Below are 43,691 nucleotides of genomic sequence, written 5' to 3'. Positions count from 1 at the left end.
CTCATTATCTAGTGCGCTTGGTGGAAAACAACGACAATCGCTGAATATTCCGTATCTGCAAAGCATTAGTCTACTGACAGGCTACAGGCCGGAAGCTCGTAAGACCGAAAGCGCAAACCAGTTCTCCCGCCGTGTCGTTAAAATCAGCAAACAGGGTATTGAGAAGGGCAATTCTAGGATGGTGTTTTACAAACCAAAATTGGACTGCAGATTACATGAGGCACACCAACAGACTTCTTCTTTGTTAGTACCTAACTTCTCTGGCTTTACTCAGCAGGCTATCGCGACCCACGAAGACCTGTCATTTGACCCAGCTGCCACGGTAGAAAACATTCAGCTATCCGAATTGTCGCTTGAGAAATGGTATGCCATTGATGGCCCAAGACGCGCCTTGCAGCTTCACAGGGACTTTATGGCATCTTTCTGGCGCAACCGTCATAGCTACGGCTTCAAAGCGATTGATGTACGGCGCTACGGTGGCACCCATGTGGCTGAAACCTTGTTATCTGAAGGCGTGATCACGATTAAAACGAGCTATTGGTGCCAGCTCCAAGCCATTTTAAAGCGCACACAGATATTTCAGCAGCTCGGAATGTTCAGCTTTCAGTCTATGCCTTACATCGATGTTGCGAACCATCCCCGCGCCATCGATATGACCCAGCATCGCAGGGATAAGACAGAAATCCTTAATATCATTAGAGCGGAGCGAAATGCCCAGCGCCACGGGGTTAAAACCGCCCTAACCAACGATGACACAGTAGAGCGCCTAGGATTTAACATCGAGCGCGTTATTCAGGACGCAGGTTGGGCAGTAAGGGAAATGATAGATGGTCTTAATAGCCATTTACTCCATGTTAGATTTGATACCTCAGACGTAGGGGTAACCCAGAGAGCTGGAGTGTCTAAATTATGGCTGGCACTGATGTTCGGCGGCGTGACCCAGATTGATGATGTACTTAAACAGCTGTTATCGCCTGCTCAGCTGGCTCAACTCAAAGAGCATCCGAGCGACTACCTCAATGCCAGCAGAGTCATGGCCAAGTCGTTGAACTTGATTGTCGCTGAATTAATCCGAGCTGCCCATGATTGGAACGGCGCTATATCAACGCTTAAACAGCAATTATGTAAAGGCTTAACGCGGGAAGAGTACAAGGTCGCTGTCGGCTCCCTGGTGCCAGCCGAAGTGTACGACCAATCCATTTTGGAGTGGTGGAAGCCAAACCCTGACAACTTCAAATTGTTGTTGGGGAAAGCGTTAGAAACGATGGAAGAGAACTTACGCTTTATTGAGTCACTTAACCAATCGTTACAGCGAGTACAGCGCCTAGCAATGCCGCAGGCAGCTAACAAGATGACTCTGGGTGCACGCTTGACGGCATTGAAGAGGAAGGCAGCGTAAGGCAAAATTTGCGTGATTTGGACTTGGTGAGATCCTGTATTTAAATAAACAGGAGCCTTGCCATGCCCAGATTCGATTTCAAAGACCCTCTCAATCCACGGTTGGCGGTAAAGCCGCAAGTGTGGCAAACGCCCTTTATCCGGCTAGCTAATCGCATCCCTCCTAGTTACCGCATCCACTTCGTTGGCGTGACAGTAGATTGCCGTTTAGGCTACACCGGAAGGCGCCAATTTCACTCGCTGGCGCAAGCTCTCATTTGGGCCGAATCAATGTATGGTGATTCGTGGTCGAATAAGCGATTTACTCAGGAGTTGGATTTGCATGTTTTATTGGATTGCACCAGTCGCTCGCTACCACAGGATTTGAAAAATTCCATAGCGGCACAGTTACGCAGATGCTAATAGGCTAAATTTGCCCAACGCGCCAAAAGTGTAAAGTTAGATTTATGCACGAGGTAACAACTTGTTTTCAATATCAAATACACCTTAAACCTAAACATTAAAAATTTGCCATAATCTCTTTAGAGATTTTGATAACCGACTTATGATAGTAGTTTTGATAGGTGATAAATTACTCTATCAAATTGTATACATTTTGATAGGGTGCATTTTTGACTTTTATCGCCCAACTGGTGTAAATTGAGCGAATCGAACGATTCGTTTAAAGGTGATAAATGAACACTCTTTCAGCCAATGAAGCAAAAATTCACTTTGGAGATTTGTTGCTCAAAGCTCAACAAGCTCCAATCCAAATTAATAAAAATGGCAAGCCTGTGGCCGTTGTTATTTCAGCTGATGCATACCAAAGTATCGAGACACTAAAATTACATTTGCTTCAATCCAAAGCGGTGAAAGCCATAACTGACATCAAAATGGGCAATTTGGTTGATGGTAATACCTTTTTTGATGAGCTGGCCGCAGGGCAGTATGACTAATGCCGGTAACTTATCATTTAACGCCCGATGCACAATCTGATCTGATAGGTATTCACCGCTTTACGTTAGCCCAATGGGGAACGACTCAGTCGAAGACCTATTTATCAGGACTTAGACAAACGATTCAACTGCTGGCTGAAACACCCACCCTTGGGAAAAATAGACCCGAGGTACGCATGAATGTGTTTAGCTTCCCTTATTCAAGTCATGTCATCTATTACATCCAACATGAGCATCAATTCGTTGTATTTGGGATCTTACATAAAAGTATGATTCCACTTGCACATCTCGCGGAGCGGGAAATTATTTGATGTAGTGAAATAGGGAGGGCACCATGAAAAATGATGTTCGGCGGCTATCTATTTTGTCAACTGATGAAATAGATGAACTGTTTGGATTACCTCATTTCTCAGATGATGATCGTCGATTATATTTTGACTTAAGTGCTAAAGAGCGCGAGCTATTCGACAATACCCGAACGTTTTCTGTGGCAGCCCATTTAGTATTGCAACTGGGCTATTTCAAAGCCAAACGGCAGTTTTTCAGTTATGAACAAGAATCGTCAGTACTAAATGACTTGGATTACATTGCCGCGCTGTACTTTCCCACCAAAACGCTTTCAAGACTGAAAAGTCCCTCAAGACCGATTAGGGCTGAACAACAACGAGCAATTCTTGATTTATTCCAGTATAAACAATGTGATAATGAGGTAAAAGTTGATTTGGAAGATAAAGCACAGCGGGTTGCGATGTTATCGACACAACCTATCTTTATCTTTCGTGAATTAACCCAATACTTAGCATTACACCGTATTGTCATGCCCAGTTATCGGTATATGCAAGAGATGATTGGTAGAGTGGTGGCTTATGAACGCACCCGTATTGCTCGATTACTTAGCACTTGCATGACTTCACTTATCGATCAGCAATTAGCGGCTTTGCTTCGGGCTGAGTCAGGAGTATTTCGCGTCAGCGCATTAAAACATGAAGCTAAAGATTTCAGTTATAAAGAATTGCGACATGAAGTCGCACGGCGGCAGTTTTTCCAGCCTCTACATGAGTTTGCCAAGCAGTTCCTCATAACAGCGGGGATCTCCAATGAAAGCGGCAAGTATTATGCTTCTATGGTTAAGTTTTATACCACTTATAAACTTCAACGCATGAAAAAAGAGACTGCTCAGTTATATCTGCTGTTTTTTGCTTTTCATCGGTTTCAGCAAATTAATGACAACTTAATTGAAGCATTGCTCCATTGGGTCGATCAATACGAGAAACAGGCCAAGCGTGCCGCTGAAGAAGCAATGAATAATGCGGTTACCAATGCAGCGAAAAATTTACAGGCTGCGGGTCATGTATTGAGCCTGTTTACGGATGACACCATCACCGATGACACACCTTTTTCCATTATTAAAGAAAAAGCCTATGCATTGCTTGAACAAGAGAGATTCCCATTAGTTGCTGATTACTTACGCAATATTGCTTTCGACAAAACGGCATTTGAATGGTCACATTACACAAAATTATCCGCCACATTCAAACGTAACTTAAGGCAACTTTTTACTGATCTGGATTTTGCCGGACGTGTAGAAGACTCTCCTTTGCTTGAAGCTATCGCGTTTTTACAAAACTTATTGCGCACAGAAAAATCACCAAGGCAAACTGACCCTAATTCATTTCCGACTGAGATTATTCCTAAAGGTTTACGCCGATATTTGTTTAGTAAAGAGGGCAAAACATTTAAAACGCTTGATGTAGATCGCTATGAGTTTTTGGTCTATCGCCTACTACGCAACTCACTGGAAGCGGGTGATGTGTACGTTAAACATAGTAATGAATTTCGCCGCTTTGAAGATGACTTAATAAGCGATCTTAGATGGCAGGATAAAGAACGAGTATTGCAAGATATTGGTGCACCCATTTTATTGGCCCCTATCCAAGATACTCTGGCTGTATTTCATACTATGCTAGCAGCACGTTATAGTGCGATTAACCAACATATTTCTGATGGGGTCAACAAACATATTAAAGTAATTGGGGCTGCCGAAAAGCGTCGTTGGAAGCTGCTTTATCCGAGCAGTGATGAATCCGTTAATAGCGATTTTTACAGCCAGTTACCAGGAATTGGTATTGCGGATCTACTGTGGTTTGTTGCGGGTAATACTGGATTTTTAAATGCATTTACCCATGTATTAGATCGTTATGTAAAGCATGAAGCTGATCCCCGTGAAATTTTCGCCTGTATTGTTGCGATGGGAACAAACATGGGGTTAGCAAAAATGGCTGAGGTTTCAGGCCTTAGCTCAGCATCAATGGCGGGGACATCAAGAAATTATCTACGCTTGGAGACATTACGAGCGGCTAATGATGCGATTAGTAATGCGACCAGCCAGCTACCCGCATTTCATCTCTATGATATTCAGGACACACTTCATTCAAGTAGCGATGGTCAGCGGATAGAAACGCAAATTAACACCCTTAACGCTCGATATTCTCCCAAGTATTTTGGTTTACAGAAAGGTGTCAGCGCCTACACGTTGGTTGCAAATCATGTTCCTATAAATGCAAAGATTATTGGGACTCACGAACATGAAAGCCATTACGTTTTCGATTTATTGCATAACAATACCTCTGATATAAAGCCAGAACGGCATTCCACTGACACCCATGGCACCAATCAGGTTAATTTTTGGATTTTGCATGCATTTGGATATCATTTTGCACCTCGTTATCGTGATTTGCATAAGAAAATGGATACGTTAGTCGGCTCACAACATCCCAATGAGTGTGGTGACTGGCTAATAAAGCCTGCCCGAAAAACCAACGATGAATTGATTGAACGTGAATGGCCCAATATTCAACGGATCATGGCATCGCTAGCTCAAAAAGATGTTACTCAAGCCACGATTGTTCGCAAACTCTCGAGCTATTCGCGTCAGAATCAGACCAAGAAAGCATTATGGGAGTTGGAAAACATATGCCGAACGCTATACATTCTCGACTTTGTCGACGATGTTGGCTTACGTCAATGTGTACAAAAAGCATTAAATCGTGGCGAAGCCTATCATCGTCTTAGACGAGCAGTTGCATTTGTTAACGGTGGAAAATTCAGAGTAAAAACAGAAGAGGAGCAGCAAATATGGAATGAATGCTCTCGGCTCATCACCAACGCGGTCATTTACTACAACACAGTGCTGCTATCTCGTGTCTATGAACAGAAGCAAACAGTAGGAGATCAAAATGCACTGGCTCAGCTTCACAGTATTTCGCCCGTTGCATGGCAGCACATCAATATGTATGGCAATTTTGAGTTTAGTCCATCAACCTCAAAAATAGATATCGATGCATTGGTTGCTCGATATGCTGAACCAGAATATTGGAAGCAAGCGCTGATTGAGAACGAGAATTCAAGTGAGTGATTTTAGAATTTAAAGCTAACTTTACATTTTTGGCGCGTTGGGCAAATTTAGCCATAAACAGCCGGTCGACTTTCGTAAATCCATTAATGGCTTATCGTTGCTGGTCGAGCAAGAGATGCAGCTCTCGCCATTTAGCGGCGCACTGTTTGTGTTTTGTAATCAGCAGCGTACCCGGTTAAAAGTACTGTACTGGGATAGCACCGGGTTTTGCCTGTGGTACAAACGGCTTGAAAAAGACAAGTTCCGCTGGCCACGGCAGATGCCTGGCAAAATACTGTCTATTAGCGAGCAGCAATGGCATTGGCTGTTGCAAGGTGTCGATATCCAAAAAATCACCGCCCATCAGCCACTGCATTACCAGAGTGTGGGCTGATATGACGATCGGCTATAAATCCTTATGATCGCATCCAAAACAATCTAAATCTTACCAAGCACTTAGCTAAATTGGCCGTTATAATGGCGGCCATGAAAAAGATACCAGACACCTTACCTGATGACGTTGCACTGCTCAAGAAAATGCTGCTTGAGCAGACGCAAAAGCTTGAGCGCAAACTGGCGCAAAAAGATAAACGCATCGCCAAATTAGAGCGGGTTAACCAGCAACTGTCGGACAAGTTGCAGCAGTTGCTGGAGCGTTACAACCTGAAGAAGTACCAGAAATTTAGCCCCAGCAGTGAAACCTATGAAGGTGAAGGCGAGGTGTTAAATGAGGCCGAACAGCTTATTGAAGACGAGTCAGTAGCGACAGAGCCAGATACTCAGACGACCGAGAGCGCTAAGAAAGCTGCTAAGCCACGCCGCCCACGGATTGCCCCTGAGCTGCCGCGCGTTGATGTTATCCATGACATTGACGATAAAACCTGTGCTTGCTGTGGCCATGCGCTACATCAAATGGGTGAGGAAGTCAGTGAGCAAATCGAGTTCGTACCGGCACAAATCCGGGTGCTCAGAAACGTGCGGCTGAAATACAGCTGCCGGCAGTGTGAAACCACGGACACCAAGGTCGACATTAAAATTGCCGATGTGCCACCGGCGGTTATCCCTAAGAGCATGACCACACCGAGTCTGCTTGCCCAAATCATCAGCAGCAAAATGCACTATGGCTTACCGCTTTATCGTCAGGAGCAGTTGTTTAATCAGGCCGGTATTGAGCTTAGCCGTCAAACGATGAGCCGCTGGCTGATAAGCTGTGCAGAGAAACTGAAACCGTTACTGGCGTTAATGAAAGCTGAGCTTCTGAAACAGCCCGTGCTGTGGGCAGATGAAACCACGGTTAATGTGCTGGATGTTGAGAAAAGCACCTGTTATATGTGGGTATATGGCTGTGGCTTAGAAAAAAGTACCGGCCCCAAGCTCGTGCTGTTTGATTATCAGGATAGTCGCAGCAGTAAACATCCCACCGACTTCCTGGCGGGGTTTAACGGTTATCTGCAGGTCGACGGTTATGCCGGATATGAGAAAACCCACGCAACCTTAGTCGGCTGCTGGGCGCATGCCAGACGCAAGTTCGTCGAAGCCCAAAAAGCGCAGGGCAAAGGCAAAACGGGTAAGGCCGATGTGGCCCTTAACCATATCCAGAAACTCTATGCGCTGGAGAGTAAATTAAAAACTGCGCCGCCTGATAAGAAATATGAAGCCAGGCAAACGCTAGCCAAGCCGTTGCTCGCGCAATTCAAAAGCTGGTTGGATAAATCAAGCGAGAGTGTCACGAAAGAAAGTTTACTGGGAGCGGCTATTACGTATAGCCTGAATCAGTGGCCCAAGCTTGTCCGCTATCTGGATGATGGCTGTCTGAATATCGACAACAATCGTGCGGAGCGCGCCATCAAACCGTTCGTGATTGGTCGCAAGGCGTGGTTGTTCGCTAATACCAAGACGGGAGCACAAGCCAGTGCGGCACTGTACAGCCTGGTCGAGACCTCAAAAATCAACGGACTGGAGCCGTATGATTACCTATGCCGCTTATTAACCGAGCTACCCAAAGCCAACACCCAAGAGAAACTACAGCAACTCCTGCCTTACTGATCACCAGCCACACCGCAAGGTGTGGTTGGCGTTACGCTTACCTCTGGTTGGTGATGATCCGCAGTAGTGCACTTTTCATAAAAATCGCCTGCAAAATATACATTAAATCAATATATATCAGATCAGTGCATATTGGTAGTGTCAAGGTTAAATAATAGGCAATTTTGTACTAGGTAGCGTTTTAATTTGATTATGGACTTTATGCTATACCGATAAATACACAGGAAATTTTTTTCACAAAAGTGTATGAATGTTGATAGAAGCAACAAGCTACCATCGAAGGGCGTTTCCAAAGATATTGGTATAACAGAGCATCGAACAGACTCAGTTGGAAAGGATCTCGCGTAGAAGCTCTATCATCTTCACGGATAACTCGCGTTTCCAACGATAAATTAGTTTGGGATTATGTAGGGTAACGTTGTTGTATCGTTATGTGATTTTACTCACTTAGCGCGGTGTACAGAACTACTGGATCAGATCAGTTTCAACTGACGTTCTGCCGTTGCACATTTTGCCCTGATGAGTTCGTTCATTGTTGTAAGACAGCCACTCATCCTGATCATTTTGCCGCGTCTCCAGCGTTTGATTAACTTGTTGCGAAAAGCCACCTGATAAAACTCGTTCAGGATCGCCTTATCAAACTGCTCGCAGATCCCATTCGTTTGCGGTGACATCGTTTTAGTTTTCGTGTGATCGATGCCACTACTAGAGTTGGTAATCATGACGCTCGAACTTGCAGAGTAGCACAGCCTATATCGATGTTAACTCTACACCTGACTCTGTCAATTTATGCGTATCAACATAGTGGCTGAAACGTGCTAATAAGAAGGTGAGTTTTGGATGAATGTACCTTTGACAAAATGGTCTGTTGGGTGCTGTATAAAAGTAGTCGATAAGCTCAGTTTTATTCGCTTTAAAATCCTTAAAAAAATAAACCTGAGTAATGACTGGCTGCTCAAAATCAGCTCTACAGGCATCTAATATGTTTACAGCCTGGTTATACTGAACCTCATCATAAGCGTATATCGCTGAACGATATTTACCACGCATTGAGTGGTTTGATGTGCTCGCGTGAGTATGTAAATGGATTTCGATCAAGGTTGATAAAGAAATAACAGTCGGATCAAAAACCACTTCAATGGCTTCGCTGAACTGAGCGTTGTCACCAATTGAGGCGATCCAACCTTGATTGACAGTAGCAATGCCAATAAGTGATGAAAATACGCCTTCGGTGCACCAGTGACAACCACCGCCTAAGCCGATTGTATTAAGGGTGGTTGTCGTATGCAAATTGCAAGTCTGTGTGGGCTGCTGCAAACTCATTGAGATGAGGGCAACTTCCAGTCTGGTCTGGGGAAGTGGCAGGTATAGCCATTTGGTCGGAGTTCCAAATAGTCCTGATGCATAGCCTCCGCTTCCCAAAAATCACTTGCAGGTTCGACTTCAGTCACTACTTTTCCAGGCCATAATCCCGAAGCATCCACGTCAGCAATGGTTTTTACTGCCTCAGCATGCTGTGCCTCAGAGGTATAATAAATGGCTGAGCGATAAGATGTGCCCTTGTCATTACCTTGTCTATTTACTGTACTAGGGTCATGAATCTGAAAGAAAAACTCTAAAATTTGTCGATAGCTGGTGATTTCATTATCGAACATTATTTCAATGCCTTCAGCATGGTTACCATGATTGCGGTAGGTAGCATTAGCCACTTCACCACCGGTATAACCTACTCGGGTTGAAGTGATACCGGGACGTTTGCGGATAAGATCCTGCATGCCCCAAAAGCAGCCACCGGCTAATACTGCGCGTTCAATTGCCATAATTAAATGTCCTCTACTTGGTCTAAATACTCTGCGTAACCTTTACTTGCCATTTCTTCCCTAGGAATAAAACGTAATGACGCTGAGTTAATACAATAACGTAGGCCACCCTGGTCTTTGGGACCGTCTGAAAATACATGGCCTAAGTGACTGTCGCCATGAGTTGAGCGCACTTCTGTGCGGGTCATGCCGTGCGACCTATCAGTGATTTCAATTACGTTGACAGAGTCTATCGCTTTGGTAAAGCACGGCCAACCACACCCTGATTCATACTTGGCAGAAGACGCAAATAAAGGCTCACCTGACACGATATCCACGTAAATGCCGGGCTTGGTGTTCTTTAGCAATTCACCAGTCCCTGGACGCTCTGTACCATTTTCTTGCGTCACCCGATACTGCTCCTTAGTCAGAGCAGAAATCGCATTCATAGATTTTTGATAGGTATTCATAAATGTCCTCTTATAGAGTAGAGCCATGTGCCTTTCAGATTATAAGAGACCTTCTGTTTACAGAATTTATTTCACTTAGGCCGTTAACCCGAAAAAATGATCTGATCCAGTAGTTCTGTACACCGCGCTAAGTGAGTAAAATCACATAACGAGGTGCCTATGACAGCTAAAAAGAACTGCAAGACCTATACCGCAGAATTTAAGGCCCTCTAACTTATAGTTGTTTCGGATGCGGCTTATTTGTTTTTGTGCTCCAGTGCTGTAAGTGATGTGCCTACGATAAATATAGACACGACAAACAAGCCTAAATCTTTTAGCAAAAACTGGCCAGGAACCACAGAGATCGCAGGAAACCCAAGAGATGCCTCAAAAACACCGGGTGTAGTCAGCATGAACGACAATGTCGTAAAAAAGAGTCCGGTTGAAAGTACACCGCCCAAGATTGCGAGCTTAGGGGAGAAAACTCGTGCAGCGATTAACAGGCCAACTGAAATTTCAAGCACACCCAGAAAATTTGAGAATCCTTGAATGCTGAGGAAACTATACATCCATGAAAGCAGAGGGCTATTACTAACAAAACCATGTATACCGTTTGCTTCGTAGCTAGTGAATTTCATACCACCAAACCACAAATATATTATCGTCATGGCAACGTAGATGCCACCTATACCAAACTTAGTGACTTTTGCACCGAGATTATTACTAAGGATATTGGTAGTCTGGACACCATTTTCAATTTCGGGAATAGTCATCTTATATCTCCAATTATTTTTAGCCATGTGGACTCACTCTATGTAGCCCACTAAAATGATATGACTCTTGAGAAAAACTATATGTTTACTCGAGTCGAACCTAACTTAGGTAATTGCTGTAGTTGAGCACCAATGGATTAGACATCAATGCCTAGTGGTTGAACGGCCGGGAAGTCGACCTCGGTCTGTGTCACTTCGTTAACGTAGTTAGTGAAAGTGTTCAGGGCAACAGCCAACAGAATATCCACTACATGTGCATCACTGTAGCCAGCGTTCAGCACCGCTTGGACCTGGTCATTGCTGACTTGCCCGCGCTGGCGGACTACGGCGGCAGCAAAACGCACGGCTGCGTCGGCCTTAGGGTCATTTGATGCACCGCTGCGGTTGGCAGTGAGTTCAGCATCATCAAGCTTGGCCACCTTACGGCCTAGGAAGGAATGGCCAGCAAGGCAATAATCGCAGCCGTTGATCTCAGCGACGGCTAGGGCAATACGCTCAAGAGTCGCTGTACCCAAGCCGCCCTGTGCTGATGCTGCGCTCAATTGCAGGTAGCCAGTCAGCGCAGCAGGGCTGTTGGCAACGACGCGGAACATGTTAGGAACGCGGCCCAGTTGTTTTTCCACAGCCTTGAGTGAGGTATGGGTAGCAGTAGGCGCGGCGTCGATTGTGGTAGGGGTGTTCAAACGTGACATAAATTTCTCCTAGTGATTTGAAAGACAGCACGCTGTATTGGCGTGGAATAAATTGTATTTAAGAAGGTTCTGCTTGATAATCCGTTGCTATCAGACAGCTCATCTTCACGTCTTGCGCAGTCGCCATTTCAGTGCCACTACACACCTTCGTTGACGTCACGCCGTCCTGATTTCTAAGGAGGTCTTCGAGACTCCAAAAACACCCTCCGGCAACGATCACATTATTTATTTTTCATAAAGCCTCCTTGGTTTTTATCTATTTACTAATGGAACTGAATTTACAGCATGTAAAATAGATATAACATGCTCAATAGTTCGTATAATGTGACTTATTAGACAGTTTACGTAGGGGCTATGTATGGATGCAGACTTTGGATATCAGATTAAAAGAGTTGTGAAATTAAGGGTTCACGAAAAACTGCAAATATAGGGCAAATCAGATTGTCTATACCCATAATTTAGAGCGCCCGAGCATCAGGAACTCACTGAAAGCAGACGTTTCTGAAAATAAACAAGGCACAGCGCTTGAAAATTTCGAGACATCAACGTTTTGCCAAAAGGCTAAAAATGCGTGCACTACTCATTTCGCATTTAAAGAGAGCATCGGTTATTAGGCAATAACGATGTGGCCAAAATTTGTCGACCACTACACTATCTCGTAAACGAGTTTGATAGACGTCAACTAGTACGTATTTTTAGTGTAAGGTCATATTAATGCACGATGCTAAACTCTGCTGTGAGCTAGGTAGGATGTATAAATACCATAAATATTTCAATGCTTTACTTTTTAAAGCTCAAGTGAGTTACTCAGTTCCGACTGTTGGTGGCAGATTTGGAATCTCGCGATTTGTCTTAAATGTCAGCCAAGCAAGTCTCTCGCTAATAAAGTGTTGACTATCCCTGACAAAGTAACAATTTCTTGCCATAATCAGACTTAAGCACTTTACTTAGAGTGTATGTGCGCCGCTTAATGCATCAATGCTGCTAATTCCCTGATTGACATCAATCACTTTGTTTCCTGTTTGATACTCTGAGATAAACAAGATCGAATGATGCAAAAGGGGACTATTTAAATACTGAGGGAACAAATGGCAGTAGATTTGAGCATAGAAACCGCTCTGCTCCTAGAGCGCTGGCAAGGCATTGTAAACTCGATGGCTCAAGTCGCGGAAGTGCCTTGTGTGCTGATTAATCGATTAGATAAAAACGAAATTTGTCAGGCTGTTGGCAGTGTGTCAGTACCAACTTTTTATTGCGGTGAACCTGTTCCATTGGCACTTAACACTTATTGTTCCCAAGTCATTTCCAGTAACCAGCCATTACTAGTTGAAAATGCAATCGGTACCCGATATGAAAACAATAACCCAACATTTGCAGCAGGCTTTAGTTATTACTATGGCCTGCCATTGCTTTGGCCTAGCGGAAAAACTTTCGGTACTTTGTGTATGTTGGACTTTTCAAGCCCAGATCGGGCATCACAACACTGTTCCTTACTCACACTTTTTAAGCAGGCCATTGAATACGATTTACAGATGCTTCAACAACAGCAAGATCTGCTAAAGCGTGAGCAACAAGCAGACAAAAAATTTATACAACTATTCAATGAGATGTCAAATAGGATAAGACCGGTAACTAATAATAAGTTGCTTCAATCTGAGTTGTTTGTACTTTTGACAAGCCAATACCAATACTGGCATCAGGAACTGGATAAGCAGCTTAATCAAACCGTCCTGACTGATGAAAACTCCATTCATATAGCGGCACTGGTTCGAATTTGGTCAAATTTGTTGGCGATTGCCCATGAAACAGAATGGTTGAGAGCTACGGCAGTTCTAGAACCTTATAGTTGTGATGCTGTTGCGTCACTGGTCAATGCAACTCCATTATTAGAACAAGCAGTGTATAAAACAGCGCTGACCCTTGGTGCTGATCTCGTTTTGAGGAGTCATTTGCCTAATCCACTGTTACTAAGTGGGAAACCAGAGTTATGGTCTCTGATAGGACTAGCTATCACGAGCTTTTTAGTTGTTGGCGCCAGCGGTACAAGTATAACTATTTTTGTCAGTAACCGATTAAAAGGTAAGTACAGAGTTTTGGAATGGTCCCTTCTTGTAAAAGGCCAGACGATGCCGCTGCGTTTTACCCGCGATAATCAAGCGCTTTATGGTTTTGCAACAGTATGTGCCGAGTTAGCGGGTGCTGTTCTTGAATCTGGTGAGTGGCAATTAACTGAGAGTCTTCAGCAACAGAGTCGTTATCTCAACTCAAATCGTGATCACGTTGACGACATTGAAAGCAGGAATGCTTCAAGAACTGCTAATGGCATAACCAGGCTTATCTGCTTATCGATACCGGTGATGGGAGACGATTTATAAACACTCAGCGATGATCAGCGAAGTTGTGTTTTAGTTTTCTTGTTGGCACTACATCCGGTATGGCGGCCTTTAATCTGAGAGTGACACTTGGGATAACTGAAAAACTGGCTGTGATTCTGCTGAACGGAGCTTGGTGCTAAGCATGTTGGCGTCATTCAAAGCAAGGTCAACACTGCTATTAACGTTTACGATTATCTGACGGACGTGCTGCTGCGCGTCAACCAACATCCAGTAAGCAAGGTACATGAACTAATGCCGAAGTTACGGAAAGCTCAGTTCGAAAGCGCATTACAGCGTTCAGCTCTATTTAGCAATCCCGATGCTTCGGTAAAATAAGCCACGGAAAATGCTCCGGAGGCCGCATGCACACTAAATAGATGACGTTAGACGAAGAGTTGGATTTAAACGAGCAAATTATAGAGCCTGCGACCGGAAAAGCCAAAAGTTTATAAATACAGCTAAAACTCAAATCAAGCAGGCGAATATTGTACAAAACAATACCATTGCTACAGAGATAACTTCAAGTCTGACAGATCTATGCTAGAGTTAAATCAACGATTTAATTCATTTTTCTATGCAGGATCTTTGAAAAATGCAGTAGAAAAACGGAGAAGTACATGACCTTTAGTTTAGCTCAAACAGCTAGTGCAGAAACCACACTAAAAGCACCTGCTGAAGCAGATCAGAACCTGCGGGATATCACTGAACTGGCGTGTTATATCTGTGATGCACCAGTGGCTATGGTGACGCGAACCGATGACACAAAGCTGAATCTAATTGCAAAAGTTGGTATTTCGCGTACCTCTGTATTAATTAAAGAGTCCTTTTGCGTGTATGCAATGGAAACACCTGATGCGGTAATGGTGGTCCCTGACGCTACTTTAGATCACAGATTCAGTACCAATGCTATGGTGATTTCAGGACCTGGCTACCGATTTTATGCTGGCTCGCCGCTGATTGATCCCGAAGGTGCAGTGATTGGTACTATTTGTGTCTATGATCATGTTCCTAAGCAGCTGAACCAGCGGCAGATAAGCTCTTTGCAGGCTCTGTCCAGACAAGTGATCGCCATACTGGAGCTGAAAAAAGTCGGCGAACAATTACATAATACCAGCATGACGGATGCGCTGACAGGGGTGAACAACAGAAGAGCTTTTGACCTCAAGTTTGAAGCTGAATTTGCTCGCTGGCAAAGAACAGGACAATCTTTTGTACTGGCATTGATTGATATTGATCACTTTAAGAGTTTTAACGACAGCTATGGTCATGCCGCAGGAGATGAGGCACTGAGTCAAGTCGCGGCTCTGTTTCAGCGCCATAGCAGGAACTATGACTTTTTCGCCCGTTATGGTGGTGAAGAGTTTGTGCTGATCCTGCCAGGCACAGACACAGCGTCCGCAAATAAAACACTGGAAAAGTTAAGGCTGGTAGTGGCTAACCATGAGTGGTTATTACGACAATTAACGGTCAGCATAGGTTTGGCCAGCGCTGATTTATTTGACGACAAAAAGCAGTTGCTCGAAGTCGCCGATCAGATGTTATACAAAGCTAAAACCCAAGGCCGCAATCAAACCAGTGTGTTCGCCACACTGTAAGAGATCTGTTCATGCTGCGCTGATCTCAAGACCTCATAAAAACTGAGGTCTTGCTTCGGTCGATAAGCTGGTCTGATATTGGCATTATTTATTCCTTTCAAATACATGGGTAATGCGACTTACACAGATTTTTTATGCTCTCTTGGACTCCATGTGAAGGAGATCGTCACATTCTTTACATATAGAAAATAGAGTTCTTTAGCCAGCTGCAATTTCAGATTAACCGATTCGGTAAGCTTTCTGCATTTCCGGAGACAACTTTTTTAGCCAGCTTGAGAGACTGAAGCCTTTTCTATCGGTACTATTTAATTTAGTAAAATACAGATGTTCATCCCAGCGAGGACCGAAATCTACTTCTGCAAGACTTACAAGCTGTTTGTTTCTGCGAAGACGATGCTTTTGATGGTAATCTTCGGCGGGCCAAAAATAACCATTTTGTTCTCCGGCCTCAATCACCTCGGGAGATTTCTCCTTTCCAATCGCTTGAATCAGTTCTTCAGCTACTTGTTTTTGCTCCAGATCAAAAACAAAAAGTATCTGGCGATACTGGCCCTGCTTTCTACCATGAACAGACCATGATTCAAAACTTCCAAGAAGTTCCCTGTAGCTGATTTGGTCTTTATCGTAGATCACTCTGACGACTTCGGCGTGTCCGTTGATGTTGCGGTAACTCGGATCCAGAGTTGATGCTCCAGCGTAGCCAACACGTGTTTGCACTACTCCCTGCGTCCCTCCAAAATTAGAATCCGGTCCCCAAAAGCAACCCATGCCGAAAACCGTTTGACTAAGCTTCCCGATTTTCAATGCTTCTTCGATTGCTTCAGGGGTTGCAAATTCATAGCTTTCAACACCGTCTTCTTTATTCATTTTTAGATCCGACATATTTTTCACCTAACTTTCAAAAATTGAAGCCACTCCCATTCCTCACGCCGTGCAAACGACGATAAGACCACGTTTTCCAACACCAGCTTGATGAAGTATCTTTGCTAAAACTCCGCAGCATGTTTCTTGGTAACACAACTGCGGAAAATTGCTGTAATCATTGATCTTACTGCTTATTAAGTTATTAATAATTCTAAAAAACTCATTATTTCATTGAAGCTTCCAACCACCTGTCAAGGTCCTTGAACTTGGGGTTTCTCAGCTTCTTTGTCCCAACCACTATTGTCGGGAAATTCAGCTTTCCGTTCGAATAGAGGGAGCACAGTTCATCAGCAGCCGCGTCGTCTTCATGAACATCCAAAAAAACAAACTGGCTCCCTTTTTCTTGCAAGTACGAATGGTAAATCTTGGTTTTATGGCAGTCTTTATGACCGAACAGCTTAATCAACACGAACGGCTCCTTTTTTCAAAAGGTTCACTTTCATAAACCCCCTCGATTTAAAAATTATTCTACAAACTTCAATGACTCCGAGTTAATACAGAATCGGACCCCTGATGGCTCAGGACCGTCTGGAAAAGCGTGCCCCAGATGGGCTTCGCACACATTGCATAGCACTTCGATTCTGCGCCCGAAGGTCGTATCCAGTTCATATTGAATTACGTTGTCTGCGACTGGCTCAGAAAAACTCGGCCATCCCGTTCCCGAATCGAACTTTAGGTTCGAGTCAAAGAGTTCGGTGTCGCAGCCCACACAGGCGTACCTTCCAGCTTCATAAAATGAACAGAGTTCTCCGGTGTGCGCGCGTTCGGTGCCTTTCATCCGCATGACCCGAAATTGCGCTGGCGTCAGAATTTCTTTCCACTCTTCCTCGCTCTTTTCTACTTTTTTGGGAGGCGCGGGAGTGCCGTTATCCAGGTAGTTGTAAATGCTTTTCCAATTGAACATATATTTGCTCCTTTATTTTAGGGTTCACTCTTTAGCTATCAATCCACGAGAAGAAGTCTGTAGCACTACCAATGAATTCTCCATCCACAAAAACTTGCGGTACAGTTTGGAGATTTGTTCTTTCCTTCAACTCCAGGTAAGTCTTCGGATCGTCGTCTACGCGAATTTGTTTGAAATCGACCTTTTCAGCAGTTAGGTAATTCTTCACGCGTGCGCAAAATGGACAATGGTCTTTCGTATAAATAACAACATTCTTAAGTGCTTTCATTTTTTCCTCGTTCATTTGGTTCATGATTTAGTCTCTTTCAAAATGGCAAGAGTATCCGCTGGGATTCCTCTGCAAATAGTTTTGGTGATATGCCTCAGCGTCGTAGAATTCTTTTTCCAGGGTGACGGTCGTGACCACTTCATTCTCGAAGCGACCGATCTCATTGACCTCATCAATCACGTTTTCGATAATCGCTTTCTGTGCATCGTCACGATAGAACGCTGCCGAGCGATACGAAGTGCCAACATCATTTCCTTGGCGATTCTTCGTAGTCGGATCATGGATTTTGAAAAAGTAATGTAGAATCTCTTCGAGAGATATTTCGTCTTGGTCGTATTCCACGCGAACCGCTTCGGCGTGCCCCGTTTTCCCTGTTATAATATCGGCGTAGGTAGGATCATCAAAATCTCCGCCAGAGTAGCCCACCTTCGTTGACGTCACACCGTCCAGACTCCTAAGGAGGTCTTCGAGACCCCAAAAACACCCTCCGGCAACGATCACATAATCTAGTTTCATAAAGCCTCCTTAGTTTTCATCCACTTACTGATTAGACTGACTTTACAGCATGTAAAATAGATATAATATGTTCAATAGTTCGTATAACATGACCTATTGGACAGTTTACGTAGGAGCTATATATGGATGTTCTCAGTGAAATTTTAGATAAGGTAGAGCTTACTAGCAGCTACTGGTATAGAACCTCATTTGCGGGAGACTGGGGCATCAGCCTCCCGCAGGAAGAGAATCTAGCGAGATTTCACATCGTGACTCATGGCGAGTTTTGGTATGAGGTGCCAAAACTTAAACTTAAAGCATTGGCGGAGCAGGGCGATATTTTGATCTTTTTCAAAGGGATGGAGCACACCATGGCCAGTGCACCAAAAATCAAGGCCGAGCCTGCGGTCGAATTTAGAGCTAAAGCCAACCTCACCGAAGCTCAAGTTTTGGAATACGGTGATCAGAGCAAGCTCAAAGCCAACGTCGTTTGCGGACATTTTTGTTTTAATGGCGGACCCGATCATCCATTCTTAAATTCGCTGCCAAATGTCGTGCATATCAAGAGTGCTGATAACTCCCACTCGCCTTGGCTTGCCATGCTTTTAAGTATTATAGAGCAGGAAGCAAAATCAGGGCTTCCTGGAAGCAACACGTTAGTCAGAAAGCTGACCGAAATTATCTTCGTGCAAGCGTTAAGAATCCACATGTACAAATCCAATAAAAATGCTGGATTCTTCAAACTGATCGAAAATCCGCAACTCAGCAAAACCTTGGAAGCTATTCATCATAGTCTCGATAAAAAATGGGGTCTTGACGATCTCGCCGGGATTGCGGGGATGTCGCGTACGAACTACAGCGTCAAATTTAAGGAGCTGTCAGGCATGACACCTCTTGATTATTTAACCTATTGTCGGCTTGAAAAAGCAAAGCAGCTGCTTAAAGAATCCGGTAAGTCTGTTCCCGAAGTGAGTGAAGCCATTGGGTATCCGGCACATGAACACTTTCAAAAGTTGTTTAAGAAAAAAATTGGCAAAACTCCTAGCGCGTACAGAAAAGAAAATTCTGAAAAGGTGTAAAAATGAATATCTATAACTCTCCTGTTACCAAAATAGCTTTCTGGGTCATAGTCATTGGTGGTGCGGCTTGCCTGCTTATCCCTTTGTTTGCACCTCTTCTTCCGCTGCAATATTTGAAAGGTTATGGCGAAATAGGAGATGTTCTTGGAGGTATTTCAAGCCCATTTGTACAAATTCTGGGTTCAGTGCTTCTCTTTCTGGTGTTAAAAGCTCAGATTGACGCTAATGGCATCCTCCATCAGCAAATCGAAAAGGAATATACGAAGGAGCAACTGAGGCACGAGTTGAATCAGCTTCACGAACTTTATATGTTCGTCGAAAGAAACATTAAAAATTTTAGCTACGATCAGGAAAAGATGATTGATGGCAAGTCGCAAATGATCCTTTTGCATTCCCGGCGAGCGATTAAATGTTTCATTGAGGATCTAGAGAGCTTAGATGTTGATATTCACAAAGATGACGACATTTTAAGGTTCGACGGGGTTAAAGAAATTATGAGCATTTTGAACAGCGTTGACCTATATTTCGACAAAATCAAAGACAGCGAGATTGCACCTTATCATAAGAGTTTTTATAAAACGCTTATGCAGCACGAACTTCTCTTCAGCGTTTTTCCTTATCAAGATCTCGACAATCAAGCGTACCTAAAACAAGAGCATTGCCCAGAGTGTGGTGAATATCATGCAAATTATCCGCCACTGATTTATGACCGGTTACAGAAAATTAAAAAAAGTTTCTCCTGATGTATTATGGATATTTATTCGGTATCGGTCCTACCAAAAAGCTATTTGTAGTATCTCGAGTACGTGCTGTGGTGTAGTAATTCCAATCTTAGAAAACTCAAAGCTTATTCTGAAACTATCGGAATTGTCGGTTGGGTGAGACTTAGTCGCCCCGTAAAGCCTTATCGGGGCGGCAAAGATAACTTTTTATATCACTGCTATTGATGACGTCCTTTGTTTACTAAAGTTGTAAGCCCTTATTCTTTGTTTTAGACCTTCAACCACTCCGGGCTTGTCACTAGGAGAGTCCCCTTGGCTAACCTTAGCCGTCAGATCGTATTCAGCGATTTCTAGCCGGTCCCCCTGAATCATTTTACGCCAACCGTTCCACAACTTAGGGTCAAGCTCTTCGGTACGCCAACCATCGGTCGGTTCGCTCCGACTCGCTAAAGCCAGATCCCTGATTTGGTTCTGGAGCGTTAGATCGTCAATCATTGTTCAGCGCCGTACAAAAATGCTATTTTGTTCATACTCAATGCGTTTGTGGGTTTGGTTTGTTTGGCGACTGATCTGATCGCGCAAACTGCATTGAGTTCCCTTACCTGAGTGATCTACTATTTCGCACAGTTATTTAGCTTTATCGTAACGCTCAAGAAATTGGGCTTAATGCCGAATACAATAAAATAAAACAGCCAACCCTTGAGGCTCTTATGCGCCAGAATTTACCAGTGACGGGTCGAAACTTAGAACTCCCAAAAGATACCAATATTCTTTCGACTACCTCCCCTCAAAGCCATATCACGCACGGCGGCCGCAAAAACTGAGTGCAACACCTGACCTTTCCGGTACGGTGCTGCCACTATGTCCTATCACGAACTCAGTATCCCCGAACGTGCGACCCTTCAACTCGGCCTTGCCCAAGGTTTCAGCCAGCGGCGAATTGCCCGGATGCTCGGCCGCTCCCCCTCGACCATCAGCCGGGAGCTGCGCCGCAACCGGGCCCCTGGCACCCGCTACCAGGCCTGTGCTGCCCAGCAGCAGATGCAGGTCCGCCGCCAGGTCTGCAGGCCTCAGTGCAAGCTGCTGCCGGGCAGTGAGCGCTTCGAGCTGGTCGTCCATATGCTGCGTGAGGGTTTGTCTCCCGAGCAGATTGCCGGCAAGCTGCGCAGCATGAACATACCCAGCCTCAGAGAGGCCTACGTCTGCCGCGAGACGATCTATAACGCGATCTACGCCCTGCCGGTCGGTGGCCTGCGCAAGGAGCTGATCATCTGCCTGCGCCAGGGCAAGACGAGTCGCAGGCCGCGCTCTGGCGGCGTCGATCGGCGCGGCCAGATCCCTGAAATGCTCAGCATCCACGTGCGCCCGCCGGAGGTCGAAGACCGGCTGATGCCAGGCCATTGGGAGGGCGACCTGATCAAGGGCAAGGCCAATGCCTCGGCGGTGGGCACCTTGGTGGAGCGTACCAGCGGCTACCTGATGCTGATCAAGATGGCCGACGCGACGGCGACCTCGGCGCTGGAGGGCTTCAGTGCGGCGCTCAATGGCATGCCGCTGGCGGTGCGCAAGAGCATGACCTACGACCAGGGCCGGGAGATGGCGCGGCACGCCGAGATCACCCAGCGGACCGGGGTGGCGATCTACTTCTGCGACCCGCACAGCCCCTGGCAACGCGGCAGCAATGAGAACATCAATGGACTGATCCGCCAGTACCTGCCCAAGGGCACGGACTTGTCGGTGCATAGTCAGGAAGCCCTGGACGCCATCGCTTTGCAACTGAATATGCGACCGCGCAAACGCTTCGACTTCAAATGCCCGATCGAGGTGATGGGCGAAGTGATGCAAGAAGCCGTGGTGATGCGGCATGATGCTCCCGCTTCAATTCAATAACCGTGTTGCACTCAGATCCTGCAACCAGCTATTATGATGGACACACCAAATAACTCACTGCATGAGGCAACCCATGAAAAAGCAATTAAAAATAATTCTGCTCGCGTCCCACCTGGCTCTGTTTGGCGCGGGAGTTGGGCTAGGGATCTATATACTTCCGATTTTGACAGCACAAGAAAACGCCACCATCGCCGAAATTGAAGAAGTGCAAAAGGTGGCAAAGTATAGCGGAGAGTTCAAGAAAGATCAGAAAGGCAGCGACGCCCTTCACTGGGCGAATGGACAACTTTTTGTTACGGATAACGAAATTGTATTTAAAGGTGATGTAGCACCTGGTCCAGACTACAAAATTTACCTGACAAAGAAACAAGCCACCGACAAAGAATCGTTTTTGGACATAAAGAAAGAAGCAATTCTGATTGGCGAATTGAAAAACTTCGGGAATTTCAAGAAAACCATTCCTGCAAGCGTCAACGTCAACGAGTTTACAACGGTCCAAATATGGTGCGAGCATTTCTCTAAGTTCATCGGCTCCGCAAAATATCAGTAAACAAGCTTAAACTTGGATCTTGCCTGTTCACGAATAACATGCGCCTCATGCCAATGGAAATTAAAGTCTTGCCGGGCATGAGGCCTCCCCTCCACGTCTAGATTCTTGAAGTCAAAATTGACCTCAACCGACCCTCAGACACTGACTACGATGCCTGCATACCCTGAAGCGGTTCACCAGATGGGCTTGCGACAGAGATAAGTACGCGCCAACCTCAGATGCCGCTAAGGCTCTATACGCCGCCTTATCGGAATGGGTGGAATTTTGCGCGCGAGCGTCTAATGTTATCCAAGAGCGAGGGCTCTGATTAGTCCCGTCTCCCATGAAGATTCGCAGACTAAGACCCCTATTAAATCTGTAACATTTCGCTAGTTGGGGTCGTCTCAGAATTCGGAAAATAAAGCACGCTAAGGCGTAGTCACCCCGTGACTCCCCCGCGCCGATGCAGCGAGCTTCGTTCCGTCTTGCAGTGACGCAATCAGCGGGCAGGAAACGTTCCCTTTCCGCGCATGGCAGGCGCACACCAGTTCAGACAGCACGGCCTCCATGCGTGCCAAGTCGGCCATCTTCTCGCGCACATCCTTGAGCTTGTGCTCGGCCAGGCCGCTGGCTTCCTCGCAATGGGTGCCATCCTCCAGCCGCAGTAGCTCGGCGATTTCGTCCAGGCTAAAGCCCAGCCGCTGGGCCGATTTCACGAACCGCACTCGTGTTACATCCGCCTCGCCATAGCGGCGAATGCTGCCATAGGGCTTGTCTGGCTCCGGCAGCAGGCCCTTGCGCTGGTAGAACCGGATGGTCTCCACATTGACCCCGGCCGCCTTGGCAAAAACGCCAATGGTCAGATTCTCAAAATTAATTTGCATATCGCTTGACTCCGTACATAACTACGGAAGTAAGCTTAAGCTATCCAAACCAAATTTGAAAGGACAAGCGTATGTCTGAACCACAAAAGTCTGAACCACAAAAGTCTGAACCACAAAAGTCTGAACCACAAAACGGGCGCGGCGCGCTCTTCGCCGGTGGGCTGGCCGCCATTCTTGCGTCGGCCTGCTGCCTGGGGCCGCTGGTTTTGATCGCCTTGGGGTTCAGCGGGGCATGGATCGGCAACCTGACGGTGCTGGAACCCTATCGCCCGATCTTCATCGGCGCAGCGCTGGTCGCGCTGTTTTTCGCCTGGCGGCGCATCTACCGCCCGGCGCAAGCCTGCAAACCGGGTGAGGTCTGCGCGATTCCCCAAGTGCGAGCTACTTACAAGCTCATTTTCTGGATCGTGGCCGCGCTGGTCCTGGTCTCGCTCGGATTTCCCTACGTCATGCCATTTTTCTATTAATCACAGGAGTTCATCATGAAAAAACTGTTTGCCGCCCTCGCCCTCGCTGCCGTTGTTGCCCCCGTGTGGGCCGCCACCCAGACCGTCACGCTGTCCGTGCCTGGCATGACCTGCGCCTCTTGCCCGATCACTGTCAAGCACGCGCTTTCCAAGGTTGAGGGCGTGAGCAAGACCGACGTAAGTTTCGACAAGCGCCAGGCCGTCGTCACCTTCGACGATGCCAAGACCAACGTCCAGAAGTTGACCAAGGCGACCGAGGACGCGGGCTATCCGTCCAGCCTCAAACGCTGATCCGTTAACCGAACTCGGGAGCGACACATGGGACTCATCACGCGCATCGCTGGCAAAACCGGCGCGCTCGGCAGCGTCGTTTCCGCGATGGGCTGCGCCGCCTGTTTTCCTGCCATCGCCAGCTTTGGCGCGGCCATCGGACTGGGCTTCTTGAGCCAGTACGAGGGGCTATTCATTGGCATCCTGCTGCCGATGTTCGCCGGCATCGCGTTACTCGCCAATGCTATCGCTTGGCTCAATCATCGACAGTGGCGACGCACGGCGCTCGGCACGATAGGCCCGATCTTGGTGCTGGCAGCGGTGTTTTTAATGCGGGCTTACGGCTGGCAGAGCGGTGGACTGCTCTATGTCGGCCTGGCCTTGATGGTTGGGGTGTCGGTCTGGGATTTCATCTCGCCAGCACATCGCCGCTGCGGGCCGGACAGCTGTGAATTGCCAGAACAACGTGGCTGACGGCAACAGCCGTAGCCACCACAGAAAAGGAAAAATACATGACCACCCTGAAAATCACCGGGATGACCTGCGACTCGTGCGCGGCTCACGTCAAGGAAGCCTTGGAGAAAGTGCCCGGCGTGCAATCGGCGCTGGTGTCCTATCCGAAGGGCACAGCGCAACTCGCCATTGAGGCGGGCACGTCATCGGATGCGCTGACTACCGCCGTGGCCGGACTGGGCTACGAGGCAACGCTTGCCGATGCGCCACCGACGGACAACCGCGCCGGCCTGCTCGACAAGATGCGCGGCTGGATAGGGGCCGCTGATAAGCCCAGTGGCAACGAACGCCCGTTGCAGGTCGTCGTCATTGGTAGCGGTGGAGCCGCGATGGCGGCAGCACTGAAGGCCGTCGAGCAAGGCGCGCAGGTCACGCTGATTGAGCGCGGCACCATCGGCGGCACCTGCGTCAACGTCGGTTGTGTGCCGTCCAAGATCATGATCCGCGCCGCCCACATCGCCCATCTGCGCCGGGAAAGCCCATTCGACGGCGGCATGCCACCCACACCGCCGACGATCTTGCGCGAGCGGCTGCTGGCCCAGCAGCAGGCCCGTGTCGAAGAACTCCGTCATGCCAAGTACGAAGGCATCCTGGACGGCAATTCAGCCATCACCGTTCTGCACGGTGAAGCGCGTTTCAAGGACGACCAGAGCCTTATCGTTAGTTTGAACGAGGGTGGCGAGCGCGTCGTGATGTTCGACCGCTGCCTGGTCGCCACGGGTGCCAGCCCGGCGGTCCCGCCGATTCCGGGCTTGAAAGAGTCACCCTACTGGACTTCCACCGAGGCCCTGGCGAGCGACACCATTCCCGAACGCCTTGCCGTAATCGGCTCGTCGGTGGTGGCGCTGGAGCTGGCGCAAGCCTTTGCCCGGCTGGGCAGCAAGGTCACGGCCCTGGCGCGCAATACCTTGTTCTTCCGTGAAGACCCGGCCATCGGCGAGGCGGTGACAGCCGCTTTCCGTGCCGAGGGCATCGAGGTGCTGGAGCACACGCAAGCCAGCCAGGTCGCCCATATGGACGGTGAATTCGTGCTGACCACCACGCACGGTGAATTGCGCGCCGACAAGCTGCTGGTCGCCACCGGCCGGACACCGAACACGCGCAGCCTGGCATTGGAAGCGGCGGGGGTAGCCGTCAATGCGCAGGGGGCCATCGTCATCGACAAGGGCATGCGCACCAGTAGCCCGAACATCTACGCGGCCGGCGACTGCACCGACCAGCCGCAGTTCGTCTATGTGGCGGCAGCGGCCGGCACTCGTGCGGCGATCAACATGACTGGCGGCGATGCGGCCCTGGACCTGACCGCAATGCCGGCCGTGGTGTTCACCGACCCGCAGGTCGCCACCGTGGGCTACAGCGAGGCGGAAGCACATCACGACGGGATCGAGACCGACAGTCGCCTGCTAACACTGGATAACGTGCCGCGTGCGCTTGCCAACTTCGACACACGCGGCTTCATCAAGCTGGTCATCGAGGAAGGTAGCGGACGGCTCATCGGCGTGCAAGCGGTGGCCCCGGAAGCGGGTGAACTGATCCAGACGGCGGTGCTCGCCATTCGCAACCGTATGACCGTGCAGGAACTGGCCGACCAATTGTTCCCCTACCTGACCATGGTCGAAGGGCTGAAGCTCGCGGCGCAGACCTTCAGCAAGGACGTGAAGCAGCTTTCGTGCTGCGCCGGATGAGGAAAAGGAGGTGTTCAATGAGCGCCTACACAGTGTCCCGGCTGGCCCTTGATGCCGGGGTGAGCGTGCATATCGTGCGCGACTACCTGCTGCGCGGATTGCTACGGCCGGTCGCGTACACCACGGGCGGCTACGGCTTGTTCGATGACACCGCGTTGCAACGGCTGCGCTTTGTACGGGCTGCCTTCGAAGCGGGTATCGGCCTGGACGCACTGGCGCGGCTGTGCCGGGCGCTGGATGCTGCGGACGGTGACGGTGCGTCTGCGCAGCTTGCCGTGTTGCGGCAACTCGTCGAGCGTCGGCGCGAGGCCCTGGCCAGCCTCGAAATGCAACTGGCCGCCATGCCAACCGAACCGGCACAGCACGCGGAGAGTCTGCCATGAACAGCCCAGAGCACTTGCCGTCTGAGACGCACAAACCGATCACCGGCTACTTGTGGGGCGCGCTGGCCGTGCTCACCTGTCCCTGCCATTTGCCGATTCTCGCCATTGTGCTAGCCGGCACGACGGCCGGCGCGTTCATCGGGGAGCACTGGGGTATTGCAGCCCTCACGCTGACCGGCTTGTTTGTCCTGTCTGTGACGCGGCTGCTGCGGGCCTTCAAGGGAAGATCATGACCGCTTCCCAGCCAGCCGAGAGTGGGCAGCTTTGAGCTTCGCTACCAATCTGGAGGAGTACCACCATGAACGCAAACGCCCCGAACACTGCCAGTTGCACCACCTGCTGCGTATGCTGCAAAGAAATTCCGCTCGATGCCGCCTTCACCCCGGAAGGCGCGGAATACGTCGAACATTTCTGCGGGCTGGATTGCTATGAACGCTTCCAGGCACGCGCCAAGGCCGCGACAGAATCTGACATTGCGCCTGTCCCTGGCGGTTCGCAGCCGTCAGATTGAGGCATGCCCTAACTGGGCGTCAGGCCGGAACCTTGGGCAGTGTCAGAATAGGGCCGATTCCAGCATTTTCTGACGACTCGCCTGCAACCTCTAGGGCCTCAACCTGACAGGCCGCACGCTTAGCGTACGATTTTGTCCGTTTTCTCTATCGTCCCCTATTAGTAAAAAACTAGAGTTGATGAATATTAAAACGGCCTACGACCTAGCACAAATGCCTGCAGGGCATGCTCGTAAGCAATTTAGCATTGAAATCGAGCGTACGGTTCGTGAGCTAAATGGCATCGAGTGCAAACAATGGGATCAGGCAAGAGCCGATAAACAGCAGATATTTTCAACTCGTTCAGTTGGTGAGCGGATAACCGATTTTAACTCTTTACTGCAGGCATTGAGTAAGCATGTTGGAATTGCAGCAGCGAAGGCAAGGGCACAGGGATCTAGTTGCAAATCAATGCTACTGTTCGCCAGTAATTCGCCTTTTGATGATCAACCTAAAAGCTTTAAAACGCTGATCCATTTCCCATGTGCGACAAATAGCACGGTCGAAATGACGCAGGCTGTCTCAGCGGCTGCACCCAAATTATTCAGAGAAGGTGTACGTTACTACAAAATCGGAGTTGGGCTCATCAACCTCGTTTGTGACAAGCGTCAGCAATTCGACTTATTTAATGCGCCAAAAGCTAATCCTGCTTTGATGCAAGCGCTTGATGGCATTAACTTTAGGTATGGCCGTGATACGCTGTTCTTAGCTGCACAGGGAATCGAACAAAAGTGGGCTATGCGGCGAGAACTGCTTAGCCCTCAGTACACAACCAAGTGGGACTGTTTGCCTATGATAAAATGCTAATTTTGACCCTTTTCAATTTATCTGTGGCCGAAGTTGTAATGTTCGGTCCTGTTGGGTTGACCATATTTTGGTATTGCTCCACATTGTATTCAGGATCATTTGCGATTTGACTGGAGGAACTAAATGAAGAATTCGAAATTCAATACATTGCTCTCAAAATGTGATCCAACGGCCCCAATACCTAATGATTTAGCAGAATTGCTTGATGCCCCCTCTGTTGGAAAAGAGGTCATTCCTTATAGTGTAGAGAAATCAATAAGTTCTGAAGAAGAGTATTGAGCTGCTTTAAAGCGAATTGACGAACTGTTTGATGCATTGCCTAATACCGCCGAAGGTGACGAACTTGAAAAATGGATTTCGTTGATTGAATCATATGAAAATGACCACTTCCCAATGTAAATCAATATTGCCCCAAAGCGTGCCAGAGAAACTTTTTGCCGTCATTACAGAATTTCATCAGTTGACCAAATTTTTGTAATGTTACAACGCCTAGATTAGTTAGCAGCGTAAGTGTTGTAGTTTTTGCACTTAATTCTTCTTGGAAGTTCACGTTATTCATACAGCGAACCTATCTCTGACGCTTACGACAAATTCACCAGTTCTCGCAACGCATACACGATCTTTGATGACGAATCCCTCAACCCAATGATCACCAGTGTAGGAGGTGGATTCTGTTCGATAAATTTCGTCTGCAGACGTGTTTGATTGAGTAGATATTTCCCCCCTAAGCTGCCCTACATTTGCCGCCTCTTGACCTGTGTTTACTACCTGCCAATAAACGTCGAACGGTGCAGGAACATTAGTCTTAAGTTTGAACTTTAACTCCTTTCCTTTGAGTAAAGGCTGTCCAGACTGAAACTCTTTCCAATATATGTTGGATTTATAACTTGCTTTTATATTCGCTGAATATATGTTTGCAACAATAGGGTATCGAAGTTGTTCCTTATGGGGCACATTAAAGCTTAGTGCAGGTAGATTTGTTGGTTTGTATACATCAACAAGTGACTTAGTTAACTTATCTTCCTCGATAAAGGTATCAATATTGATGAAATCGTCTCTGAGCCAATCCACCCATCGGAAAAAAGCTTTTGCTCTTGCGTTATCATCCTCATGCCATCGGTCAGCGAAGTTTTCTCCCGGATTAGCAGGGTTGGGGATAAGCCACTTCCCATCAGATGTGCGAGTTATCAATGTGTAGGTATTTCTTGCGTAGTAATCATTAAAAACAAAGCTATTGCTTAATTGATGAGAGTGCTGGTTTAAAGATGATATTAGATTTCTCAACGTGTCATAGATAGTTGCTTCATTGTTATAACTATTGGCAGCTAATACAGTAATGATCATTGAGATTGGTTTGAAGGTTTCAATATCTGATTGTGAAAACCTTACGTCACGGTGTCTCTTTAATAGCTGAATGGCCCTCTGCAACGGCGTTTTAACGTGGATATTTGGAACATCGTCAATCGAATTGTACAACTGTCTTTGATTGTTGAAGATGCGTTGTTTCTGAGTTAATTTTGCTTGTTCAAATACAGTGCCATTTCTTTCGTAAAACCATGCAGCAAATCCTTTCGGGTTGCTCGTTGTCCAAGAGTAGCTGTTTTCTTGATCTTTATTTGTAGCTGCAATTGATTGAGGTCGGGCTAATAAACTGTTTTCTACAACAGAAGGGAGTATATCCATATGGAATCCAACCCCATCATCTTCAGCATAGTTAAGAGTCCAGCAGCGCTTTCCTTCATCATCTAACAATCGGGAATAAGTGCCATTCTCTTTAATCCGTTCCCCAACCTGATTTTTTACAGTGGAGGCTAGTACAGCCTGTTTTGAATGCCCCAAGTTGCAGACCAAATCAATGTCATAATCTGCATCTTTACTATTTTTGAATGGGCGGATTTCTGTTCCAAGCTTAAAAGAGCCTTGAAGGTATACCTCTGGGACACGAAATGTTCCAGGATAGTTACCTTGCTCTAGGTGCGTTTTCATTGAATTAAAGCGATCAATCGCTTGCTTATATTTAGTCGGTGAAATATCCAACTTTTTCGCCGCTGTTAATAGGGCCTCTTCCCTAGAAACTATTTGAGTCACGATACATTTCCTCCTAAGACAAAGTTGCTAATCTCTTTACTTCCATATGTAAAATTCTTGTCGGCTAAACTGATCAAATTATCGATTTCAGAAACGTCATCGAGTGGCAGATCAGTATCTGACTCAAAATCAATTCTTAATATTTGCTCAGGCTTCAAATGAAGCTTTAGATAATTCAACGCGCTTTGGCTCTGAAGCGATAGCATGAAACTTATAAATTCTTTATGCCTCCAGCCCGTTGCAAGACCCCAGTCTCCCTTGTGCTTTAAACCATAGGCGACTTTGGAATGACCGGTGCCGATGGATACCACTTGTATATCATCGTAATTTATCCCCAGTCGTTTTTGGGCATCGATAACAGCCACTAATGCTGGGTTGTTTGCCCACAGACCACCATCTGATAACAAGTACTCATCAACTTTATGAGGGTCAAAATATGTTGGGGCTGAGCAAGATGCTAGAACAGCATCTCTGACTTTGACCAACCTATCGCGATTAAACGTTGGGTCATAAGCCGATTTAAATACATGAACTCCGCCGTTACCAACATCCGTTGCAGGTAGAATCAGAGGCTTGGCAATTTGCCCAAGCGTACTATCGTTGAAAACACCTTTAAGAACTTTATATAAACTGCCACAGTCATAGACGCTTTCAAGCAACGGTTGCGTAATGTTTCGAAGCTTCTTAAAAGGTATTCTCGACTTTTTCTTTTTGAAAATATCTTCGCCATGTTCTTTGTACATGTTAACTATTTCGGTTGCGCGGATGTCGCAGGCAACACCAGCCGCTATTATGGAACCCGTACTAGTGCCAGCTATCATGTCGAATGACTCTAAGAGATTGATTCCGAGTTTTTCTTCGAAACATTTAAGTATGTGCGCAGGGTAAACCCCTCGTATTCCACCGCCATCAATGCTTAAAATCTTAAAAGTCATATGTATCCTTACTCCTCTGTAAACCGCCAGTTGACCAAATTTTAGTAATGCTACAGAGTGGCTCTTCTAACGATGGCTACTCATTGAGGTATTGATAGATTAACTTTTCCGTTTACTTGAGTTATCGACAGTTTAGACCTCATTTCGTCACCATCGAAGTCATATACAAGAAGTGCTGGCTGATAGAGATCAAAGGCTTGACCTATGAATACACAAGCAGCGTTAGATGCACAGATGAGCAAGTGAACACGCTTCACAGAAAATTGGTCATGAAGTTTTTGCAGTATTGCATGAAGTTCACTTTTTAATTCTAACCCGTTTTCCGGATGCGGGATCGCCGCATTACCCATTTGCTTGGCTACGATTTCAATCTCAGGATAACCGAGAGCTGTTGCAGTCTTTTTCATTACTTCAGGATATTGAGTTAATGCTATAGAGATCGTGACTTCTGATGATTTTCCTATTTCGCTCTTCCAGTTCACCTTGTAAGGTGTTTCTGAGCGAGAATCCTGAGGCCAAACCCAGCAGTTTCCATCTCGGTATCTGAGCATTGGCGTGATTTCAGATTTATTTCCTAGACACGCTCCTAATCCGATCAAAGCAGGCATTGGCCCAAATGCGAATAGCGCCGCTCGATATCCATAATTTTTTGTTTGATTAACTATGGTTTCTGCTTCCTCTGTAACAATTTCATCCATTTCTTTGGTAAACCGTTCAGGTTTGGTTCTGTATCGGCGTTCATTGTCACTAAGATTATTCAATGCTCCTCTCATGCGAGTTCTTAACCTAGATAAGCTTCCTGCAATGTCTCTTGATTCAGGGGGAGAAACAACATGGCCTCCTACCGGCCAAAGAACTGAAAATACAGGAATAGGCTGGAAACTCAGTCCTTCAAGTAATTTCTCAGTATTAATTAAAAACTCGGTTCGCATTTGAGTAAGTCTGGATGCAGGGTAATCAGCACACGCAACTCGATCTATTAATCGGTGGTGTTTGTCGCATAGAAGCAAGATATTAGCTGGCTCATTAGAAAGTTCTTCGGATAGATAAGGTATACCCCTTGGGCCACTCTCGGATGACGCAACATTGTGAGCCAAGTATGAATAGTTACCAGATGTCCCCGTCAGATCATCAATATCCAATCTATCCCCGCAGCCTTCAAACATACAATAGCCATGACTATCACGCATCACTTGATTAATTGTGGACTGTGTGAAATCTTTACCACGACCTTTATTAAATCGCTGTTCGATATTCCTAGAGATATAGTCGATAACGTCATTGACTGGCAAGACTCTAGATTGGCTAACACAGGAATTCCATATTTTAAATAGCGACTCTATTGTTCCATATTCGTTTTGAGATATGTTGCGACCCTGGAGGTGGCGAACCTCAAGACTATCCCCACAATCCATCAATGTTAGAGCATCCTTAAGCTCCGCATCAATTACGTTAAGCCGAAAACTGGCTCGGAACTCATGTGAATACAATATATATATCTGGTTTTTTACACGCTCATCGGTAAGTAATCCAACATGCTCCCACACAAAAAAAGTCTTAATGCCCAATAGAAACTCTGCGAGCTTGTCAATTGACTCTATGGGATAAAAACATGCTTGATGAAAATGTAGCCTCTCGTCAGTCATCGATTTGTTCCTTAAAAATTCGTTTAAATGACCCGTTAATTTCCCGAAAGATACAGACGTCTTTCTGACCAACAATTACAAAGACTAATTCTCTGTCAGGGTTACGTTTTATGCATTTCTTCCAATCTGCAATATCTATATACGATGGGGTGGGTGTTGGTTCAGGATGTGTGTGCCATGTACCCAAGTAGCCTAGTTTGCCATGCGAACTTTCGTAATAAGAATTAACTGATTTCTGGTGATGAGGAGCACGCATATTAAAGTTAACTCTGGTGGCAGAATCTTCTTTCTGAGGGGTAGTACAGTGTTCTAGCCAAAATTCATTAGCGTCAGCGGACTGAGAACCAATTAATGCTCCAAAAGCTTCACTTCTATCACGTGACATCTGCCTGTAAGAATACCAAACGTCAATTAGTTCTTCGGAAAGGTAAATTTTCGTATCTTTGATGCCCGTATCTTGCTCAATGAGTGCAGACATCACAGTCCTCATCAACCAAAGGTAAGTATTCAAGCGAACTGCTGAAATTGTAGTAACGATGAGTCAGCCTGATGCCCTCCGCCATTGCATCTTCATCTAAGCCCTTCCAACTGACTTTACATGACTTTGCTTGTTTGCCTTCCAAATACCGAATGGCCAAATTTGCTGCCATTACAGCTGTTTGAGCCGAACTTGCTGCGCCATATGAAATAAATTGTTCCCCACAGCCAGCGATATTTTTCATGGTTACCTGATTGGGTTCGATAAAATTCATATTTGACACAAGCCCTCTTACACCTGTTTCTTGGCAAACGTAAGAGCACAATAAACATCCCTCTGAACTAGGGATATCTAATGTTGCGTGGCCGCCAACGCCAAAACCTTCCAACCAACTGTTCATGACAGCAACTTTTGAGTTGTTATCCAAAAGGTATTGTTTAAACAACCGTTCCTGGGTCGGATTGCCTATAGCAATGACAATCAGGTCAAAATCATTCATACGGCTACTGCGAGCAAACTCCATCAGTTTATCTAATTTCCATTGTGCACAAGACCAGGGGAATTGTCGTTGAAGAGCGACACTTAGGGCTGCGGTTTTAGGTGCTCCTACCCAATGCTGTTCTAAAACATGGCGATACAGATTATTGATTTCGTATACATCAGGATCTACTAACGTAAGATGCCTGACTCCGGCAGCAGATAACTTATGCGCAATTTCACAGCCTACTGAGCCAACACCTATCACTGCTACCTTTTTGTCTGCTAACGACAGAATGCCTCCACCACGTTCCACAGTATTCTCTTGATTGAATAGCCGTATTGGTAAAGCTTCCAATTTCCAGTTTTTCAGCTTTTCATCTGATAGTGGTAGCGCATTTTTGGTTTTACCGCTAAGTTTCAGTGCGAACCAAGTACGTTCATCATTAACAGTTTTGGCAGTAAACACGAGCCAATAAGCAGTTTCACGCCATTGACCGTATTTTTGTTGTAAATCACTTCTAACCTTTACCGGTAGCGAAGATATTGTATTTAAATACCATTCATCGAGAGCATCTGAATGTTTAGGTGCAGGAGTAAGTGTCTCGATTGGAATAACAACCGCTTTTCCTGCTATGCGTCGATTACCCTTATCTATAGATAATTGAATATCACTGATAACCGAAAGCGAATCGTCAGCCGGATGAACCATATAGTGGCTTTCGATGCCAAATTGCTTGCCACCTACTGGCCTATATACCGATAATGTTTGTAGAACCGGCCTTGCGATATTTGCCAGTAGGGGTTTAAAGCTATCTGGAGCACAGATTCGCAACCATTCACTGGAGAACTCACGAAGCAATTCACTATGGTTCCAATCTGGATTCGTTATGCATTTCTCTAACAACAAGATATGCCTCCGAAGCGATTCTTCTACGACTAATAGTGGTTGTTCGAAATTTACTGACAGTGACTCTGGAGCATTAACACAAACAGTGCCAATCTGAATCCCTGCATATTCATGAACAGAGACATGAGCCAACCTGCCAATGGAATCAGGGTTAATTAAGAAAAATTCGGGCAGGCGGTAGTAGGGAGGATCTGCTACCAGCATTAATTGTATACCATGATTAAGGATCGTTGTTTCCACTACGATCCTCTCACCTCCAGCTACTTCACTGGTTGTGCAGTTGAAGCCCTGGTTGATAAGGTGCTGTTTTATTTCGCTTAGCACACTATGCCCCCTGTGACGTTCCAACTACCCCAGCGCTACTGTAAGCCACTTTTTTGGCATTACTGTCTTGCTCCTTTTCTGGTACTTCAAAGTCACCACCGAACAGTCCTTGCAAGATTTCACATTGTTTACGCAAAGAATCTTCGTTTAATGCTTGATCGAGTTTAGTCAACATTGCATTTAGCTTGTTATAGAGCTGTGTTCCTGTGTCAATACTACTGTTTTCAAAAACATTTCTGTATGGTTGAACCGGTAACCGCACATCGATTTTGTACTTACCATCATCAACCCACTGGAAATAATTGGCATTCAAAATTGCTGAAACAGTGTCGCGTAGCGATTGCAAGTCACTGAGTTTACCGTCATTGCTGATAGATGGACTGAACTTATCTTTCAACATTAGTGTGAGTCCAATTGAAAACACTTTTTTGCCTACATTTTGGCCGAATTTTTCATCTCTCCAGCGTTTTACGTATCTGACCAAACGTTTGACCTGTCTGATTTTCAGGTCTGCAGAGCCGATGTATTGGCTGCTATCATTAATATGTTCTATCAGTTTTTTTGGCTCTGCAGGAGACCACACACGGTTTTCTACATTTGAGTTCAACTTACCGACTGCCAGTTCATACTGCTGACCTAGTTTCCGGTATATGACTATGTCGATATGTAGGTTTAAATTCATGTAGTCAGCAGTGACACAAGGCTTTTTTATTCTTGCGTTTTTAAAACCACGCTTTTCCAAAACTTTTAGAACAAGTTTTTTAACTTCAACCGGATCATCAGGAGCATTATCTGCATCAATAACAACTGCTCTATCGATATCAAAGTCAGCCACTGGGTGCTTTATGCCTGTATGCGTGCTTAAAGAACCTTGAATAAACGTTTCAATTATTGGATAACCTGCGTTTTTAAATTCATCCCTTAAATCATCCAGGATACTAGAGTCCTTCGACCTGGCTTCCCGGTAAGTATCATCCTCTCGTCCTAATTTAATTTTGTCGTGAAATTTTGAGAATTGGTTTTGTAAAGACATAGTTAGCTACCTCTTATAAATTTGTTCACTGCAAATCTCTCTAAGACAAACTCACAGGTGAACAAGGTCTGCACCTACACCTATGTCGCTCTCGCTGGTTATTAACAGAAGTTAATTTATTAACCATCGTTTACAAACATACGCCTTCTAGCTAAATAGATCAACTGCTGTTAATATAAAAATTAACGGAGGGTTATTTTATGGCTGACAAACTTCAGCAAGCCGCACTTATCAGCAAAAACATAAAGCACATGCGAGAATTACTTGGCTGGACACAGGCAAGGCTCGCTAGCGAAGCTGGGATAACAGCGGCAGCACTGAGCATGATCGAAAAGGACGAAGGCCGAATGCCAACTATTGTTGTGCTGAGGAAAATCGCTTCGGCATTGGGTGTTAAACCTTATGAAATAACAGGAGAAGATGCACCAGAAGATTCTGGAGATAAAACGATTGAGTTCTACCGAAAATGGGGAGAACTTGATAAGCTGCCAGAACAGGATCAGCGTATATTGCGAGAAATGATGGAACGCTTCACCAAGAAGTAAGGAGTTGGTATGGAAGAACAAAAAGGAGCAATGGAGGCCGAATCTTTACTTGAAGATCTGGGTTTTGATCAGTTACCGATCAAAGTAATTCAATTTATTAATGCCGTTTCAGACGAAAGCTTTCCTATCAGAATGGAATTCCATGCATTTGTATCCGATCAGTTTTTAGGTAAGGCAATCGGTAGTCAAGATGGGGCTGGAATTATTATTAATAGCAATATTCCAGATTCTCGGCGGCTAAATTTCACTGCGGCACATGAAGCAGGCCACGTTTGTATGCACATAATGCAAGGCTCCTCTCAAGATTTTGCGTGTGGCAACTCTGAGCTTGGAGATTATTTTAAAGATCCGCTCGAACGCCAAGCTAATGGCTTTGCATCTGGGCTACTAATGCCAAAGCGATTGGTTAAGTCTTTGACTGATGGCGACGTAAACTGGCATAACATCAAACAAATATCCGATCTATGCGACACCTCTTTGGAGGCTGTTTTTAGAAGACTATCATGGCTTGAGAAAGCGCCTGTGGCGATGGTAATCCACCAAAACAAGCAATTTAAGCGTTTTGTTCCTACAAAGCATTTTAATTTTTATATAAACCAAACTAACCTATCCTCAGAGCAATTGGATTCTTGTACAAATGTCAGCCAAGAGGCATTTCCTAGTGACTTTGACGTTGTAGACCCGATAGATTGGGTTACACCAGAGCGAGATGGCATGAAGTTACTGGAGTTATATGCAAGCTCAATTGTACTCAAAGACGGGTTTATTTATACATTACTTAGTTACGATGATGACTGCCTGGAAGAAGTTGACATCTAATTTTTGCGGTTTGCAAACCTAATAGGCCAGTTACATAGTCATAGCAACAAACTTGGTTTTCTCTGAGTCGTAAACGACTGTAAGGTTAAAATTTCAATACGGTACATAGTATTGATTGGGATCTCAAAGATACCCATTTAGGAGTTTGTTTTTCTATTACTTTAAGAGGGTATTATCCCCATAGAAATTTTTATCTGAAATTGACGAATTAGAGTTAAGACTTTAACTCAGAATTGTCCCAAAGTGATTTTGCTAAGGTTTAATAGACATTCGTAGTAAAATTACAGTTTCTCACTTTAGTTATTTTATAGTTGCTCCTATTTGTCAGACTATGAGTACATTTTATGTCAATGTATGGTTATATGTTTTAGCTAAGTACTTGTTCCTAGGTATGCTGCTATGTCATGGTTTGGTTTCAGCGACACGAATTACTCTTTAAATTCCGTTAGTTTTAATTGCACTTAGATTCTGCACGTTCCAACCCAAGAAGGGGCATCCAATTAACAATAGCCACATCACTCACATTGTAATTTGTCTCAATGTACGCTTTTATGTCATTTAAATCAGATTGATACTGAATTGGCATTACACTCAGGATAGTCACTGTGCATTGAACTTGCTGACCTGTCTGATTTGACAAACCAATATAAAATACATGGTAATGATGTTTTTCTTCCATTCGTGATTTTCCGCGATTAATTAACGATGTGTCACATCGCCAAAGGAACACGCTTGACAAAAAACATTGCCGTTTAAGTCTTCTCTAACTATCGTTGTATACGCACTGCAACCATCACATTCTTGCAACGTACCAACAAGCGAATCATGATCCGCAGAATTGTTTGTCATAGAAAGCAAATTTGCATGTTCCCAATTAGCTTTGTGTTGAATCTCCCATTCTCGATACTCGTTCAGATAGGCGTAAGCCGCAGTTAAAGCAGAGTCATAATCGTCAGTTGCCATCATCTTAACAATAGAGCCATGATCGTAGTGTGGTGTTGAGAAATACACTTCTTCTTTATCGTCATCTAGGTACAACTCGCAATTTTCAATCTTGAAGTATTGAAATTTGCTTAGGTACTCTTTCGCTTCGATGTGTGAGTCCCTAGAGCACTGATTGAATGTGTTAAACCAAATTCGCGGCCAAAGATCGTAGCATGGAAAATCATCACTTTCGTAGTCGCGACTAAATTTCTCGTCGAGCTTGTTTTCTAAGTCATCAATCCAAGTCAAATTAAGCATTAATGCTTTTCGCTTCTCATCCCACTGGCGATTAAAAAACACATTACAATCTTGCGTGATAAATTTGAAATAAGACGGAGCCGATACAATTACAGTCATTTTTTAGACTTTCCGTTTGATTTTAAAGAAGGTCTTGATAAATAGTTTTGCTTGGAAAACTAAGGAGTCTTTGTCGCCATAATGTTTGTTAGCTTCTATATCACAAGCTACTGAGTAACAAGCATTATCCCAACGCTTTCTAACAGCAGCAGAAAAATAATCTAATACTTCTCTTATACTCATTTTGTAGCCTCAGCACAATTACTCAACTTAGCTTATTGTGAGCGAATACCGCTCACAAGTCAACAAGTAATGTGCGATATTCACACATTTTTGCTATTGCGATGTTTAATACCATCTACGATCAATTCAACAGCAGTACGTCGAGTTGCCCACCAATCATAGAACGTGCGGCGGGGTACTTTGGCAAGATCTGCCACCTCTTTTGCATCAAGTCCAACTTGAGCGCGGCAATATGCCGAAAAAGCCTCTTTATCTGCGGATTCCGCCATAAATTCCTCAAAATTTTACGAAACTAACAACTTTACAGTGTGCGCTATTCGCTCATAAATGGCAACAAGTTAAACCCAATCAAGACCGCACATTTCTTCGATTCGCTTTGGTTGAATAACAACATAGTCGATAGTAGTTTCAGGGCTGGCGTGGCCTAGTATTCGCGCTACTGTTTCAATCGGGACGCCATTGACTACTGCATTCGTAGAAAGCGATTTACGGCCTGAATGTGAGGATGCCAAGGGTAATCCGCATTTCCTGTAGATCTCCCTCATAGCCTGCTCTAGCGAGTCACAAGCCCAATACTCTCGTACCTCTCCTGATTCGAGCTTCCTTGGTTTCGGCTGTATCGAGTAAGGAGCACCACGAACTGTATACAGAAACCGTGACTCGGGTATTAATCCTTGGAAGTCAGCGCGGCCAGATACGCCCCACTTTTTAACTAAGCGGTGATCAATCCATTGCTGAATAATCTCCATCGATGTTTTGTTTGTAAGCCAAACGGTTCTTGGTTTCAACATCTTACAAATGCTGGCTGGTAGGTGGATTTCTTCTTTGATTTTGCCATTGGCAAAAAGGATGTGTTCAGTTTTGAGTAGTGCAATCTCAGTCACGCGCATAGCGGCGTGAGAAAGTACAACAGCACAGCGTTTACCTTCGCTATGCTGCATGAGTTGGCAGGTTTTCAGGACTCGATTGATTTGGGCAGGTGTTAGTGCGTCAGCGCGGCTCATTGTCTGTATTTCCTCTTTATTTGGGGATATGCAGACAATAGGATTTTTTCACTGCCTAATCAGTTTAACACGGTATTCCGTAAGCCTTTCACGGAAAGCAAAAGCGCCCCGAAGGGCGCTAGTTTTGGAGGACTTGTTCAGTATCCAAGCCGCTCTACGGTAGCTAACAATTCAGCATAAGTGGCGTTTTTAACTTTTTCGTAGAGCGTCTTGGCAGCATCTATTCCCTCGATGTAATCATCAGAATCTATGATCTCATGCGCCAAATGCTCGATAAAAGACGGCTCGATAAATGAGCCAGAAAGCACATTTAACAACACTTGCTTTTCTGCTGACTCTAAGTGAATCCCCGCTTGGAGTTGCAAATATTCGTAGCGATCCCAAATCTGATTTAGGCGCTCGGTCGTCCCTTCTCTCCTTTCCTCAAGGTTTGCCCTTAATTTTGGGGACGGGGTAAAACTCGGATTGCGCGGTAATTGGCTCATAAGACTCCAAAGCCCTGTATTACAGGGCTTAATAAATTTGATGTTAGATATTTGATTGATTGCGCATGTAAGCGCGATACCAGCTACGACATTGCTTTTCAAAGCTGGCCTCAGAACGTGCGGAAAGTGTGTTACCCATGAAGCCACCGCCCACACAAATTTGTCTGCCTAAAGTCCCGCTGCGACCTTGGGATTCAAGACGAATATATCCTCCGTCTAACGGCATCCAGAAGTTAAAAGTTTCACCAGTTTTACGAGATTTGATTGATAGATTTGCCATGATACTTTCCTTCGCCTCACCCGCTTATGCGCTTCGGCTCTCCGATGGTTAACGCACGACGCACTAACCTTAAACATAGTGTATGACAATTGTCATACTGAGGCAAGCGATATTTTTAAACTTTTGCATTTTCCATCGTTTCCGTGGCCTTTAGCCGATGGCCAGAACGTCACGGAAAGCAAAAAACGCCCGAAGGGCGCTTATTATGATAATTAACTACTTTGAGGCAACTTAAATCAAATTAATCAATTCTGCTTGAATAGCTGATATCTGTGCCTGATATTGAAAAGGCACAGGGCTATCATTAAGGCGAGGATCATAAAAAGTAATTACATCTTCATCCTCTGCATATTCTTGATTAGCAATAGCTTCATGCTGTGCTAGAACATGCCCAGTCGCAGCTTGAATAGCTGCTAATCTGTCAGAGCCATTAAACAAGACATAGACGGCAGCTCTGTATGCAATCTCATGTCTAATGTTATCTTCGTGCTCTTCCTCGCCGAACTCGACCATCAAATCCGAACCAATACCCATCCCATACCTCGACTAAAAATAAAAGAAACACAATGCCGCATTAAGGATATATACCGCGCTGATTATTGATTAGCAACCAATTGAAAAAATTTATACCCTAAAATACATCTAAACCGTTCTTTGCTTAGTAACAACAAGTGTATGTTGTTGGTCAACATCTGAAATATCATCTTCGTCAACATCCACACCCCAAGCGGTCACAATCTCATCTGTGATATCTCGCGATGTTGCCTGGGTTATCAACATCGTATAGCTCATGTGTTCAATCCTATGGACCAGTGCTCGCTCTAGAGAGGGCTCAATTGTGATGATTGTTAGCTCGTTGGTGCTGCAGATTTCAAATGCTTCAAGCACTCTTGTTAGTGCCACTTGCGCATTTGGACAGCGATAATCTTTCAGGTCGACGATCATGCCATTAGCTCCAACGTAGGAAATACCTTCAGGTGTTGACACAGTAGAGCGCCAATTCGTTTATCGCTACCGCGAACTATCTTGTGGTCTTCGTGAGTGACTACGCTGTGCTTTATCCAAAATTTATCCGCTTTATCTGCAATGGGTAGATTCAGATTTTGGAACACACTGAAAGAGTCATCCCCCGTGCCGTTCACCACAATTGCATCAAATATTGATCTACCAAGTAGACCTAAGCCATTGGTGAACACTACTTTCGTAAACATGGCGGCCTCATGCTGAGATTTGTAGTCTTGGCCATCGAGCATGTTTACTGGGAATTTGGAGATTGCTTCCTTCAGAAAATCCCGGCAAATTCCTAGCGTGACTTCAAAGTGCTCTGCGTCAGCTAATGATTTGTCAGCTGTAGAAGCTGAGACTCCTATGAACTTCAGAACCATCGCTTTGAATTGGTCGAATTTCCACATTGTTCCACAATTGATTTTACCGTGCAGCCCTATTCGGTCTTTGAGTCGTTTGCCTTGGCTAATTTCCATTTCAAGCAATTCATGACATAACGCAGCAAACGGTGTACGGCTGTTAAAGTGGTGACTAATTGATTTATTTGGTTTTTTTAGTGATACATGGTAATCACTGAATAATTGGCGTATTAGCTTTGTCGCAAACGGAGTGGTAAGAGATTCGTCAGCGATATGAATGAGCTTAAAGCTGACGGTGAAATCATTAAAATGATCTTTGTATTGGGCTAACAGCCATTTAATAAAAGTGGCTCGGCCTTGGCCGTCAGCAATAAATCTGTCAGCCGTTGCAGGAAGTTCCGCAGTGACCACGGACCGATTACCTATCTTCATTTCTTCTAAGACGGTCAACTCATTACAGAAGAAAGTCATATTCGGGAATACTGCCGCGTCGGTTTCCTGCCAGTACCGCTTTAGGGCGTTAACACGACCTGAGTCCACATCCCGCTGGCGTTTCAGTTGCTCGCTTAAAACGTCACTGTTGGCCTCTACGGGAAAGTGCTTGGCGAGCTCTTCGAAAGTAATCACGCCTTCGTATATCGTGACTCCGGCTTTATTGCTTAGGCCTTCTTTAGCCTTGAAAAGTGTCAGTGGCAAAAGTGTTGATTGATGTTCTGTTGTGGCCATCGGTTTAGCTCCATCGAAATTGATAGAGACATGATTTCACGAACCCGAGATCTGGCAAATTTTGCTGATTGAATGGGTTATTTCTGGGGCTTTAAAGCGGAAATTTGCGTGAATTGCGATGTGCGAGATCATCTAGTCATCTCTGATCAAGGCGACATTCACAATGAACAACCCCCAACAGCTCGTAGACATTTTCCAGTTCGATGCACAAGACCAAGAAAATTTAAAAGTAGTCTATGAGCAATTCAACCAAGGTGTTTCTGCGCTTCGCACACTCATTGAAAGTGAGCCGGTGGTGTTGCATTGTGGGCTCTCAGGGAAAGACAGTTCAGTCGTGGTGTTAATGGCAGTCGAAGCCTATCGCCAATCCATTCAGGCTGGCTTAGTCGAGCCATCGAGACCATTACTCGTCGTCACCGTGGATACGGGGGCTGAAGCCATCGCGCTTAAAATGTACGTCCATTATGTCCGTAAGCGATTACTGGAGTTTGGAAAGCAAATTGGGATTAATCTCTGCTACGACATTATTCAGCCGCCAATCAATGACCAGTATTTTATCAAGTATACTGGGGGGCAAAAACTGGTGCCTTCGGTTACACGTCACCAAGATTGCAGCATTATTCTCAAAATAGACCCGTCCGAGCGCTACATTAAGCAAGCGATTAAAAAGTACAGTGAATGCAGCTGCTACAAACTGGTTAGCTGTGTAGGCAGTCGCATTGCCGAAAGTCATCACCGCGCAGGCAACATGAAGAAGCAGGGGCTTAGCTTGATTACGGCAGGCTCAATTCTGGCTGATATGGCACAGGTAGAAGCCGCTGGCTCCAAAATGTATAAGCTGGCGCCGATTAAACACTGGGAAACTGAACAGGTATTTGACCTGCTTCGGATAGCCGGTAGCAATCCCATTAAACGAGTCCCAGGTATCGTCATCGATACTTACCTGACTAACTTCGGTCTTCTGTTAGAGCTTTATGGCAATGGCTCAAATGAGGTTTGCGACATCATTGTGGGGCAGAAAAACAGTGGTTGTGGGGGTAAGGCACGGTTTGGCTGCGTGACCTGCACCCTTGTTGGTAAAACCGATAATTCAGCTACAGGACTTTCAAAATTACCCCGCTGGAATGCGTTAGGCAGTGAAAATGCACTTCGAGTGAGGGATTACCTTTGGCGTTTAAGCAATGATATGGACGCCAGAGCCCTTCATGCTCGAGCTTACGATCCGGTCA

Annotated in this window: 53 protein-coding genes and 2 pseudogenes; 25 read left to right on the top strand and 30 right to left on the bottom strand. The window is 45.6% G+C overall.

Annotation, left to right across the window (positions count from 1 at the left end):
- From L5M29_RS21980 to tnpC, 7 genes are all read left to right on the top strand, one after another.
- A partial coding sequence (locus L5M29_RS21980; protein WP_263170066.1) for a hypothetical protein occupies positions 1 to 1,399 on the top strand: 1,399 nt, incomplete at its 5' end.
- 62 nt (positions 1,400 to 1,461) lie between these two features.
- Positions 1,462 to 1,800, top strand: a complete 339-nt coding sequence (locus L5M29_RS21975; RefSeq protein WP_263148894.1) for a hypothetical protein — start codon at positions 1,462 to 1,464, stop codon at positions 1,798 to 1,800.
- Positions 1,801 to 2,072: 272 nt separating this feature from the next.
- On the top strand, positions 2,073 to 2,333 hold the full coding sequence (locus tag L5M29_RS21970) for a type II toxin-antitoxin system Phd/YefM family antitoxin (RefSeq protein WP_011787805.1): 261 nt from the start codon (positions 2,073 to 2,075) through the stop codon (positions 2,331 to 2,333).
- A complete protein-coding gene (locus L5M29_RS21965; protein ID WP_099458567.1) occupies positions 2,333 to 2,644 on the top strand; it encodes a type II toxin-antitoxin system RelE/ParE family toxin in 312 nt (103 codons plus the stop codon). The genes L5M29_RS21970 and L5M29_RS21965 overlap by 1 nt, the downstream gene beginning before the upstream one ends.
- 23 nt (positions 2,645 to 2,667) lie before the next feature.
- Complete coding sequence (locus L5M29_RS21960; RefSeq protein ID WP_011787830.1) at positions 2,668 to 5,748, top strand: Tn3 family transposase; 3,081 nt, start codon at positions 2,668 to 2,670, stop codon at positions 5,746 to 5,748.
- Between the two features lie 37 nt (positions 5,749 to 5,785).
- Positions 5,786 to 6,121, top strand: coding sequence for an IS66 family insertion sequence element accessory protein TnpB (tnpB, locus tag L5M29_RS21955; RefSeq protein WP_192937895.1), 336 nt, complete (start codon positions 5,786 to 5,788; stop codon positions 6,119 to 6,121).
- A gap of 92 nt (positions 6,122 to 6,213) precedes the next feature.
- Entirely contained in the window at positions 6,214 to 7,773 is a 1,560-nt protein-coding gene (gene tnpC, locus L5M29_RS21950) for an IS66 family transposase (RefSeq protein WP_099458459.1), read from the top strand.
- 465 nt (positions 7,774 to 8,238) lie between these two features.
- Here tnpC and L5M29_RS21945 read toward each other — a convergent pair.
- The 7 genes and pseudogenes from L5M29_RS21945 to L5M29_RS21915 form a co-directional block, all read right to left on the bottom strand.
- Positions 8,239 to 8,508 (bottom strand): annotated as a pseudogene (locus tag L5M29_RS21945) (IS481 family transposase); the annotation flags it as partial.
- 15 nt (positions 8,509 to 8,523) lie between these two features.
- Positions 8,524 to 9,063, bottom strand: a complete 540-nt coding sequence (locus L5M29_RS21940) for a peptide-methionine (S)-S-oxide reductase (protein ID WP_041413416.1) — start codon at positions 9,061 to 9,063, stop codon at positions 8,524 to 8,526.
- 29 nt (positions 9,064 to 9,092) lie between these two features.
- Positions 9,093 to 9,593 (bottom strand): peptide-methionine (S)-S-oxide reductase MsrA, encoded by a 501-nt coding sequence (gene msrA / locus L5M29_RS21935; RefSeq protein ID WP_011711652.1) that lies wholly within the window; start codon positions 9,591 to 9,593, stop codon positions 9,093 to 9,095.
- A 2-nt stretch (positions 9,594 to 9,595) separates the two neighbouring features.
- Complete coding sequence (gene msrB, locus L5M29_RS21930) at positions 9,596 to 10,042, bottom strand: peptide-methionine (R)-S-oxide reductase MsrB (protein ID WP_263170064.1); 447 nt, start codon at positions 10,040 to 10,042, stop codon at positions 9,596 to 9,598.
- Between the two features lie 236 nt (positions 10,043 to 10,278).
- A complete protein-coding gene (locus L5M29_RS21925; protein WP_011711654.1) occupies positions 10,279 to 10,794 on the bottom strand; it encodes a YkgB family protein in 516 nt (171 codons plus the stop codon).
- 137 nt (positions 10,795 to 10,931) lie between these two features.
- Complete coding sequence (locus L5M29_RS21920) at positions 10,932 to 11,387, bottom strand: carboxymuconolactone decarboxylase family protein (protein WP_258011845.1); 456 nt, start codon at positions 11,385 to 11,387, stop codon at positions 10,932 to 10,934.
- Between the two features lie 157 nt (positions 11,388 to 11,544).
- Positions 11,545 to 11,706, bottom strand: coding sequence for a peptide-methionine (S)-S-oxide reductase (locus L5M29_RS21915; protein ID WP_223290059.1), 162 nt, complete (start codon positions 11,704 to 11,706; stop codon positions 11,545 to 11,547).
- 868 nt (positions 11,707 to 12,574) lie between these two features.
- On the opposite strand from L5M29_RS21915, the gene L5M29_RS21910 reads away from it, so the two are divergent.
- Complete coding sequence (locus L5M29_RS21910) at positions 12,575 to 13,861, top strand: GAF domain-containing protein (RefSeq protein ID WP_000257537.1); 1,287 nt, start codon at positions 12,575 to 12,577, stop codon at positions 13,859 to 13,861.
- Positions 13,862 to 14,478: 617 nt separating this feature from the next.
- Positions 14,479 to 15,456: a sensor domain-containing diguanylate cyclase gene (locus L5M29_RS21900; protein ID WP_002119794.1), complete on the top strand. Its 978-nt coding sequence runs from the start codon at positions 14,479 to 14,481 to the stop codon at positions 15,454 to 15,456.
- A 219-nt stretch (positions 15,457 to 15,675) separates the two neighbouring features.
- Here L5M29_RS21900 and L5M29_RS21895 read toward each other — a convergent pair whose 3' ends face one another.
- From L5M29_RS21895 to msrA (L5M29_RS21875), 5 genes are all read right to left on the bottom strand, one after another.
- The gene (locus L5M29_RS21895; protein ID WP_223846397.1) at positions 15,676 to 16,323 is read right to left on the bottom strand and encodes a peptide-methionine (S)-S-oxide reductase MsrA; all 648 of its coding nucleotides are present in this window, start codon (positions 16,321 to 16,323) and stop codon (positions 15,676 to 15,678) included.
- 220 nt (positions 16,324 to 16,543) lie between these two features.
- Positions 16,544 to 16,789 (bottom strand): glutaredoxin family protein, encoded by a 246-nt coding sequence (locus L5M29_RS21890; RefSeq protein ID WP_011711656.1) that lies wholly within the window; start codon positions 16,787 to 16,789, stop codon positions 16,544 to 16,546.
- A gap of 54 nt (positions 16,790 to 16,843) precedes the next feature.
- Entirely contained in the window at positions 16,844 to 17,284 is a 441-nt protein-coding gene (gene msrB / locus L5M29_RS21885; RefSeq protein WP_005403705.1) for a peptide-methionine (R)-S-oxide reductase MsrB, read from the bottom strand.
- A gap of 31 nt (positions 17,285 to 17,315) precedes the next feature.
- Positions 17,316 to 17,576: a glutaredoxin gene (locus L5M29_RS21880; protein WP_005403706.1), complete on the bottom strand. Its 261-nt coding sequence runs from the start codon at positions 17,574 to 17,576 to the stop codon at positions 17,316 to 17,318.
- A 3-nt stretch (positions 17,577 to 17,579) separates the two neighbouring features.
- Positions 17,580 to 18,068, bottom strand: coding sequence for a peptide-methionine (S)-S-oxide reductase MsrA (gene msrA / locus L5M29_RS21875; protein WP_069785042.1), 489 nt, complete (start codon positions 18,066 to 18,068; stop codon positions 17,580 to 17,582).
- 122 nt (positions 18,069 to 18,190) lie between these two features.
- Between msrA (L5M29_RS21875) and L5M29_RS21870 the strand changes: the two genes are divergently transcribed.
- Together L5M29_RS21870 and L5M29_RS21865 are read left to right on the top strand one after the other, a co-directional pair.
- The gene (locus L5M29_RS21870; protein WP_002123001.1) at positions 18,191 to 19,126 is read left to right on the top strand and encodes an AraC family transcriptional regulator; all 936 of its coding nucleotides are present in this window, start codon (positions 18,191 to 18,193) and stop codon (positions 19,124 to 19,126) included.
- A 2-nt stretch (positions 19,127 to 19,128) separates the two neighbouring features.
- Positions 19,129 to 19,869 (top strand): hypothetical protein, encoded by a 741-nt coding sequence (locus L5M29_RS21865; RefSeq protein ID WP_011711659.1) that lies wholly within the window; start codon positions 19,129 to 19,131, stop codon positions 19,867 to 19,869.
- Positions 19,870 to 20,055: 186 nt separating this feature from the next.
- Here L5M29_RS21865 and L5M29_RS21860 read toward each other — a convergent pair whose 3' ends face one another.
- Entirely contained in the window at positions 20,056 to 20,343 is a 288-nt protein-coding gene (locus L5M29_RS21860) for a hypothetical protein (protein WP_004911214.1), read from the bottom strand.
- A 366-nt stretch (positions 20,344 to 20,709) separates the two neighbouring features.
- Between L5M29_RS21860 and L5M29_RS21855 the strand changes: the two genes are divergently transcribed.
- Complete coding sequence (locus L5M29_RS21855; protein WP_011711660.1) at positions 20,710 to 21,738, top strand: IS30-like element ISShes10 family transposase; 1,029 nt, start codon at positions 20,710 to 20,712, stop codon at positions 21,736 to 21,738.
- Between the two features lie 73 nt (positions 21,739 to 21,811).
- Complete coding sequence (locus L5M29_RS21850) at positions 21,812 to 22,288, top strand: DM13 domain-containing protein (protein WP_011711661.1); 477 nt, start codon at positions 21,812 to 21,814, stop codon at positions 22,286 to 22,288.
- Between the two features lie 407 nt (positions 22,289 to 22,695).
- Here L5M29_RS21850 and merR read toward each other — a convergent pair whose 3' ends face one another.
- The gene (gene merR / locus L5M29_RS21845) at positions 22,696 to 23,151 is read right to left on the bottom strand and encodes an Hg(II)-responsive transcriptional regulator (RefSeq protein ID WP_001166628.1); all 456 of its coding nucleotides are present in this window, start codon (positions 23,149 to 23,151) and stop codon (positions 22,696 to 22,698) included.
- A 71-nt stretch (positions 23,152 to 23,222) separates the two neighbouring features.
- Between merR and merT the strand changes: the two genes are divergently transcribed.
- The 9 genes and pseudogenes from merT to L5M29_RS21800 all read left to right on the top strand — a co-directional run bounded on the left by merT (position 23,223) and on the right by L5M29_RS21800 (position 28,103).
- On the top strand, positions 23,223 to 23,618 hold the full coding sequence (gene merT, locus L5M29_RS21840) for a mercuric ion transporter MerT (RefSeq protein WP_001294653.1): 396 nt from the start codon (positions 23,223 to 23,225) through the stop codon (positions 23,616 to 23,618).
- 15 nt (positions 23,619 to 23,633) lie between these two features.
- Positions 23,634 to 23,909 (top strand): mercury resistance system periplasmic binding protein MerP, encoded by a 276-nt coding sequence (gene merP / locus L5M29_RS21835; RefSeq protein ID WP_000732275.1) that lies wholly within the window; start codon positions 23,634 to 23,636, stop codon positions 23,907 to 23,909.
- A 27-nt stretch (positions 23,910 to 23,936) separates the two neighbouring features.
- Positions 23,937 to 24,362 (top strand): organomercurial transporter MerC, encoded by a 426-nt coding sequence (gene merC, locus L5M29_RS21830; RefSeq protein WP_000522996.1) that lies wholly within the window; start codon positions 23,937 to 23,939, stop codon positions 24,360 to 24,362.
- Between the two features lie 38 nt (positions 24,363 to 24,400).
- The gene (merA, locus tag L5M29_RS21825) at positions 24,401 to 26,086 is read left to right on the top strand and encodes a mercury(II) reductase (RefSeq protein WP_000209296.1); all 1,686 of its coding nucleotides are present in this window, start codon (positions 24,401 to 24,403) and stop codon (positions 26,084 to 26,086) included.
- Positions 26,087 to 26,103: 17 nt separating this feature from the next.
- Complete coding sequence (merD, locus tag L5M29_RS21820) at positions 26,104 to 26,469, top strand: mercury resistance co-regulator MerD (protein ID WP_001277466.1); 366 nt, start codon at positions 26,104 to 26,106, stop codon at positions 26,467 to 26,469.
- Positions 26,466 to 26,702 (top strand): broad-spectrum mercury transporter MerE, encoded by a 237-nt coding sequence (gene merE / locus L5M29_RS21815; protein ID WP_001087807.1) that lies wholly within the window; start codon positions 26,466 to 26,468, stop codon positions 26,700 to 26,702. Before merD ends, merE begins: the two co-directional genes overlap by 4 nt.
- 65 nt (positions 26,703 to 26,767) lie before the next feature.
- Positions 26,768 to 26,980, top strand: a complete 213-nt coding sequence (locus tag L5M29_RS21810; RefSeq protein WP_000993245.1) for a DUF3330 domain-containing protein — start codon at positions 26,768 to 26,770, stop codon at positions 26,978 to 26,980.
- Positions 26,981 to 27,137: 157 nt separating this feature from the next.
- A pseudogene (locus tag L5M29_RS21805) lies at positions 27,138 to 27,824 on the top strand (DUF4113 domain-containing protein); the annotation flags it as partial.
- 123 nt (positions 27,825 to 27,947) lie between these two features.
- The gene (locus L5M29_RS21800; RefSeq protein WP_226770039.1) at positions 27,948 to 28,103 is read left to right on the top strand and encodes a hypothetical protein; all 156 of its coding nucleotides are present in this window, start codon (positions 27,948 to 27,950) and stop codon (positions 28,101 to 28,103) included.
- A gap of 276 nt (positions 28,104 to 28,379) precedes the next feature.
- Here L5M29_RS21800 and L5M29_RS21795 read toward each other — a convergent pair whose 3' ends face one another.
- The 6 genes from L5M29_RS21795 to L5M29_RS21770 all read right to left on the bottom strand — a co-directional run bounded on the left by L5M29_RS21795 (position 28,380) and on the right by L5M29_RS21770 (position 35,715).
- The gene (locus L5M29_RS21795; protein ID WP_011711663.1) at positions 28,380 to 29,912 is read right to left on the bottom strand and encodes a nucleotidyltransferase; all 1,533 of its coding nucleotides are present in this window, start codon (positions 29,910 to 29,912) and stop codon (positions 28,380 to 28,382) included.
- A complete protein-coding gene (locus L5M29_RS21790) occupies positions 29,909 to 30,847 on the bottom strand; it encodes a CBASS cGAMP-activated phospholipase (RefSeq protein ID WP_011711664.1) in 939 nt (312 codons plus the stop codon). Before L5M29_RS21790 ends, L5M29_RS21795 begins: the two co-directional genes overlap by 4 nt.
- Before the next feature lie 80 nt (positions 30,848 to 30,927).
- Entirely contained in the window at positions 30,928 to 32,493 is a 1,566-nt protein-coding gene (locus L5M29_RS21785) for an SAVED domain-containing protein (protein ID WP_011711665.1), read from the bottom strand.
- Positions 32,486 to 32,971 (bottom strand): Mov34/MPN/PAD-1 family protein, encoded by a 486-nt coding sequence (locus L5M29_RS21780; protein WP_049796111.1) that lies wholly within the window; start codon positions 32,969 to 32,971, stop codon positions 32,486 to 32,488. The genes L5M29_RS21785 and L5M29_RS21780 overlap by 8 nt, the downstream gene beginning before the upstream one ends.
- Entirely contained in the window at positions 32,955 to 34,598 is a 1,644-nt protein-coding gene (locus tag L5M29_RS21775) for a ThiF family adenylyltransferase (protein WP_243578511.1), read from the bottom strand. The genes L5M29_RS21780 and L5M29_RS21775 overlap by 17 nt, the downstream gene beginning before the upstream one ends.
- Before the next feature lie 85 nt (positions 34,599 to 34,683).
- Positions 34,684 to 35,715, bottom strand: a complete 1,032-nt coding sequence (locus L5M29_RS21770) for a nucleotidyltransferase (RefSeq protein ID WP_011711668.1) — start codon at positions 35,713 to 35,715, stop codon at positions 34,684 to 34,686.
- Between the two features lie 200 nt (positions 35,716 to 35,915).
- Between L5M29_RS21770 and L5M29_RS21765 the strand changes: the two genes are divergently transcribed.
- Entirely contained in the window at positions 35,916 to 36,260 is a 345-nt protein-coding gene (locus L5M29_RS21765; protein WP_011711669.1) for a helix-turn-helix domain-containing protein, read from the top strand.
- A gap of 9 nt (positions 36,261 to 36,269) precedes the next feature.
- Positions 36,270 to 37,079: an ImmA/IrrE family metallo-endopeptidase gene (locus tag L5M29_RS21760; protein WP_011711670.1), complete on the top strand. Its 810-nt coding sequence runs from the start codon at positions 36,270 to 36,272 to the stop codon at positions 37,077 to 37,079.
- Positions 37,080 to 37,530: 451 nt separating this feature from the next.
- Here L5M29_RS21760 and L5M29_RS21755 read toward each other — a convergent pair whose 3' ends face one another.
- The 10 genes from L5M29_RS21755 to L5M29_RS21710 all read right to left on the bottom strand — a co-directional run bounded on the left by L5M29_RS21755 (position 37,531) and on the right by L5M29_RS21710 (position 42,462).
- A complete protein-coding gene (locus L5M29_RS21755; RefSeq protein WP_069453482.1) occupies positions 37,531 to 37,758 on the bottom strand; it encodes a hypothetical protein in 228 nt (75 codons plus the stop codon).
- Between the two features lie 20 nt (positions 37,759 to 37,778).
- Complete coding sequence (locus L5M29_RS21750; protein WP_069453481.1) at positions 37,779 to 38,420, bottom strand: hypothetical protein; 642 nt, start codon at positions 38,418 to 38,420, stop codon at positions 37,779 to 37,781.
- Between the two features lie 3 nt (positions 38,421 to 38,423).
- Positions 38,424 to 38,603 (bottom strand): hypothetical protein, encoded by a 180-nt coding sequence (locus L5M29_RS21745; protein ID WP_069453480.1) that lies wholly within the window; start codon positions 38,601 to 38,603, stop codon positions 38,424 to 38,426.
- Positions 38,604 to 38,683: 80 nt separating this feature from the next.
- Complete coding sequence (locus L5M29_RS21740; RefSeq protein ID WP_041413370.1) at positions 38,684 to 38,872, bottom strand: hypothetical protein; 189 nt, start codon at positions 38,870 to 38,872, stop codon at positions 38,684 to 38,686.
- 69 nt (positions 38,873 to 38,941) lie between these two features.
- Positions 38,942 to 39,607, bottom strand: coding sequence for a tyrosine-type recombinase/integrase (locus tag L5M29_RS21735; protein WP_011711671.1), 666 nt, complete (start codon positions 39,605 to 39,607; stop codon positions 38,942 to 38,944).
- Positions 39,608 to 39,744: 137 nt separating this feature from the next.
- Positions 39,745 to 40,092 carry a hypothetical protein gene (locus L5M29_RS21730; protein WP_011711672.1) on the bottom strand — a complete coding sequence of 116 codons (348 nt, stop codon included), beginning with the start codon at positions 40,090 to 40,092 and terminating at the stop codon, positions 39,745 to 39,747.
- Between the two features lie 43 nt (positions 40,093 to 40,135).
- Positions 40,136 to 40,372 (bottom strand): hypothetical protein, encoded by a 237-nt coding sequence (locus tag L5M29_RS21725; protein ID WP_049796112.1) that lies wholly within the window; start codon positions 40,370 to 40,372, stop codon positions 40,136 to 40,138.
- A gap of 231 nt (positions 40,373 to 40,603) precedes the next feature.
- Positions 40,604 to 40,906 carry a hypothetical protein gene (locus tag L5M29_RS21720; protein WP_011711673.1) on the bottom strand — a complete coding sequence of 101 codons (303 nt, stop codon included), beginning with the start codon at positions 40,904 to 40,906 and terminating at the stop codon, positions 40,604 to 40,606.
- A 108-nt stretch (positions 40,907 to 41,014) separates the two neighbouring features.
- Positions 41,015 to 41,317, bottom strand: coding sequence for a hypothetical protein (locus tag L5M29_RS21715; RefSeq protein WP_041413373.1), 303 nt, complete (start codon positions 41,315 to 41,317; stop codon positions 41,015 to 41,017).
- Complete coding sequence (locus L5M29_RS21710) at positions 41,314 to 42,462, bottom strand: DGQHR domain-containing protein (protein WP_011711674.1); 1,149 nt, start codon at positions 42,460 to 42,462, stop codon at positions 41,314 to 41,316. Before L5M29_RS21710 ends, L5M29_RS21715 begins: the two co-directional genes overlap by 4 nt.
- A 163-nt stretch (positions 42,463 to 42,625) precedes the next feature.
- Here L5M29_RS21710 and L5M29_RS21705 point away from each other — a divergent pair.
- The coding region (locus tag L5M29_RS21705; RefSeq protein ID WP_263170045.1) for a phosphoadenosine phosphosulfate reductase family protein at positions 42,626 to 43,691 on the top strand (1,066 nt) is incomplete at its 3' end.

Source organism: Shewanella sp. SM95 (genome assembly GCF_025653595.1).
GTDB classification, from domain to species: Bacteria; Pseudomonadota; Gammaproteobacteria; order Enterobacterales; family Shewanellaceae; genus Shewanella; species Shewanella oncorhynchi.
Note: the sequence above shows the minus strand (reverse complement) of the source record. Positions and strands in the feature narration are given on the sequence as shown.

Bases quoted from the DNA above. Each gene is read 5' to 3' on its own strand.
- L5M29_RS21975 (WP_263148894.1), top strand. From the start codon at position 1,462: ATGCCCAGATTCGATTTCAAAGACCCTCTCAATCCACGGTTGGCGGTA.
- L5M29_RS21970 (WP_011787805.1), top strand. From the start codon at position 2,073: ATGAACACTCTTTCAGCCAATGAAGCAAAAATTCACTTTGGAGATTTG.
- L5M29_RS21965 (WP_099458567.1), top strand. From the start codon at position 2,333: ATGCCGGTAACTTATCATTTAACGCCCGATGCACAATCTGATCTGATA.
- L5M29_RS21960 (WP_011787830.1), top strand. From the start codon at position 2,668: ATGAAAAATGATGTTCGGCGGCTATCTATTTTGTCAACTGATGAAATA.
- tnpC (WP_099458459.1), top strand. From the start codon at position 6,214: ATGAAAAAGATACCAGACACCTTACCTGATGACGTTGCACTGCTCAAG.
- msrA (WP_011711652.1), bottom strand. From the start codon at position 9,593: ATGGCAATTGAACGCGCAGTATTAGCCGGTGGCTGCTTTTGGGGCATG.
- msrB (WP_263170064.1), bottom strand. From the start codon at position 10,042: ATGAATACCTATCAAAAATCTATGAATGCGATTTCTGCTCTGACTAAG.
- L5M29_RS21925 (WP_011711654.1), bottom strand. From the start codon at position 10,794: ATGACTATTCCCGAAATTGAAAATGGTGTCCAGACTACCAATATCCTT.
- L5M29_RS21920 (WP_258011845.1), bottom strand. From the start codon at position 11,387: ATGTTCCGCGTCGTTGCCAACAGCCCTGCTGCGCTGACTGGCTACCTG.
- L5M29_RS21910 (WP_000257537.1), top strand. From the start codon at position 12,575: ATGGCAGTAGATTTGAGCATAGAAACCGCTCTGCTCCTAGAGCGCTGG.
- L5M29_RS21900 (WP_002119794.1), top strand. From the start codon at position 14,479: ATGACCTTTAGTTTAGCTCAAACAGCTAGTGCAGAAACCACACTAAAA.
- L5M29_RS21895 (WP_223846397.1), bottom strand. From the start codon at position 16,323: ATGAATAAAGAAGACGGTGTTGAAAGCTATGAATTTGCAACCCCTGAA.
- msrB (WP_005403705.1), bottom strand. From the start codon at position 17,284: ATGTTCAATTGGAAAAGCATTTACAACTACCTGGATAACGGCACTCCC.
- L5M29_RS21880 (WP_005403706.1), bottom strand. From the start codon at position 17,576: ATGAACCAAATGAACGAGGAAAAAATGAAAGCACTTAAGAATGTTGTT.
- msrA (WP_069785042.1), bottom strand. From the start codon at position 18,068: ATGAAACTAGATTATGTGATCGTTGCCGGAGGGTGTTTTTGGGGTCTC.
- L5M29_RS21870 (WP_002123001.1), top strand. From the start codon at position 18,191: ATGGATGTTCTCAGTGAAATTTTAGATAAGGTAGAGCTTACTAGCAGC.
- L5M29_RS21865 (WP_011711659.1), top strand. From the start codon at position 19,129: ATGAATATCTATAACTCTCCTGTTACCAAAATAGCTTTCTGGGTCATA.
- L5M29_RS21860 (WP_004911214.1), bottom strand. From the start codon at position 20,343: ATGATTGACGATCTAACGCTCCAGAACCAAATCAGGGATCTGGCTTTA.
- L5M29_RS21855 (WP_011711660.1), top strand. From the start codon at position 20,710: ATGTCCTATCACGAACTCAGTATCCCCGAACGTGCGACCCTTCAACTC.
- L5M29_RS21850 (WP_011711661.1), top strand. From the start codon at position 21,812: ATGAAAAAGCAATTAAAAATAATTCTGCTCGCGTCCCACCTGGCTCTG.
- merR (WP_001166628.1), bottom strand. From the start codon at position 23,151: ATGCAAATTAATTTTGAGAATCTGACCATTGGCGTTTTTGCCAAGGCG.
- merT (WP_001294653.1), top strand. From the start codon at position 23,223: ATGTCTGAACCACAAAAGTCTGAACCACAAAAGTCTGAACCACAAAAG.
- merP (WP_000732275.1), top strand. From the start codon at position 23,634: ATGAAAAAACTGTTTGCCGCCCTCGCCCTCGCTGCCGTTGTTGCCCCC.
- merC (WP_000522996.1), top strand. From the start codon at position 23,937: ATGGGACTCATCACGCGCATCGCTGGCAAAACCGGCGCGCTCGGCAGC.
- merA (WP_000209296.1), top strand. From the start codon at position 24,401: ATGACCACCCTGAAAATCACCGGGATGACCTGCGACTCGTGCGCGGCT.
- merD (WP_001277466.1), top strand. From the start codon at position 26,104: ATGAGCGCCTACACAGTGTCCCGGCTGGCCCTTGATGCCGGGGTGAGC.
- merE (WP_001087807.1), top strand. From the start codon at position 26,466: ATGAACAGCCCAGAGCACTTGCCGTCTGAGACGCACAAACCGATCACC.
- L5M29_RS21810 (WP_000993245.1), top strand. From the start codon at position 26,768: ATGAACGCAAACGCCCCGAACACTGCCAGTTGCACCACCTGCTGCGTA.
- L5M29_RS21800 (WP_226770039.1), top strand. From the start codon at position 27,948: ATGAAGAATTCGAAATTCAATACATTGCTCTCAAAATGTGATCCAACG.
- L5M29_RS21790 (WP_011711664.1), bottom strand. From the start codon at position 30,847: ATGACTTTTAAGATTTTAAGCATTGATGGCGGTGGAATACGAGGGGTT.
- L5M29_RS21785 (WP_011711665.1), bottom strand. From the start codon at position 32,493: ATGACTGACGAGAGGCTACATTTTCATCAAGCATGTTTTTATCCCATA.
- L5M29_RS21780 (WP_049796111.1), bottom strand. From the start codon at position 32,971: ATGTCTGCACTCATTGAGCAAGATACGGGCATCAAAGATACGAAAATT.
- L5M29_RS21770 (WP_011711668.1), bottom strand. From the start codon at position 35,715: ATGTCTTTACAAAACCAATTCTCAAAATTTCACGACAAAATTAAATTA.
- L5M29_RS21765 (WP_011711669.1), top strand. From the start codon at position 35,916: ATGGCTGACAAACTTCAGCAAGCCGCACTTATCAGCAAAAACATAAAG.
- L5M29_RS21760 (WP_011711670.1), top strand. From the start codon at position 36,270: ATGGAAGAACAAAAAGGAGCAATGGAGGCCGAATCTTTACTTGAAGAT.
- L5M29_RS21755 (WP_069453482.1), bottom strand. From the start codon at position 37,758: ATGGAAGAAAAACATCATTACCATGTATTTTATATTGGTTTGTCAAAT.
- L5M29_RS21750 (WP_069453481.1), bottom strand. From the start codon at position 38,420: ATGACTGTAATTGTATCGGCTCCGTCTTATTTCAAATTTATCACGCAA.
- L5M29_RS21745 (WP_069453480.1), bottom strand. From the start codon at position 38,603: ATGAGTATAAGAGAAGTATTAGATTATTTTTCTGCTGCTGTTAGAAAG.
- L5M29_RS21740 (WP_041413370.1), bottom strand. From the start codon at position 38,872: ATGGCGGAATCCGCAGATAAAGAGGCTTTTTCGGCATATTGCCGCGCT.
- L5M29_RS21735 (WP_011711671.1), bottom strand. From the start codon at position 39,607: ATGAGCCGCGCTGACGCACTAACACCTGCCCAAATCAATCGAGTCCTG.
- L5M29_RS21730 (WP_011711672.1), bottom strand. From the start codon at position 40,092: ATGAGCCAATTACCGCGCAATCCGAGTTTTACCCCGTCCCCAAAATTA.
- L5M29_RS21725 (WP_049796112.1), bottom strand. From the start codon at position 40,372: ATGGCAAATCTATCAATCAAATCTCGTAAAACTGGTGAAACTTTTAAC.
- L5M29_RS21720 (WP_011711673.1), bottom strand. From the start codon at position 40,906: ATGGGTATTGGTTCGGATTTGATGGTCGAGTTCGGCGAGGAAGAGCAC.
- L5M29_RS21715 (WP_041413373.1), bottom strand. From the start codon at position 41,317: ATGATCGTCGACCTGAAAGATTATCGCTGTCCAAATGCGCAAGTGGCA.
- L5M29_RS21710 (WP_011711674.1), bottom strand. From the start codon at position 42,462: ATGGCCACAACAGAACATCAATCAACACTTTTGCCACTGACACTTTTC.